Source organism: Sphingorhabdus sp. (genome assembly GCF_044239045.1).
GTDB lineage: Bacteria > Pseudomonadota > Alphaproteobacteria > Sphingomonadales > Sphingomonadaceae > Sphingorhabdus_B.
Genome location: NZ_JBIICD010000012.1, coordinates 1 through 57,671, shown reverse-complemented (window position 1 = coordinate 57,671; position 57,671 = coordinate 1). Strand labels below are relative to the sequence as shown.

51 protein-coding genes (1 of these 51 running past the window's edge) are annotated in these 57,671 nt (G+C 54.7%); 12 read left to right on the top strand and 39 right to left on the bottom strand.

Annotation, left to right across the window (positions count from 1 at the left end):
- The 6 genes in view from ACILP4_RS06515 to crcB are tightly spaced (each overlapping or abutting the next) and all read right to left on the bottom strand, a layout consistent with a single transcriptional unit that may run on beyond the window.
- On the bottom strand, positions 1 to 587 hold the 5' portion of the coding sequence (locus tag ACILP4_RS06515) for an ATP12 family chaperone protein (protein WP_395619932.1). It extends 115 nt beyond the left edge of the window; the window shows 587 of its 702 coding nt (coding positions 1-587); it begins with the start codon at positions 585 to 587; the stop codon falls past the left edge of the window.
- On the bottom strand, positions 584 to 823 hold the full coding sequence (locus ACILP4_RS06510; RefSeq protein WP_395619931.1) for a hypothetical protein: 240 nt from the start codon (positions 821 to 823) through the stop codon (positions 584 to 586). Before ACILP4_RS06510 ends, ACILP4_RS06515 begins: the two co-directional genes overlap by 4 nt.
- Positions 820 to 1,482 carry an HAD-IA family hydrolase gene (locus ACILP4_RS06505; RefSeq protein WP_395619930.1) on the bottom strand — a complete coding sequence of 221 codons (663 nt, stop codon included), beginning with the start codon at positions 1,480 to 1,482 and terminating at the stop codon, positions 820 to 822. The genes ACILP4_RS06510 and ACILP4_RS06505 overlap by 4 nt, the downstream gene beginning before the upstream one ends.
- Positions 1,479 to 2,078: an FMN-binding negative transcriptional regulator gene (locus tag ACILP4_RS06500; RefSeq protein ID WP_395619929.1), complete on the bottom strand. Its 600-nt coding sequence runs from the start codon at positions 2,076 to 2,078 to the stop codon at positions 1,479 to 1,481. The genes ACILP4_RS06505 and ACILP4_RS06500 overlap by 4 nt, the downstream gene beginning before the upstream one ends.
- The gene (locus ACILP4_RS06495; protein WP_395619928.1) at positions 2,078 to 3,343 is read right to left on the bottom strand and encodes an RluA family pseudouridine synthase; all 1,266 of its coding nucleotides are present in this window, start codon (positions 3,341 to 3,343) and stop codon (positions 2,078 to 2,080) included. The genes ACILP4_RS06500 and ACILP4_RS06495 overlap by 1 nt, the downstream gene beginning before the upstream one ends.
- Positions 3,340 to 3,717 carry a fluoride efflux transporter CrcB gene (crcB, locus tag ACILP4_RS06490; RefSeq protein ID WP_395619927.1) on the bottom strand — a complete coding sequence of 126 codons (378 nt, stop codon included), beginning with the start codon at positions 3,715 to 3,717 and terminating at the stop codon, positions 3,340 to 3,342. Before crcB ends, ACILP4_RS06495 begins: the two co-directional genes overlap by 4 nt.
- A gap of 200 nt (positions 3,718 to 3,917) precedes the next feature.
- Between crcB and ACILP4_RS06485 the strand changes: the two genes are divergently transcribed.
- Positions 3,918 to 4,103 (top strand): hypothetical protein, encoded by a 186-nt coding sequence (locus tag ACILP4_RS06485; protein WP_395619926.1) that lies wholly within the window; start codon positions 3,918 to 3,920, stop codon positions 4,101 to 4,103.
- A 198-nt stretch (positions 4,104 to 4,301) separates the two neighbouring features.
- Positions 4,302 to 6,977 (top strand): aconitate hydratase AcnA, encoded by a 2,676-nt coding sequence (acnA, locus tag ACILP4_RS06480; protein WP_395619925.1) that lies wholly within the window; start codon positions 4,302 to 4,304, stop codon positions 6,975 to 6,977.
- A gap of 124 nt (positions 6,978 to 7,101) precedes the next feature.
- Here acnA and ACILP4_RS06475 read toward each other — a convergent pair whose 3' ends face one another.
- The 6 genes from ACILP4_RS06475 to ribB all read right to left on the bottom strand — a co-directional run bounded on the left by ACILP4_RS06475 (position 7,102) and on the right by ribB (position 13,755).
- Positions 7,102 to 7,953, bottom strand: a complete 852-nt coding sequence (locus ACILP4_RS06475; protein WP_395619924.1) for an HpcH/HpaI aldolase/citrate lyase family protein — start codon at positions 7,951 to 7,953, stop codon at positions 7,102 to 7,104.
- Positions 7,954 to 7,989: 36 nt separating this feature from the next.
- Positions 7,990 to 8,436: a MaoC family dehydratase gene (locus ACILP4_RS06470; RefSeq protein WP_395619923.1), complete on the bottom strand. Its 447-nt coding sequence runs from the start codon at positions 8,434 to 8,436 to the stop codon at positions 7,990 to 7,992.
- Positions 8,437 to 8,566: 130 nt separating this feature from the next.
- Positions 8,567 to 10,423 carry an acetyl/propionyl/methylcrotonyl-CoA carboxylase subunit alpha gene (locus ACILP4_RS06465; RefSeq protein WP_395619922.1) on the bottom strand — a complete coding sequence of 619 codons (1,857 nt, stop codon included), beginning with the start codon at positions 10,421 to 10,423 and terminating at the stop codon, positions 8,567 to 8,569.
- Between the two features lie 5 nt (positions 10,424 to 10,428).
- Positions 10,429 to 12,030 carry a carboxyl transferase domain-containing protein gene (locus ACILP4_RS06460; RefSeq protein WP_395619921.1) on the bottom strand — a complete coding sequence of 534 codons (1,602 nt, stop codon included), beginning with the start codon at positions 12,028 to 12,030 and terminating at the stop codon, positions 10,429 to 10,431.
- A 4-nt stretch (positions 12,031 to 12,034) separates the two neighbouring features.
- A complete protein-coding gene (gene ribH, locus ACILP4_RS06455) occupies positions 12,035 to 12,454 on the bottom strand; it encodes a 6,7-dimethyl-8-ribityllumazine synthase (protein WP_395619920.1) in 420 nt (139 codons plus the stop codon).
- Positions 12,454 to 13,755, bottom strand: coding sequence for a 3,4-dihydroxy-2-butanone-4-phosphate synthase (gene ribB, locus ACILP4_RS06450; RefSeq protein WP_395619919.1), 1,302 nt, complete (start codon positions 13,753 to 13,755; stop codon positions 12,454 to 12,456). Before ribB ends, ribH begins: the two co-directional genes overlap by 1 nt.
- A 129-nt stretch (positions 13,756 to 13,884) precedes the next feature.
- Between ribB and ACILP4_RS06445 the strand changes: the two genes are divergently transcribed.
- Complete coding sequence (locus ACILP4_RS06445) at positions 13,885 to 14,973, top strand: DUF2855 family protein (protein ID WP_395619918.1); 1,089 nt, start codon at positions 13,885 to 13,887, stop codon at positions 14,971 to 14,973.
- Here the strand turns inward: ACILP4_RS06445 and ACILP4_RS06440 are convergent.
- From ACILP4_RS06440 to ACILP4_RS06400, 9 genes are all read right to left on the bottom strand, one after another.
- Positions 14,960 to 16,264 (bottom strand): amidohydrolase family protein, encoded by a 1,305-nt coding sequence (locus tag ACILP4_RS06440; protein ID WP_395619917.1) that lies wholly within the window; start codon positions 16,262 to 16,264, stop codon positions 14,960 to 14,962. The two genes, ACILP4_RS06445 and ACILP4_RS06440, sit on opposite strands and share 14 nt — an antisense overlap.
- Positions 16,265 to 16,269: 5 nt before the next feature.
- Complete coding sequence (locus ACILP4_RS06435; RefSeq protein ID WP_395619916.1) at positions 16,270 to 17,073, bottom strand: TIGR03084 family metal-binding protein; 804 nt, start codon at positions 17,071 to 17,073, stop codon at positions 16,270 to 16,272.
- Positions 17,074 to 17,109: 36 nt separating this feature from the next.
- Entirely contained in the window at positions 17,110 to 17,505 is a 396-nt protein-coding gene (locus ACILP4_RS06430) for a ribose-phosphate pyrophosphokinase (RefSeq protein WP_395619915.1), read from the bottom strand.
- A 9-nt stretch (positions 17,506 to 17,514) separates the two neighbouring features.
- A complete protein-coding gene (locus tag ACILP4_RS06425) occupies positions 17,515 to 18,456 on the bottom strand; it encodes an NAD(P)H-dependent flavin oxidoreductase (RefSeq protein ID WP_395619914.1) in 942 nt (313 codons plus the stop codon).
- Between the two features lies 1 nt (position 18,457).
- Positions 18,458 to 18,871: a DUF1330 domain-containing protein gene (locus ACILP4_RS06420; protein ID WP_395619913.1), complete on the bottom strand. Its 414-nt coding sequence runs from the start codon at positions 18,869 to 18,871 to the stop codon at positions 18,458 to 18,460.
- A gap of 178 nt (positions 18,872 to 19,049) precedes the next feature.
- Positions 19,050 to 19,694: a TetR/AcrR family transcriptional regulator gene (locus tag ACILP4_RS06415; protein WP_395619912.1), complete on the bottom strand. Its 645-nt coding sequence runs from the start codon at positions 19,692 to 19,694 to the stop codon at positions 19,050 to 19,052.
- A gap of 65 nt (positions 19,695 to 19,759) precedes the next feature.
- A complete protein-coding gene (dinB, locus tag ACILP4_RS06410; protein ID WP_395619911.1) occupies positions 19,760 to 20,857 on the bottom strand; it encodes a DNA polymerase IV in 1,098 nt (365 codons plus the stop codon).
- A 94-nt stretch (positions 20,858 to 20,951) separates the two neighbouring features.
- Positions 20,952 to 22,052: an MBL fold metallo-hydrolase gene (locus tag ACILP4_RS06405; RefSeq protein ID WP_395619910.1), complete on the bottom strand. Its 1,101-nt coding sequence runs from the start codon at positions 22,050 to 22,052 to the stop codon at positions 20,952 to 20,954.
- Positions 22,053 to 22,101: 49 nt separating this feature from the next.
- Positions 22,102 to 22,803, bottom strand: a complete 702-nt coding sequence (locus tag ACILP4_RS06400) for a DUF1013 domain-containing protein (protein WP_395619909.1) — start codon at positions 22,801 to 22,803, stop codon at positions 22,102 to 22,104.
- Positions 22,804 to 22,962: 159 nt separating this feature from the next.
- On the opposite strand from ACILP4_RS06400, the gene ACILP4_RS06395 reads away from it, so the two are divergent.
- Complete coding sequence (locus ACILP4_RS06395; RefSeq protein ID WP_395619908.1) at positions 22,963 to 23,934, top strand: alpha/beta fold hydrolase; 972 nt, start codon at positions 22,963 to 22,965, stop codon at positions 23,932 to 23,934.
- 6 nt (positions 23,935 to 23,940) lie between these two features.
- On the opposite strand, the gene ACILP4_RS06390 is transcribed toward ACILP4_RS06395, so the two are convergent.
- Positions 23,941 to 24,939: an NAD(P)H-quinone oxidoreductase gene (locus ACILP4_RS06390; protein ID WP_395619907.1), complete on the bottom strand. Its 999-nt coding sequence runs from the start codon at positions 24,937 to 24,939 to the stop codon at positions 23,941 to 23,943.
- Positions 24,940 to 25,021: 82 nt separating this feature from the next.
- On the opposite strand from ACILP4_RS06390, the gene ACILP4_RS06385 reads away from it, so the two are divergent.
- Together ACILP4_RS06385 and clpA are read left to right on the top strand one after the other, a co-directional pair.
- A complete protein-coding gene (locus ACILP4_RS06385) occupies positions 25,022 to 25,219 on the top strand; it encodes a DUF1192 domain-containing protein (protein WP_395619906.1) in 198 nt (65 codons plus the stop codon).
- A gap of 127 nt (positions 25,220 to 25,346) precedes the next feature.
- A complete protein-coding gene (clpA, locus tag ACILP4_RS06380; protein WP_395619905.1) occupies positions 25,347 to 27,689 on the top strand; it encodes an ATP-dependent Clp protease ATP-binding subunit ClpA in 2,343 nt (780 codons plus the stop codon).
- Positions 27,690 to 27,720: 31 nt separating this feature from the next.
- On the opposite strand, the gene recF is transcribed toward clpA, so the two are convergent.
- Complete coding sequence (recF, locus tag ACILP4_RS06375) at positions 27,721 to 28,776, bottom strand: DNA replication/repair protein RecF (RefSeq protein WP_395619904.1); 1,056 nt, start codon at positions 28,774 to 28,776, stop codon at positions 27,721 to 27,723.
- A 381-nt stretch (positions 28,777 to 29,157) separates the two neighbouring features.
- On the opposite strand from recF, the gene ACILP4_RS06370 reads away from it, so the two are divergent.
- On the top strand, positions 29,158 to 29,334 hold the full coding sequence (locus tag ACILP4_RS06370) for a PspC domain-containing protein (RefSeq protein ID WP_395619903.1): 177 nt from the start codon (positions 29,158 to 29,160) through the stop codon (positions 29,332 to 29,334).
- Between the two features lie 106 nt (positions 29,335 to 29,440).
- Here the strand turns inward: ACILP4_RS06370 and ACILP4_RS06365 are convergent, their stop codons facing one another.
- Positions 29,441 to 30,580 (bottom strand): beta-ketoacyl-ACP synthase III, encoded by a 1,140-nt coding sequence (locus ACILP4_RS06365; RefSeq protein WP_395619902.1) that lies wholly within the window; start codon positions 30,578 to 30,580, stop codon positions 29,441 to 29,443.
- 119 nt (positions 30,581 to 30,699) lie between these two features.
- Between ACILP4_RS06365 and ACILP4_RS06360 the strand changes: the two genes are divergently transcribed.
- A complete protein-coding gene (locus ACILP4_RS06360) occupies positions 30,700 to 31,305 on the top strand; it encodes a lysophospholipid acyltransferase family protein (RefSeq protein ID WP_395619901.1) in 606 nt (201 codons plus the stop codon).
- A complete protein-coding gene (locus ACILP4_RS06355) occupies positions 31,302 to 32,111 on the top strand; it encodes a DUF1295 domain-containing protein (RefSeq protein WP_395619900.1) in 810 nt (269 codons plus the stop codon). The genes ACILP4_RS06360 and ACILP4_RS06355 overlap by 4 nt, the downstream gene beginning before the upstream one ends.
- Here ACILP4_RS06355 and rimO read toward each other — a convergent pair whose 3' ends face one another.
- A complete protein-coding gene (gene rimO / locus ACILP4_RS06350) occupies positions 32,112 to 33,476 on the bottom strand; it encodes a 30S ribosomal protein S12 methylthiotransferase RimO (RefSeq protein WP_395619949.1) in 1,365 nt (454 codons plus the stop codon).
- A gap of 86 nt (positions 33,477 to 33,562) precedes the next feature.
- Here rimO and ACILP4_RS06345 point away from each other — a divergent pair, with 86 nt between their 5' ends.
- On the top strand, positions 33,563 to 33,967 hold the full coding sequence (locus ACILP4_RS06345) for a DUF1761 domain-containing protein (protein WP_395619899.1): 405 nt from the start codon (positions 33,563 to 33,565) through the stop codon (positions 33,965 to 33,967).
- A gap of 23 nt (positions 33,968 to 33,990) precedes the next feature.
- Here the strand turns inward: ACILP4_RS06345 and surE are convergent, their stop codons facing one another.
- Both surE and serS read right to left on the bottom strand, forming a co-directional pair.
- Entirely contained in the window at positions 33,991 to 34,758 is a 768-nt protein-coding gene (gene surE / locus ACILP4_RS06340; protein ID WP_395619898.1) for a 5'/3'-nucleotidase SurE, read from the bottom strand.
- Complete coding sequence (gene serS / locus ACILP4_RS06335) at positions 34,758 to 36,038, bottom strand: serine--tRNA ligase (RefSeq protein ID WP_395619897.1); 1,281 nt, start codon at positions 36,036 to 36,038, stop codon at positions 34,758 to 34,760. The genes surE and serS overlap by 1 nt, the downstream gene beginning before the upstream one ends.
- A gap of 380 nt (positions 36,039 to 36,418) precedes the next feature.
- Here serS and dksA point away from each other — a divergent pair, with 380 nt between their 5' ends.
- Entirely contained in the window at positions 36,419 to 36,784 is a 366-nt protein-coding gene (dksA, locus tag ACILP4_RS06330; RefSeq protein ID WP_395619948.1) for an RNA polymerase-binding protein DksA, read from the top strand.
- 52 nt (positions 36,785 to 36,836) lie between these two features.
- On the opposite strand, the gene pgl is transcribed toward dksA, so the two are convergent.
- From pgl to ACILP4_RS06295, 7 genes are all read right to left on the bottom strand, one after another.
- Positions 36,837 to 37,544, bottom strand: a complete 708-nt coding sequence (gene pgl / locus ACILP4_RS06325) for a 6-phosphogluconolactonase (RefSeq protein ID WP_395619896.1) — start codon at positions 37,542 to 37,544, stop codon at positions 36,837 to 36,839.
- Positions 37,545 to 37,560: 16 nt separating this feature from the next.
- The gene (gene eda / locus ACILP4_RS06320; RefSeq protein WP_395619895.1) at positions 37,561 to 38,175 is read right to left on the bottom strand and encodes a bifunctional 4-hydroxy-2-oxoglutarate aldolase/2-dehydro-3-deoxy-phosphogluconate aldolase; all 615 of its coding nucleotides are present in this window, start codon (positions 38,173 to 38,175) and stop codon (positions 37,561 to 37,563) included.
- Positions 38,176 to 38,188: 13 nt separating this feature from the next.
- Positions 38,189 to 39,160: a glucokinase gene (glk, locus tag ACILP4_RS06315; protein ID WP_395619894.1), complete on the bottom strand. Its 972-nt coding sequence runs from the start codon at positions 39,158 to 39,160 to the stop codon at positions 38,189 to 38,191.
- On the bottom strand, positions 39,157 to 40,980 hold the full coding sequence (gene edd, locus ACILP4_RS06310) for a phosphogluconate dehydratase (RefSeq protein WP_395619893.1): 1,824 nt from the start codon (positions 40,978 to 40,980) through the stop codon (positions 39,157 to 39,159). The genes glk and edd overlap by 4 nt, the downstream gene beginning before the upstream one ends.
- The gene (gene zwf, locus ACILP4_RS06305; RefSeq protein ID WP_395619892.1) at positions 40,973 to 42,418 is read right to left on the bottom strand and encodes a glucose-6-phosphate dehydrogenase; all 1,446 of its coding nucleotides are present in this window, start codon (positions 42,416 to 42,418) and stop codon (positions 40,973 to 40,975) included. Before zwf ends, edd begins: the two co-directional genes overlap by 8 nt.
- Before the next feature lie 102 nt (positions 42,419 to 42,520).
- Complete coding sequence (locus ACILP4_RS06300) at positions 42,521 to 43,555, bottom strand: ACP S-malonyltransferase (RefSeq protein WP_395619891.1); 1,035 nt, start codon at positions 43,553 to 43,555, stop codon at positions 42,521 to 42,523.
- Complete coding sequence (locus ACILP4_RS06295; protein WP_395619890.1) at positions 43,552 to 45,744, bottom strand: thiamine pyrophosphate-dependent enzyme; 2,193 nt, start codon at positions 45,742 to 45,744, stop codon at positions 43,552 to 43,554. The genes ACILP4_RS06300 and ACILP4_RS06295 overlap by 4 nt, the downstream gene beginning before the upstream one ends.
- A gap of 219 nt (positions 45,745 to 45,963) precedes the next feature.
- Between ACILP4_RS06295 and ACILP4_RS06290 the strand changes: the two genes are divergently transcribed.
- Positions 45,964 to 48,582 (top strand): TonB-dependent receptor, encoded by a 2,619-nt coding sequence (locus ACILP4_RS06290; RefSeq protein WP_395619889.1) that lies wholly within the window; start codon positions 45,964 to 45,966, stop codon positions 48,580 to 48,582.
- Positions 48,583 to 48,652: 70 nt separating this feature from the next.
- On the opposite strand, the gene ACILP4_RS06285 is transcribed toward ACILP4_RS06290, so the two are convergent.
- The 5 genes from ACILP4_RS06285 to ACILP4_RS06265 all read right to left on the bottom strand — a co-directional run bounded on the left by ACILP4_RS06285 (position 48,653) and on the right by ACILP4_RS06265 (position 57,214).
- On the bottom strand, positions 48,653 to 50,848 hold the full coding sequence (locus ACILP4_RS06285; protein ID WP_395619888.1) for a 3-hydroxyacyl-CoA dehydrogenase NAD-binding domain-containing protein: 2,196 nt from the start codon (positions 50,846 to 50,848) through the stop codon (positions 48,653 to 48,655).
- Between the two features lie 14 nt (positions 50,849 to 50,862).
- The gene (locus tag ACILP4_RS06280; RefSeq protein WP_395619887.1) at positions 50,863 to 52,077 is read right to left on the bottom strand and encodes an acetyl-CoA C-acetyltransferase; all 1,215 of its coding nucleotides are present in this window, start codon (positions 52,075 to 52,077) and stop codon (positions 50,863 to 50,865) included.
- 2 nt (positions 52,078 to 52,079) lie between these two features.
- Positions 52,080 to 53,237, bottom strand: a complete 1,158-nt coding sequence (locus tag ACILP4_RS06275) for a CaiB/BaiF CoA transferase family protein (protein WP_395619886.1) — start codon at positions 53,235 to 53,237, stop codon at positions 52,080 to 52,082.
- Positions 53,238 to 53,451: 214 nt separating this feature from the next.
- Positions 53,452 to 54,579, bottom strand: coding sequence for a peptide chain release factor 2 (gene prfB / locus ACILP4_RS06270; RefSeq protein WP_395619885.1), 1,128 nt, complete (start codon positions 54,577 to 54,579; stop codon positions 53,452 to 53,454).
- Positions 54,580 to 54,697: 118 nt separating this feature from the next.
- Positions 54,698 to 57,214 carry a penicillin-binding protein 1A gene (locus tag ACILP4_RS06265; protein WP_395619884.1) on the bottom strand — a complete coding sequence of 839 codons (2,517 nt, stop codon included), beginning with the start codon at positions 57,212 to 57,214 and terminating at the stop codon, positions 54,698 to 54,700.
- Positions 57,215 to 57,671: the final 457 nt, after the last annotated feature.

Below are 57,671 nucleotides of genomic sequence, written 5' to 3'. Positions count from 1 at the left end.
AGCTCATCCAAGCAGGCGGCGTTCCAAATGTCTTCGGGCGTCGCAGCGCGTTCAACGACAGCTAAGGTCGCAACGAGCGATCCCGACAAATGCGCAAGCTTCGCCATCGCCGCCAGCTCAAATGCCCCACGGGCCACAACCACCCCGCGCAATGTTTCCAGCGTTGCAGCGGGCTGCGGCTGGTGCATGATGCCTTCGACAATCACAAAGCTAATGTCATAGCGCCCCTGCGCCCAATCCAACCAAGGGCCCCAAATCTGGGCCTGCCGGTCGGCAAGCGCCTCACCAGTTGCGGCGCGATAACAAAAAAGGTCGGTCTCGCCATAAGCGGCGATGGCGGCGGCAAAGCCCGCATGGTCTGGCCCGATCCGGTCAATCGCGGCATTGGCAAAGCCGGTCATGGGCATCAACGCCGGATTAAGCGTTTTTTCCACCGCGTCCCACTCGGCCACCACCGCGTCCGCCATTTTCTGCGTCGGCAGCGCGAGCGCATTGCCCGTTGGCGTCTTTACCGGACGCCCGTCGAGCCGGACAGCTTGGCCCATTGGTGTGGGTTCAAGCGTAACCTCTTTCCAAAATCGCCTCATAGATCCGGCTTACTTTTCCATTTTTTGGACAAGAATACAGGGACGAGGAGAAAGTTAAGCATGCCGAAGGCAAATAACAGATATCCTGCGGCCTTAGGGATTCCAAATGCCTCCCGCGCGATGACGGCGAGGCCCACGACCAGCATGATAGCGCCCAAAATCCGGCACAGGTTGATGACCAGAAAGCGATATTGTGCCTGCATTTCTGCGCGGGCCTTGTCATCGATTGGCGTCATGCAAAATCCTTTAGATAGGCCTTTAGATCGTCCATGCTTTCGGCGATATAGTCTGCCCCTGCTGCGCGCAACTCCGCAACGCTGTGATAGCCCCAATTGACGCCCACGGTCCGCGTTCCGGCCGCACGGCCCATATGGATGTCATACACCGTATCGCCAATGACCACCGCATCGCTTGCATCCGCGCCGGCATCGGCCAATGCCTGATACACCATCGACGGGTGCGGTTTGGACGGGTGACGGTCGGCGGTTTGTAAGCTGACGAACAATCCCCTAATCGCATGATGATCAAGACAGCGGATCAGCCCGCGATCGGATTTTCCCGTCGCCACGCCCAGATTCCATCCATCTTCGTCCAATTCGGACAACAAAGCAGCGATGCCGTCATATAAGGGTTCGTCGACCAAGCCATTGTTGCGCAGGTTGAGGAACGCCGCCCGATAATGTTCTGCCAAATCATGATGGGTTGTGTCATCGGCATCGGGCAACAACACACGCATCGATTCCACCAAGGATAGGCCAACCACGCGCCGTATATCGTGCCGCAGCGGCGGCAGCAGCCCCGCGCCCTCAAACGCATGCTCCATCGCCATGCAGATATTGGCCTGACTGTCGACCAAAGTCCCGTCGCAATCAAATATGGCGAGCTTCACTGTCACGGCAGATTGCGCATCAAGGCGGCGATATCGGGCTTGCCCGCTTGCTCGGCAGCGTCAGCAGACGCATTGCGCGCGGCGTCGGGCTTATTTTGACCAAGCTTAGATGTGCTTCGCCAAGCGGTTATGTCCATCGTAAAACCCAATATGCCCCGCAGCATCTTTTCGAAATGACCCTCGGCCATTTTCGACCGATTCCAAAGCGGCTTTGGCGCTAATTTCGATTCCTGTAAGTGGCTCAACGCATCGGATTGGGCGATCAGTTCGGCCTCCGTCATTTGGCGCATATGGCCCTGCATCTCTATGGCGCAATAGTTCCAAGTGGGAACCTGATTATCCATGCCATACCAATCGGGGCTAATGTAACCATCCGGACCATTCACCACAAACAATGCCTCTGCGCCGTCCAGATATTTCGTCATCGCGTTGGTACGCGCGATATGGAACCCGATGCGATCCTCGGCCAGAAAAACGAATGGCAGATGGGCCACGCGCGGGCCTTCTGCGGTGGCCATAAACAGCATGCCAAACCCTATATCCTGCGCAAATAGGCGCAGCGCGTCAGGATCCTCCCAACGGAATGCAGCATTCGGGTGCATTAAGCCTTTCCTCGCGGCGCAACCTTCTTCCCAGCAGGCTTTTGAGCAGGCGCACGTTTCGCAGGTGCTTTCCCCGCGACAGCCTTCTTAATCACTGGCTTCTTCGCCGCGATTTTCTTTCCAGCGGCCATTTGGCTGCGTTTTTTATCCTTGGGTTTGTCGGCCACGGAGCCCCGCGAGCGGCGTTCGCCTTTGCGCTCTTTACGCGCGGATTTGGCGATATTGGCGGCAACGCGTTTCTTGCCTTCGGCGGTTTCGCTGAACTTGGGCGCGTCGAGCACTAAGGCATCGCCCATTTCAATATCAAAACCCAAATCGTCAAAGCTGGCCGCCATGTGCGGGGGCAAGTCGGCGCGCACGTCGATTTGATGGCCGGACGGGTGGTCAATGCGGATGCGGCGGGCATGCAGATGCATTTTGCGGCTGATCGTACCTGTCAGAAACGCGTCCTTGCCGCCATATTTACCGTCACCGACAATCGGGTGGCCAATCGCGGCCATATGTACGCGCAACTGGTGCGTGCGACCGGTATAAGGCTGCAATTCAACCCACGCAGTTGCGTTGCCCGCGCGCTCCACAATGCGATAGCGGGTGCGCGCCGACTGCCCGTCTTTTTCGTCGACATGCATTTTCTCGCCGCCACTGCCGGGTTGCTTACCAATGGGCAGGTCAATGAAACCATCGGCAATGTCGGGCACGCCGACGACCAAGGCCCAATAGACCTTGCGCGCGGTGCGCGATGAAAAAGCCTTGGCAAAATGTCCCGCCGAGCGCGATGTCCGCGCCAAAAGCAGCGCGCCCGAGGTATCCTTGTCCAAACGGTGGACAAGCTTTGGCCGGCTATCGAGTTCAAAACCCAAGGCATCGAGCAAGCCATCGACATGGTTTTCGGTCTTGGTTCCACCCTGCGTCGCCAACCCAGCTGGCTTGTTAATCACCAAAGCCGCGTCATCCTTATGGATGACCATGCTCAGCGCGAATTCCATTTCGTCTTCGGTCAGGTCGCGGCGCTTGCGCACGGGCCGCGCGCTGGAGGACGCAGAGGCGTCCGCAGGCGGCACGCGCAAAGTCTGCCCCGCCAGCAACCGGTCACCCGGCGCGGCGCGCTTACCATCGACGCGCAATTGCCCCGTCCGCGACCAGCGCGAGACAATGTTGAACGACGCATCGGGCAAATGCCGCTTGAACCAACGGTCCAACCGTATGCCATCATCATCGGGGGCCACGACAAATTGCCGTATGCCGTTTTCGTCATTCTTACTCATGCCCAAATTGCCTTTGCTATCGCCATCCCGGCGAACACGGCGCCCAGCGCCAATATTATCGACGCGAGCGCATAAAGGGCCGCCATGCCCATCTGCCCGCGTTGCACCATATGCGCCATTTCCAAGGAGAAAGCGCTAAAGGTCGTAAATCCACCCAAAACACCCACACCCAGAAACAGACGCAAGGGTTCCGCCGCATTGTCCCCACGCAGCAGCGACATCGCCAACATACCGATGCACAGCCCGCCAGCGACATTTGCAGCAAAGGTCGGCCACGGCCAGCCAGCGGCGCCAACAGGCAAAGCGCGCGACAGGCCGTAACGCAAGGCCGCGCCAATGGCTCCGCCGGACATGACAAGGATGATGGGGTTCATCTCTGCGCTTTAGCGGCGCTAAATGCTAAAAGCCAGCCAAAGCAAACTGGAATGCGTCCGCCTATCCATTACACCCCACCCCCGTCGCCCCCGCGCAGGCTGGGGCCTATCACGCCTCGCAGGCGAAAGAGAAACATGGTAAGCACGCGCCAACTCGCACGACCGCCCAGCCGCACCATAAAAATTCATAAGGAAAACGCATGATCCCCTTTGTCACCCTAACCGACGTTCGCGGCCAAAAAATCTCGGTCAATCCGGAAATCGTGCAGTTCGTCCGCCTCGCCGACAATGCGAATGATGAATGTTTGATCGTATTTGGAAAGGATCAATTGTTGCGCGTGCGCGGCAGCCTCGACGCGGTCACCGACGCGTTGCGGCACGGTTAATCGCTGGAAGAGCCCGCGCCGAAGCCTTTTTCCCCCGCCCCACCTTGCACCCCACCCCCAACCGCGCTAAGGCGCGGCCAGCAAACGAATCTCCCGCTTTTACGCTGGTTTGACGCGCGTTTATTGGCCGCTGATAGCGGCAACCGTGTTGTCTTCCCCATCCGGCCAAAAGCCCCAATTTTTAGGGATAGTGATACCATGACCGCAATCGGATTAGACAGCCTGCAAACCCGTTCCACCTTGACCGCTGGCGGCAAGACGGTGGATTATTTCTCGATCAAAAAGGTCTCGGAGAAATTGGGCGATGTGTCGCGTCTGCCTTTTTCGATGAAGGTGTTGCTCGAAAATTTGCTCCGTTTTGAAGATGGCGGCTTTACCGTGTCGGTGCAGGATGTGCAGGCGTTGATCGATTGGCAGAAGGACGCCAAGTCAGATCGCGAGATTCAATATCGCCCTGCCCGCGTGTTGTTGCAGGATTTTACCGGCGTGCCATGCGTGGTCGATTTGGCGGCGATGCGCGACGCGATGACCGCGTTGAAGGCGGACCCGTCGAAGATTAACCCGCTTGTCCCTGTGCATCTGGTCATTGACCACAGCGTAATGGTCGACGAATTCGGCCATCCCAAGGCGGCGGAACATAATGTTGAAATCGAATATCAACGCAATGCCGAGCGTTATGACTTCCTGAAATGGGGTTCCAAGTCGCTCAACAATTTCAAAGCAGTCCCCCCCGGCACCGGCATTTGCCATCAGGTCAATCTGGAGCATATTGCGCAGGCGGTATGGACAAGCACTGGCGTTGACGGCGCGACCATCGCCTATCCCGACACCTGCGTGGGTACAGACAGCCACACGACGATGGTCAATGGCCTTGGTGTTCTTGGTTGGGGCGTTGGCGGGATTGAGGCGGAGGCCGCAATGTTGGGCCAGCCGGTATCGATGTTGATCCCAGAAGTTGTTGGCTTCAAACTGACTGGCGCATTGGCCGAGGGCGTGACCGCCACCGACCTTGTGTTGACCGCAACGCAAATGCTGCGCGCCAAGGGCGTGGTTGGCCGCTTTGTCGAATATTATGGCCCTGGCCTTGCATCGCTTAGCCTTGCCGACCGTGCGACATTGGCCAATATGGCGCCCGAATATGGCGCAACCTGTGGTTTCTTTGGCATTGATGAAAAGACCATCGAATATCTGCGCCTGACTGGCCGTGATGAGGGTCAGATCGCGTTGGTTGAAGCTTATGCCAAGGAACAAGGCCTATGGGCTTATGCCGATATGGCAGACCCGATTTTCACCGATACGCTGGAATTGGATATGGCAACGGTGGTGCCCTCGCTTGCTGGACCAAAGCGCCCGCAGGACAAGGTCATCCTCACCCAAGTCGACAATGTGTTCAACGACGATTTGATCAACGTCTACAAGCATGACAGCGCAAAGCGCGTCGCGGTTGAGGGCAAGGCGCATGATATTGGCGATGGTGACGTCGTGATTGCCGCGATCACCAGCTGCACCAACACATCGAACCCAAGCGTTCTCGTGGCCGCCGGATTGGTGGCGCGTAAGGCCAATGCCTTTGGCTTGCGTCCCAAGCCATGGGTAAAAACCTCGCTCGCGCCGGGAAGCCAAGTTGTGACCGATTATCTCGATCGTGCCGGATTGACGGCCGATCTCGACGCGGTTGGCTTTAACCTTGTTGGCTATGGCTGCACCACCTGCATCGGTAACTCCGGTCCATTGGCGGAGCCGATTTCAGCGGCGATCAATGGCCATGACATTGTGGCTGCCTCGGTCATTTCGGGTAACCGCAACTTTGAAGGCCGCGTGTCGCCCGATGTGCGCGCGAACTTCTTGGCTTCACCGCCTTTGGTCGTCGCTTATGCGCTCAAGGGCACTGTGACCGAAGACTTCACCACCACGCCCATTGGCCAAGCGACCGATGGCAGCGACGTGTTCTTGCGCGATATCTGGCCCACCAACCAAGAAGTGCATGATGTCATGACCGCAAACATCGACCGTTCGATGTTCACCGCGCGTTATGCCAAGGTCTATGAAGGCGATGCGCATTGGCAGAAGATTCAGGTCGAAGGTTCGGACACCTATACATGGCGCGCCGGATCGACTTATGTCGCCAATCCGCCTTATTTTGAGGGCATGAGCATGACACCCGCGCCGGTGATGGACATCATCGAGGCAAAGCCGCTGGCGATCTTGGGCGATTCCATCACCACCGACCATATCTCGCCTGCCGGAAGCATAAAGGCGGACAGCCCTGCCGGAAAATTCCTTATGGAACATCAGGTTAGCAAGGCAGACTTTAACAGCTACGGCGCGCGCCGCGGCCACCATGAAGTCATGATGCGCGGCACCTTCGCCAATATCCGCATCAAAAACGAAATGGTCCCCGGCATCGAAGGCGGCATGAGCAGCTACCAAGGCGAAGTCATGCCCATCTATGACGCTGCCATGAAGCATAAAGCCGACGGCACGCCCTTGGTGGTCATCGCCGGTAAGGAATATGGCACCGGCTCTTCACGCGATTGGGCGGCAAAGGGCACCAACCTGCTCGGCGTCCGCGCCGTCATCGTCGAAAGCTTCGAACGCATTCACCGTTCCAACTTGGTTGGCATGGGCGTGTTGCCGCTGCAGTTCATGGACGGTGAAAGCCGGACGGCATTGGGCCTGACCGCGGATGATAGCTTCACAATCACCAGCGTCGGAAAGCTTCAGCCACGCCAGACGGTCACCGTTTTGGTCACCCGCAAGGACGGCTCAACGTTCCAATTCGACACGCTCTGCCGCATCGACACCGCCAACGAAGTCGAATATTTCATGAACGGCGGAATTCTGCACTATGTGTTGCGGAAACTCGCGGCCTAAGCATAACTCAGGTTCAGTGGACCCGTCGCCCCAGCGCAAGCTGGGGCCCATTACGTCTGTCAGTTTGGACTGCAAGGCGAGATAGGCTCCAGCCTACGCTGGAGCGACGCATTATTCTGACGGCTTAAGCGCGCGCTAAAATAGACAGCGCCGCTTTCAAATGCGGCGCGTCGATCATTTTTCCGTCCAGTTGCAATACCCCAGCGCCAGGGTTGGCCGCAAAGGCATCTACGATCGATTGAGCATGCGCAAGCTGTGCCGACGAAGGCGTAAAGCCTGCATTGATAGTGGCAACCTGCGACGGATGAATGGCGAGCATGCCAGTGAAACCATCGCGCGCCGCACGGCCAACATAAGCCGCAAGACTTGCCGGATCACTGATGTTCGGAAACACCGTATCAATCGCTGCAACCCCCGCAGCATGCGCCGCAAAGAGCGTAAGCGACCGGACCATTTCAAAAGGTGCAGTATAGCTGCCGTCCACCTCACGCGCGGTAACTGCCCCAACCGAGGCAGGCAAATCCTCTGCGCCCCAGCTGACACCAGCCAAATAATGTGCGACCTCACGCAAGGTGCCGAGATCAAACACCGCGCCTGGCGTTTCGGTCGCGATTGGCAAGATTGGCGGTGCCTCGCCGTCCTGACTGTCCGCGACCGCAGCTGCTTCAGCGCGTAGCCAATTGATTGAGCGCGCGCCCTCTGCCTTGGGCAAGACAATAGCATCTGGAACATAAGGCAGCACGGACGCGAGATCGTCATGGGTAAGGTTGCTGTCCTGCGGGTTGACGCGGACAAACACCGGCACCGGCCGATCACCGGAAAGATACTCCGCTGCCGCTTCGCGCGCGACAATTTTGCGGTCTAACCCGACTGAGTCTTCAAGGTCGATAATGATCGCATCAGCGCCGCTGGCGGCGGCCTTGGCAAAGCGGTCAGGCCGATCACCCGGGACGAAAAGGAGAGAGCGCAGTTTCATGCCGTCTTTATGCCCTGCACGGGAGGTTATGGCAATCTATGCCTTCTTCAGCAACGCGGCTCGTTCCGTTTGGCAAACAAGTTCGTTACGTTGATTGAGGCATCGGTGCAGAAAAGTCACAACACCGGCATCTGGGCGTGACTTGCTCTCCTTGAGCGCAATGACCTCGGTTTCCGCGCGCAGGGTATCACCGATGAATACGGGCTTGGGCATAACCAATTTATCATAGCCCAGATTGGCCACCAACGTGCCGAGCGTCGTATCCCCCACCGAAAGCCCCACCATCAGCGCGAAAGTGAAGGTGCCGTTTACGAGAATTTGCCCAAACTCGCTGGCCTTCGCCGCCTCCGCATCAATGTGCAGTGGTTGCGGGTTATGAGTCATGACCGAAAACAGCAGATTATCTGTCTCGGTCACCGTGCGGCGAATTTCGTGGGCGATGGTATCGCCGATGTGCCATTCGTTGAAATATTTGCCCGCCATTACGCTAACCCTCGCACACAACCGTCACCCTGAACTTGTTTCAGGGTCCATCGTGCCGCACAAACCACAGGTTGAGGCTGATAAATAGACCCTGAAACAAGTTCAGGGTGACACATAAACATGGTCATAACTACTTCACCACCGCAATCCGCACCAACAACGCCTCGACCTGCACCTGCGCGCCGACTTGCGCATTTAACTCCGCCACCACGCCATCAAACGGCGCTGTGAGGCTGTGTTCCATCTTCATAGCCTCAAGCGTCACCAGCTTCTGGCCTTTGGACACTGTGTCACCCACATCGACATCAACCGCGATAATACGGCCCGGCATGGGCGAAAATATGGCCCCGTCACTTGCGGCACCAAGCCCCGACCCCCGCGGTTCATCCAACACATAACGTCGCGCAAAACCGTCGGCGAAAGCGAGCACATCTGCGGTTGGTGCGTCGGCCTCAATTTCATCAAATGCGACCACATAAAGATTGCCAGCATCGTCCCTAAGACGCGCCTCAGCAAGCGGTGGTGCATTCAGGCGGAAACCCAAAATGGCGCTCACTGGTCCCTCGCCAGGGCTGGCACATAACAAGGCAGCAGCTTCCAACAACTCTTCGTGCTCTGGTTCCGAAGGATGGACGAGGCCATCAACCTCCCGCGCGATGAGGCCGGTATCTACGTCACCAAGTCTAAATTCGTCCAAATCAAGCAACCGGCCCAAGAAACCGGCGTTCGTTTTCACTGGCCACACTTCAGTGCCGTCAATGCCGTCGCGCAACCGGTCAATGGCGTCCTCGCGCGTATCACCCCATGCGATCAGCTTGGCGATCATAGGGTCGTAATAAGGCGAAACTTCTCCGCCTTGTTCAACGCCTGTGTCGACCCGAAGCTCTTCGGGAAATTCCAAATGATCAAGGGAACCAATAGACGGCAGAAAGCCAGTTGCAGGATTTTCTGCATATAACCGCGCTTCCATCGCCCAACCGTTGATGCGCAACTGCTCCTGCCGCAAGGGGAGAGCTTCACCGCTGGCGACGCGCAATTGCCATTCTACCAAATCGACGCCAGTTATTTCCTCGGTCACCGGATGTTCGACCTGCAGCCGTGTGTTCATTTCCATGAACCATATGCGGTCGGCGCGTAGGCCTTCGGATGCATCTGCAATGAATTCGATCGTGCCAGCACCGACATAGTCGACGGCTTTTGCTGCCTTGACGGCCGCCGCGCAAAGCTGTTCGCGCGTCGCTTCGTCCATGCCCGGCGCGGGGGCTTCTTCAATCACCTTCTGATGACGACGCTGCAATGAGCAGTCGCGTTCGAACAGATGGACGATGTTGCCGTGGGTGTCGCCAAACACCTGCACCTCGATATGGCGCGGGCGCTGGATATATTTTTCAATCAGGACATGCGGGTTGCCGAACGATGCGCTGGCCTCACGCTGGCAAGAGGCGAGTGCGTCCGCGAAGTCGCTTGCGCTTTCGACCATGCGCATCCCCTTGCCGCCGCCGCCTGCGACGGCCTTAATCAGGACGGGGTAGCCAATTTCGGCGGCGCGTTCGGCGAGGAAATCGGGGTCTTGATTATCACCCATATAGCCCGGGGTCACAGGGACGCCCGCCTCGGCCATCAGTTTTTTGGCGGCATCCTTCAGCCCCATTGCGGTGATGCTAGCAGGGTTCGGCCCGACCCAGATCATGCCAGCGTCAATCACCGCCTGCGCAAACTCCGCATTTTCTGAAAGGAAGCCATAGCCGGGATGGATTGCATCTGCGCCCGCGGCTTTGGCAGCAGCGATAATCTTCTCGCCCACCAGATAGCTTTCCCGCGCAGGGGACGCTCCGATATGTACCGCTTCGTCAGCTTCCTGCACATGCAGCGCCTTGGCATCAGCATCCGAATAAACCGCTATTGTGCGCATACCCATGGCGCGTGCCGTGCGGATAATCCGGCAGGCAATCTCGCCACGGTTGGCGATGAGGAGCGATTGGATCATTTTACTCACATCCGGAACAGCCCGAAGCGGGGTGCCTCTTCGACCGGTGCGTTAAGGGCCGCTGCAAATGCTAGGCCAAGCACATCCCTTGTCTGCGCAGGGTCGATGATGCCGTCATCCCACAATCGTGATGTCGCGTAATAAGGGTTGCCTTCATCCTCATATTTCTGGCGGATGGGCGCTTTGAAGGCTTCGGCTTCTTCGGGCGTCCATTTTTCGGCATCACGGTGGACAGTAGCGAGCACGGAGGCCGCTTGTTCTCCGCCCATCACCGAAATCCGGGCATTGGGCCACGTGAACAAGAAGCGTGGGGAATATGCGCGGCCGCACATGCCGTAATTGCCCGCGCCAAAGCTGCCGCCGATCAGCACGGTGATCTTGGGTACGCTTGCGGTGGCGACGGCGGTAACGAGTTTCGCGCCATGCTTGGCAATGCCCTCCGCCTCATATTTACCACCGACCATGAAGCCGCTAATGTTTTGCAGGAACAGCAACGGTATCCGCCGTTGGCAAGCAAGCTCAATGAAATGCGCGCCTTTGACGGCGCTTTCGGAAAATAACACGCCGTTATTGGCAAGGATCGCGACCGGCATCCCCCAGATATGTGCAAAGCCGCAGACCAGCGTGGTGCCATATAGCGCCTTGAACTCATGAAATTCGCTGCCATCGACAAGCCGCGCGATGACTTCATGGATGTCGTAAGGCGCACGCACATCGTCAGGGATGACGCCGTAGAGCTCTTCGGTGTCGAATTTTGGCGGACGTGGTTCTTTTATATCAATGTCGGGTTTGTGGATTGGGCCTAAGTGGCTGATGATATCGCGCACAATGGTCAGTGCATGTTCGTCATTCTCCGCCACATGATCCACCACACCCGACTTACGACCATGCAGGTCGCCACCGCCCAAATCCTCGGCGCTGATTTCCTCCCCCGTTGCCGCCTTAACCAATGGCGGACCAGCAAGGAAAATTGTACCCTGATTGCGGACAATCACGCTTTCGTCGCACATGGCGGGCACATAAGCGCCGCCCGCGGTGCAGCTGCCCATGACACAGGCGATTTGCGGGATACCCTTAGCGCTCAAATTTGCTTGATTGAAGAAGATGCGCCCGAAATGGTCACGGTCGGGGAAGACTTCGTCCTGATGCGGCAAGTTCGCGCCGCCGCTGTCGACAAGATAGATGCATGGCAAGTGGTTCGCCTCGGCGATTTCCTGCGCACGCAAATGCTTTTTGACCGTCATAGGGTAATAAGTGCCGCCTTTTACGGTCGCGTCGTTGCACACTATCATGCACTGACGCCCCGAAACACGGCCGATTCCCGTGATCAGGCCTGCGCCAGGAATTTCGCTATCATACAGGTCGCACGCTGCAAGCTGGCCGATTTCTAGGAAAGGCGAACCGTTATCCAGCAGGCGTTCAACGCGTTCACGTGGCAGCAACTTGCCGCGCGACGTATGGCGCTCACGCGACTTCTCGTTACCGCCTAATGCCGCCTCAGCAACCTTTGTCCAAAGTTCATCGCGTAGTGCGCTGTTGTGGGCACTGCGCGCCTTAAACTCTTCGGAGCCTGTGTTGATCTGTGTCGATAAAGTCGGAGCGCTCATCGTTTCAGTTGAAACGATTTTGCAGATTTAGCAAGGCCATCGCCGCGATGGCGGCCTCCCCGCCTTTGTCCTTTTGCTTGGGGTCAGCGCGCACAGTGGCTTGCGCTTCGTTTTCAACGGTCAAGATGCCATTGCCGATCGCGATACCGTCCATGGTTAAGGCCATGATACCGCGCGCGCTTTCGCCGGCGACAATCTCGAAATGATAGGTTTCTCCGCGAATAACAACACCAATGGCGACAAAACCGTCATAAATCTGCGCTTCGGCAGCCATTGCAATCGTGCCCGGAATCTCGAGCGCGCCAGGAACGGTTACGACCTCAACCTCATGCCCCTTGGCTTTCAACGCCGCCTTCGCGCCAGCGACAAGCATGTCGTTCAGATGGTCATAAAAACGTGCTTCAACAATTAGAAACTTTGCCATCACTCGCCTCCGGTACCTGGAATAGGCCGCTCGCCTACAATAGAAAGGCCATAGCCTTCAAGGCCAACCAGCGTGTGGTGGGTGTTGGTGAGCAATATCATGTCCTGCACGCCGAGTTCAGTCAGGATTTGTGCGCCGCCGCCATAATCCCGCAGTTCTTCGATCTCAGGCGCGCCAGCTTGCTTGCCCTCTGCGCGCAACTGCATGAAGCGGGACACAATGCCCTTCATCGGCTTATTAATGACCACAATAACGCCAGCGCCTTCGGCGGCTATGGCCTCCATTGAGCGCGAAAGCAGTCCTGAACGTTCGTTTTCTTCACCAAACACGTCAACGAACATCGACATGGTGTGCATGCGCACCAATGTCGGCTTTTCAGAATCAATGCGCCCCTTGACCAAAGCAATGGTCTCATCGCCCGTCGCTTTATTGTAAAAGGTCATAGCCGACCAGTCACCGCCCCAACGGCTGCTGAACTTCATCTCCGCGCGCTTTTCGACCAAATGGTCGTGCTTGCGGCGATAGGCAATCAAATCGCGGATCGTCCCCATTTTCAAATTATGCATACGGGCGAAAGCGACGAGGTCGTCCATCCGGGCCATTGTGCCATCGTCTTTCATGATTTCACAAATCACGCCCGACGGGTTTAGGCCCGCAAGCCTGCTGATATCGACAGCTGCTTCGGTATGTCCGGCGCGCACGAGCACGCCGCCATCACGGGCCGTCAGTGGGAAGACATGACCCGGCGAAACAATGTCGTCAGGCCCCATAGAAGCATCCACAGCGACGGAAATGGTCCGCGCCCTGTCAGCGGCGCTAATGCCCGTCGTGACGCCCTCACGGGCTTCTATGGACACTGTGAAGGCGGTTTGCATGCTCTCGCGGTTTTCGCGTGCCATTGGCGTCAAGCCAAGCTGCTCACAACGCGCCTTGGTCATCGAAAGGCAGATGAGGCCACGGCCATGCGTTGCCATAAAATTGATCGCGTCTGGCGTCGCCATCTGCGCCGGAATGATCAGGTCACCTTCGTTTTCCCGGTCCTCGTCATCGACGAGAATATACATCCGGCCGTTCCGGGCCTCTTCAATGATTTCCTCAATCGGCACGAGCGCTGGCGTATCGTCGTTGGAGAACAAATAGCTCTCCAACTTACGCAGGGTTTCAGCGGTCGGGTTCCAGCCCGGCTCATCCAAGTCGCGCAAGGTGTTGGCATGAAGGCCAGCAGCGCGGGCCAAGCCGGAACGTGACAAGCCACCGTCATTGACGAGGCTACGAAGTTTAGTGATCAATTGTGTGCTCATGATTCGTTATTTTCACATCACGATGTGATTGTCAAAGTACATATTCACATCAATGTGAGCAATTGAGGCTATAGTCTTTCATTGAATGGATAAGTTCAGGCGGTTATGCCATCACAAGGAGAACCAAATATGGCATCGACAATCTGGGTAAACAAACAGGCGCTGGCACAAACGGAGGTGCATGACGCGGCATTGCCGCCGCTCAGCGAAGGCGCGGTTCGTTTGCGTATCGAAAACTTCTCCGTCACCGCAAATAACATCACTTACGCGGTCATCGGGGACCAGTTCGGCTATTGGAACTTCTTTCCAGCGGAAGGCGATTTTGGCGTTGTACCAATGTGGGGCCATGCAATGGTCGAAGAATCGCATTGCCCCGATATTGGGGTTGGTGAGCGGGTCTATGGCTATTTACCGATGGGGACGCATCTCGATGTTCTGCCTGGCAAAGTGAGTGCTGGTGGTTTCACCGACATGGCCGCGCACCGGCAACCCATGAGCCCAATCTATAACCAGTATAGCCGCCTTGCCGTTGACCCTGAACATGACCCCGCCAAAGAAGCGGAACGTATGTTATTCGGACCTTTGTTCAAAACTGGCTTCCTTATTGAAGCCATGCTCCGCCGCGAAGGCTGGTTTGGCGCAGCAAATCTTATCATCACTAGCGCGTCATCCAAAACGGCGATGGGTCTTGCAAGCGTTGCGAAGGATTTATCGTCCACCATAAAGCGCATCGGCCTGACCTCGAAGGGCAATATGGACTTTGTCGTCGGGACTGGCCTTTACGACGAAGTCAGGGCCTATGATGACATTAGCGACCTACCCCCAACCGCATCGGTATGCGTCGATTTTGCCGGTAACTCGCAGCTGCTGCGCGCGATCCACGAAAGGCTGGTGAGCCATCTTAAATACAGCTGCTTGGTCGGAGCCACCCATATTGACGCACGAGGGCTAAACAGCTCTGGCGCAAGTGGCGGTGAAATGCAGGGACCGAAGCCCATCCTGTTCTTCGCCCCAGATCACGCGGTTGCAACTATTCAAGAACTTGGACCAAAAGGTTTTGGCGAAGCCGTAGGCCGCAGTTGGAAAAGCTTCCTAACCGCGGCCGATGGCGTGGTAGAAATCGAAATAAGCGCCGGACTCAAGGCTGCCCAAACAGCCTTTCTAGAGACCCTTCAAGGCCGGACAGACCCACAAAAGGGTATCATCATTCAGCCTTAAAAATCCGCCCATCCTTCATCACGAAACGTACCGATTTCAATGTAGTGATGTCCGCTATGGGGTCACCTGTTACGGCAATCAAATCTGCAGCTTTGCCTGGTTCTAGCGATCCCACCTCTTTATCAACGCCCAATAAGGTCGCGGCATTCATTGTCGCGGCCTGAATAGCGGCACTGGCGGGCATGCCATGCTTCACCATCAATTCAAATTCGTCTGCGTTCCGGCCATGCTTGGAAACGCCGGCATCTGTACCAAATGCAATTTTAACGCCTGCGGGATAGGCCTTGGCAAGGCTCTTGCCAGTCACACCAATGCGCCATTGCACTTTCGCCAGAACGTCGGGTGGATAGGCATTGGGATTGGCCGCCAGCCGTTCAAGATAGCCATTTACCGTGGACAGCGTCGGCACATAAAAAGCACCTGCGGCTTTGAACAATTTGATGCTCTCGTCTGTCAACATGGTGCCATGCTCAATCGAGTCCGCGCCAGCGGCTAAGGCGATGTTCACGCCATCGTCGCCATGGGCGTGCACCGCAACTTTCTTACCATAAAGATGCGCAGTATCGACCAAAGCCTTGACCTCGTCATCGAACAATTGCCGTCCAAGCCCCGCACCAATGCGGCTATTCACGCCGCCGGTGGTTGCGATTTTGATTACGTCCACGCCGCGCCGGACCTGTTTACGTATCGCCTGACGGCAGCTTTCAACGCCATCACACAGATTTTCCTGACCGATACTGGAATGCAGGTCTTCGGAGACTGAGAGCGTTGCATCCATATGCCCGCTGGTCGTTGAGATCGAACGGCCAGCGTCGATGATCCTGGGCCCGGGAAGTTCGCCCGCAGCGACCGCATCGCGCAGGGCGAGCGTTGCACCTGTACCGTCGCCCATATTCCGCACCGTAGTGAAGCCAGCCATCAACGTTTTCTTTGCGTTACCCGCAGCACGATACGCGGCACGTGCAGGACTGTCGGTAACGGCCTCAATCAGCGCTGCATTACCGCCAGCGTCACTATCCAAATGCACATGGCTGTCGATTAACCCCGGGAGGACAAATTTGTCTTTCAGATCGACCAGCGTCGCACCTGCTGGCCCCTGCTGATGTCCAGACAAAAGTTCAGCGATTTTGCCGTTGCGAATAATGACGGTAGATGGACCACGTGGCGGGCTTCCTGGCTTGTCCAATAGCTTACCAGCATGGATCACAGTAACCACATCACCAGGTTGCGCGGCCACAGATGTACTCGCCAGCAAGGCTGCGCCTAATGAGACAAAAACGACTTTCTTCATGCTTTTCAAACTCCCCTGTCGGTGCGATGCCGTGTGCCTTTTGCTGGCGGGTTCTGCGGTGGCCCGGCAAAACATTGCGCAATCCCCATCCACTGATGCGCGACTTCGCCTGTGACTTCAAGCGCTGTGTCTGCAATGTTGCGGCATTGGGTGACGACTTGACAAAATTCTGTCGCTTTACCCGAAATCATGCCACTTTCGGAGGGCTCGCCATATTCCCAAACCGCGCCAGATGGCGCGAATAGACGCAACTTCGGCATCGGGCCAGGTGGCTCGATGCGGCGATTTTTCCATGTGAAGCCCCATGTGTTCACACCAAGTCGTACGATATTTCCAATCCGGTCAGTGTCCTGCCGTTCAACGCCAAGCACATCGTAAACGGCCTGGCCATGTGCCCAAGTTTCCATGAGCCGCGCCGTGATTGAACTGAGTGCGCTCATATCCGGACCGACCCATTTGAGACGAAGCTTAGGATCCGCCTCAGAAAATGCAAAGGCAGTAGCTTTTGCACGCTCTATCCAAGTGTTTCGCAATGCATGGCCCGAAAGACCTTCCAGATAGCTCGCCTCAAACTCAGGCAACTTACCCCCGCGAACGCCAGCCATCATCGCGGTAACAAACGCGCCAAACGCTGCCTCGTCATGCAACGACAGGTCCACTGCGATATTCCAGACGTGCAAATGGCGGATGATGTTGTTGATGGTCCAACCCTTGAACTGGGTTGGGGTTTCAAAATCACCCTCGGACAAAAGTGTCATCATTGTGCTTAACACTTTACTTTCATCCAAAAAATCAATTGCCTGTTGCATTGTCATTCCTGTTTCAATTGGTTTACGCAGCGGCCTTCAAAGCGGCCGTTTTTGCCAATATGCGAACACATCGTCCTGAAGCTTTCGGATATGGGCGTGCGCTTGCGGCCCCGTCCATTCACCCTGATAATCCGTCCGCCCTGTCCACCAGCCCTGCCCGGGCAAGCCATCACCTTCACGCACCACGAGCACCGCGAGCGCAGGGGCGCCTTCGCCAGCCGTGATCTGGTCTATCTTATCCAGCGTCTTGCACACTGCCCGCATTTTGGGCCGTGTGAAGCGGAAACCAAGGTTCAGCAAAAGCTCGGAATAGCTAATCGCTCGGGCTTCACGCCCACATTGCTCCAATATGCCCTTGATACGTGCAACATCGTGCAGCGCAGAAACGTCGGCAGCTGGATCGCTTAGAAATTCTTCGAGGACCGGGTCCAAGTCAAAATCCTACAGATAGTCACGCCGCAAATCATGCATGACAGCATAGAACTCCTCCATCACCTCATCGATGATTTGCTTGGCAGGTTTCACCGTGTCAATGCGTCCGGCCACTTGTCCGGAAAGCGCAACTGCAGCCTCCATGTCGCCGCCGAAATACAAATCAAGCACACCGCGCATTTCGGCCATGATGTTGTCCGTTGGTTCAAGATCCAGCTTCGTTGTTCGTTCCGTGCGCAAGGCACGTAATGCCGGCCCCGGTCCATGGCGGTTGAGGAAAAGCGTGTCGGTTTCTTTCGCGTTTATGATGGCGTCTTTCCAGTTATGATGCACTGGTGATTCCGCTGCACTGACCATCCGCGTCCCCATTTGCACCGCCTCAGCGCCGAGTGCGAATGCCGCTGCCATTGTCCGACCGCAGACAATTCCGCCAGCGGCCACAATAGGCACGTCTACTTTGCTTCGGATGAGCGGCAGCAGGACCATCAACGCGACGTCCTTTGGATTTTTGAAACCACCGCCTTCGCCGCCTTCGACAACAAGACCGTCCACACCAGCATCAATGGCCTTCAACGCACCAGCCAAGGTTGGCACCACATGAAACACCGTAAGCCCCGCAGCCTTCAGCGGACCGCAATATTTATTGGGGTCGCCAGCTGATGTAGTAACGAACTTGATACCTTGGTCGACCACAAAGTCCACAATGCCCGGATCACGGACAAAGGCTTGCGCAATGTTCACCCCAAAGGGCTTATCGGTAAGTTCGCGCATTTTGATGATTTCGGCGCGCACTTCATCCAATTCACCCGAGGATGTTTCGATGATGCCAAGCCCGCCTGCATTCGATACCGCCGATGCCAGTTGCGCCCGCGCAATCCAACCCATTGGCGCCTGAATAATGGGATACTCGACGCCGAGCAGGTCGGTCATGCGGTTCTTCATCGGTTTCATATCAACGTCCAATCTGACTGGTGCGGATGTTTAACTGGCCAGCAAGCCCTGCTTTGCGATGGATCTCAATGGCTTGATATTCAGGCGACGACACCATTTTCTGCATAGCCGCTAGAGACGGGTATTCGACCAAAGCGATCATGTCCCATTGGTCCTCAACTTCACCGATCATCATCCCAGTAACGTTACCGGCGTAAATCTGGCGGCCACCGACGGCAGCCAGGCAAGACTGAATGGCCTTGCCGTAGCGGGCATAAGCCGCAGCGCCCGACAGATCGGCATCGCTGCCATCGGCATATTCCGCTTTGTCTTTGAACTTCAGCAAATTGGCCATGACAAACGGCCCGTTCTCTGGACCGCCGAAAAATGACGTAGCCTGCGCCATTGATGGAAATATCGCATTTTCGACACGCATGATGACAACCTCTCCCCGCTGATTTAATCACGTGCTTAAATCAGGACTGTGACATTGTAAAAGTGATTATGCGCTAAAGTGGTAGGCACGTATCCAAGGGTGTTTTGCAGCATGCCGCATCTAGAATCGGCTGTGAAAGAGGTCAGCGCCTGTCTGACAAACTAGCTATTTATGCAGTTTACGAAACGATCCTGATATGCGGTTGGGCAAGCGTTTGCGCCGACGATTTTTTGCCTAGCCCACGAAAAATTGTTTCAACAATCGTTGCAAGCTTCTCTACCTTCAACTTAGCGGTGCCAACGTAAAAAAGCGCGTCCGGGTTGGTGTAGCACTGCACCATCTGGTTGATTAATGACACTGTCTCATCAATCGAGAGGCCTTCAAAGTAACCCTGTTCCATCGCCTCTGCGACAATCAGGGAGAGATAATGATCTCCCAGATCCACATAGCCGCGGACAACCTCAAAATATTGCTGCCCAATTTCCAGGTAACTTTTCAGTAGATCGGGTTCTGCTTCATATTGGTCGACCATCGCGAGGTAACGACGCGCAAAATATTGATACATCTTGTCTTGAACGGGCAGATCGGATTCAGTTACCTCAACCATTATTCGAACTTTTTCGGCAAAAAAGCGCTCGGCCACAGCCTCAAGCAACGCTTCTTTATTATCGAAAAAGCGATACAGGTTGGATGGCGACATACCCGCGGCGGCCGCCAGATCTGTCATCGAAATGTCTACAGCACCACGCTTGCGAACCAAGTCTTCGACAACTTCCAGCAATGCTGTTCTTCCGGCATCAATGTCGGTCTGTGGGCGCGCCATCTCATATCCTGTATTACATACACATTACAGTTTAATGATGTATGACAAAAAACTTCAATTTTCAATCAATCAAATGTAAATTGTCCCTGCGGCTCAGCACCATGTGCGATTTCATTAAGGTCGACCAAACCGGAAAGTGTCAGCCCAAGAAGTCTTACCCCCATCTCAACTGGAAGTATTTGCTCAAGCAACGCATGGCCAAGTTGCGCAATAGCCGCACGATCCGTCAACGCTTGCCCAACAGTACGGGATCGCGTGATTGTCCGGAAATCCGAAAAGCGCGCCTTTAGCACCAACGTCCTGCCCTGCGCTTGGCTCCGCTCTATGCGGTCCCATACGACATTTATTATCTCTTCTAGAGCATCGTGCAGTTCGGCAGCGCTCCGTTTATCATCAAAATAGGTACTTTCTGCCCCGATAGATTTGCGCACAGCATTTGCGATGACAGGACGGTGGTCAATGCCACGTGCAGCCCAGAACAGATAACCGCCCCAACTGCCGAAATGCTGCGCCAACCACGCTTCATCCTTGAACGCAAGGTCCGCACCCGTATTCACGCCGAGCTTTGCCATCTTCTCAGCGGTGCGCGGCCCGACACCGTGAAACCGGCGGACCGGCAGGCTGGCAACAAACTCAGGGCCTTGATCCGGCAAAATGACGCACATTCCATCGGGCTTATTCTGATCGCTGGCCAGCTTTGCAATGAACTTGTTGTAGCTTACACCGGCGCTCGCGGTAAGGCCTGTCTCTTGGCGGATTGCTGCGCGGATTGCCTTTGCAATCTTGACTGCGGATCCGATGCCTTGCTTGTCATGAGTGACATCAAGATAGGCCTCATCCAGCGAGAGCGGCTGGATAAGATCGGTATACCGCGTAAAAATATCACGAATTTGGCGGGAGACAGCTTTATAGGCTTCAAACCTTGGCTTGACGAAAATCAGATCGGGGCATTGCCGTTGCGCCGTGACCGATGGCATCGCCGAGCGCACACCGAACGCACGCGCTTCATAGCTTGCCGCAGCTACGACCCCCCGCTTGGATGAACCGCCGACGGCAACAGGTTTACCACGCAAATCGGGATTATCACGTTGCTCAACACTGGCATAAAATGCATCCATGTCGATATGGATTATCTTGCGGATGAGAGTTGGATCCCCTTCCATCGCAGACTAGCCCTTAACAACCTTGCGCGATCCGCAATGCTTTGCGGTCACACTTACCGGTCATTGTTTTGGTAAGAAAGCCATGATCGTGACATTATGACGCGTGATACCAACCAACGCTATCACGGATTTCACATTTTATCCGTCCGGCAAAATGTAAATGCCGCAAATGCGCCTGCGCCTCGCCCGCAGCTAAGCCATAAACGCTATCGTCAATCTCACGGTCAAACAGCAATGAAAACGTGTCAACAGCGCGCATTTCGGCGTTACGCAAGGCCGATTCAAGCTTATCAAGCCGCTCATGATGTCCCGAGGCAAGCTTGTCCAAACGGACATGCACGCCGGTAAAGGGCTCGCCATGCGCAGGCAGCACCAACATATCCGCGGGCAAAGCCGCACGGAATTTCGCAATTGATGCCAGCCATTCGCCCAGCGGATCCGCTTCTGGTTCGCTATCCATGACCGATACGTTTGATGTGATACGTGGCAAAATCTGGTCGCCAGCGATGATCATATTATTATCAAAATCGACAAGGCTGGCATGTTCTGGAGTGTGGCCACCGCCCGTCATAACTGTCCAGTCCCGCCGCCCAACGCGAATAATTTGCCCATCTTCCATGCGCACATGCCCTGTCGGCAGTCGCGACACCGCGCGGGCAAATCCTCCCCACCCTGCCTTGCGCAGCTTATCAATGCGCGCCTCATCAAAACCAGCAAATCGGCGGTTGTTGAGAACTTCCTCTGGCGGCTGCTCCAACTGTTCGCTGGTCAGCATCCGCGCCATCAACCATTCAGTGCGGTTCATCCAGATCGGAACCTTGAACTTATTGGCCAGCCAACCCGCGCAGCCGACGTGGTCGGGATGGAAATGGGTTACAAAAATTCTCTTGAGCGCGCGATCAGCCAAGGCACCAGCAAACATCGCCTTCCATTGTTCAATCGTCGCCGGCATAAAAAGGCCAGTATCCGCGATGGCATAGCCGCCATTAGCTTCATCCAACAGCCATAGATTAATGTGCGCCAAGTTTCCAGGCACAGGCATCCGCGTCCAACCCATATCCGATGCAATGGGGTAAATTTCGCCATATTGCGGCGCATGATCGCCTAAGGGGTAAGTTAGCCCCTTAAGCTCTTTTGCCTCAAACCCATGGTCGGCAAGCGACGCGTCATATGCAGGGGGTGTAGGAATTACCATCCCCCCGCCGTGCCTTAATCAAGCGATTAAGGCAATCATGACGTTGCGATTATTCGCCAGCTTTTTTGAACAGCGTGTCGGCGGTCAATTCTGCCTTGCCAGCATTTTCGTCTTCGCCATTCAGCGCAGCTTCCGCGCGACGGGCAGCTTCTGTACGTTCTGCGCGCAATTCTTCGATTAAAGCGTCACGATCGGTTCCAAGGCGCGCGTCATTAGCAGCGGTGTTATCGATACCGGCTTTCTTAGCGGCGCGGTTCACTATCGCATCCAGCTCGCGCTGCGATGTAAGGCCAAGAGTTACTGGATCCTTCGCCTGAATTTCAGCGATGTTCCAGTGGCTACGCTCACGAATGGCCGCAATTGTATTGCGCGTCGTGCCGATCAACTTGCAAATCGCACCATCCGAAATTTCGGGGTGATTGCGCAAAAGCCAAGCGATGCCATCGGGCTTGTCCTGACGCTTCGATACTGGCGTGTAACGCGGGCCCTTTGTGCGACGAACCTGATCTGGTCCCTTTGACATTTTGAGGACATAATCCTCATCCGCCTGACCCTTTTCAATTTCTTCCATCGCCAGCTCGCCGGCGTGCACAGGGTCACGGCCGGTGTATTTCGAACCGGTCATGTCATCAGCCATAGCCTGAACTTCAAGAATATGAATACCGCAGAATTCAGCGATTTGCGAGAAGCTCAAACCCGTGTTGTCGACCAACCAAGCGGCTGTCGCATGTGGCATCAAAGGGGTGGCCATTTCATTTGCTCCAATAATAAGGGCCGCCCCTTACGGAGCGGCCTGAAAATGTTAACCAAGCATTAGGCGAAGTTTGCCATATCGGCAAGCGACAATGCGCGTTTGGACTTGCACCCGCTGCACCACCCGTGCATTCCAGAGCAATAATTGGGGGAAGATATGCTGCGTTTGATCAAATGGCTCGTCATTTTATTGCTTGTCGCCTTGGCTGCGCTGTTTTTCTGGGGCTATGCCCCAGATACGGACGCCGCCCAGATGGAGCGCAAATATAGTAACGCCGCTTCGCGCTTTGTCGAATTGAAGCCTGGTCTGCGCATACATTATCGTGATGAAGGTAAATCCGATGACCCCGCTCTCGTTCTCATCCACGGTTCAAACGCCTCACTGCATACGTGGGAGCCATGGGTCAAAATTCTCGGTAAGAACTATCGCATTATCTCGCTTGATCTTCCTGGGCATGGGCTGACTGGAAACAACCCCGCAGGTGTCTACGACAACGCATCTTATGTTAACGTTGTGGACCGTTTATTAGCCAAGTTGAATGTTGAAAAAGCCGTAATTGGCGGCAATTCGATGGGCGGCGGCGTGTCGTGGCTATATGCATTGGAACATCCGGAGAAGGTCGAAGCTTTGTTATTGGTGGATGCCAGTGGCCAACCTTATGCAAAATCAGGAGAATTACCGCTTGGTTTCCGATTGATGCGCATGCCTGTCATAAAAGAAGCCGCACGTTTCATTGCACCCCGCAGCATTTTTGAATCGAGTGTAAAAACGTCGATGAGCGTTCAATCGAAAATCGACGACAAGCTCATTGATCGCTACTGGGAATTAAACCGCTATCCCGGCAACCGCGAAGCAACGATGCAGCGCTTTGCAAGCCCCCGAAATATGGCACCTGGAACAAAAGAACGGCTCTCGGCCATAAAAGTGCCAACTTTGATCTTGTGGGGCGCCGAAGATAACTTAATCCCTGTTACATCGGCCAAATGGTTCGCCGAAGCCTTGCCGCAGGCGAAGCTGGTCATCTACCCTAATGTAGGCCATATCCCTATGGAGGAAATTCCCGAGAAAAGCGCCAATGATGTCAAAATTTGGCTGGATGGCGTGACGGTGAAAGCACCTAAGCTATAAACGCGCTTATACTTCCAGCATGATTTTCCCGACATGTGCACCGGATTCCATATAGGCATGTGCGGCGGCGGCTTCGGCAAGCGGGAAAATCTTGTCCATTTCGGGACGCAGCGCTCCTTCGCAAACTATTGGCCAGACCTTCCCTAATAATTGCTGCGCAAGCGATGCCTTAAAGGCAGGGGTTCGAGGACGTAGCGTTGACCCAGTCAGCGTCAGGCGGCGTGACATGACATAGGCCATGTTGATTTCCGCTGTCATCCCGCCCTGCACCGCGATAGTGACGTGCCGCCCGTCTTCACGCAAGCATTGCAGATTTCGAGAGACATAGTTCCCTGCGACCATATCGAGCACAAGATGTGCGCCCTCTCCACTTGTGAGTGCCTTCACACGTTCGACAAAGTCGGAACTATTATAGTTGATGGCATGATCAGCACCGATTTTTTCCGCTGCTGCGCATTTGTCGTCGGAACCACAGGTGACAATCACAGTTAGGCCGAAAAGCTTGCCCAGTTTGATCGCCATAGTGCCAATTCCGCTGGTCCCTCCGTGAACGAGCACGGTCTCGCCAGGAGAGGCATGGCCCCGCTCAAACAGGTTATGCCAGACAGTGAACATTGTTTCAGGCAGGGCGGCCGCTTCAACCATCTCCATACCTGATGGAACCGGTAAGCACACATCCATCCGTGCAAGGCAATATTCGGCATAACCACCGCCCGATACCAAAGCGCAGTAACGGTTGCCGACAACAGTCGTGTCGACATCATCACCCACGGCAACGACGGTTCCCGACACTTCAAGCCCCGGCAGATCGCTTGCCCCTGGAGGCGCAGGGTAAAGCCCTTTGCGCTGGATAACGTCAGGCCTGTTAACGCCCGCATAAGCTACTTTTAATAGCACTTCACCTGCACCCGGAACTGGCAGAGGCCGCTGGGACGCCACAAGCACTTCGGGCCCGCCCGGCGTCGATATTTCGATTGCGGTCATGTGATCCGGTAACTTTACCATTACTTTGTTATCCCTTTTGAATGACCGGCCTTTTAGGCAAGCTTCATATTGACAGCAACCGCCCATCGGTAAAATATGCGGTATGGATATTGATGAAAACCTGCCGCGCCGGCGCGACGATCCTTTAGGCAATCTTGTTACGCAGGATATTGATTCCCTGTCCGTGGCGGAACTTGACGCACGTATCGCTTCACTAAAGGCAGAAATTATTCGCTGCGAAGGAAAAATCGCGTTCGCCAGCAAGCATAGAAGCGTTGCTGACGCATTATTTAAAAAGTGATGAATGCTCGTCTATCGTTAAGAAAAACCCGACAGATACCGTTATCTGCTCCATCACGCTTGAAAGCGCCGAAGGCCAAGCCGATATAAGTTTAAGAAGTTGCAGCGACTCATAGGGAGACGAAGTTATGCCATCATTTGCAGAGTCGCTGGAAGCCACGCTTCATAACGCATTGAAGCATGCTGGCGATCGCGCGCATGAATATGCAACGCTGGAGCATCTCCTGCTGGCGCTGATTGACGATGCGGATGCTGCGAAAGTCATGCAGGCTTGCGGCGTCGATCTTGGCGAACTTTCGGACATCATCATCACATATTTGGATACCGAGCTGGAAAGTTTGCGCGTGGAGGGCAAGGTTGACCCATCCCCGACGAGCGGGTTTCAACGTGTCGTTCAACGCGCGATATTGCATGTCCAAAGCTCCGGCAAAGATGTCGTAACCGGCGCAAATGTCCTTGTCGCTTTATTCTCGGAGCGTGAGAGCTATGCCGTTTATTTCTTGCAGCAGCAGGATATGAGCCGGCTTGATGCCGTATCTTATATTAGCCACGGCATCGGCAAGGACGGCAAGTTCTCTGAACCTCAATCCGTATCCGGCACTGAGCAGAAAAACGACGAGCCAGACGACACCAAGGTGAAAAAGGACAAGAAAGAAAGTGCGCTGGATCAGTTCACAGTCAATCTGAATGAAAAAGCCAAGCTGGGCCGTATTGATCCCCTGATCGGGCGTGCTGCCGAAGTAGACCGTACGGTTCAAATTTTATGCCGCCGGTCTAAGAATAACCCCCTTTATGTGGGCGAACCGGGCGTTGGAAAGACAGCGATTGCAGAAGGCCTTGCCCGTCGCATCGTTGAAAATCAGGTGCCAGAGGTTCTGTTACCCGCAGTGATTTATTCGCTCGACATGGGCGCTTTGCTGGCTGGAACGCGGTATCGCGGTGACTTTGAGGAGCGGTTAAAGGCGGTCGTGTCAGAGTTGGAGAAACTGCCGGATGCAATTCTGTTCATCGACGAAATTCACACGGTCATCGGCGCGGGTGCAACAAGCGGCGGGGCGATGGACGCATCTAACTTACTAAAGCCGGCGTTGTCAGGCGGGACAATCCGTTGCATCGGTTCGACAACTTACAAGGAATTCCGCAACCATTTCGAAAAGGACCGCGCATTGCTGCGCCGGTTCCAGAAGATTGACGTCAACGAGCCAAGCATTGAGGACACGATCAAAATCCTTGCGGGCTTGCGCAGCGCATTTGAAGAGCATCACAAAGTTAAATACACCCCCGATGCCATCAAGGCCGCAGTGGAGCTGTCCTCACGCTATATCAACGACCGTAAACAGCCTGACAAGGCGATCGACGTCATTGACGAGGTTGGCGCCATGCAGATGCTTGTCGCACCCTCAAAGCGCCGAAAATTGATCACCGCCCGCGAGATTGAGGCGGTTATAGCTACCATCGCCCGTATCCCGCCAAAGCAAGTGTCGTCAGATGACAAGACTGCGCTCGGCACGCTTGAGGCGGATCTCAAACGCGTCGTGTTTGGTCAGGATAAGGCCATTGAAGTGCTTGCGAGCGCCATCAAGCTCAGTCGCGCCGGACTGCGCGATACCGAAAAACCAATTGGCAGCTATTTGTTCAGTGGACCGACCGGTGTCGGTAAAACCGAAGTCGCGCGGCAATTGGCTTCTATCCTTGGTATTCCGCTCAAGCGGTTTGACATGTCGGAATATATGGAACGGCACAGCGTGAGCCGTTTGATTGGTGCGCCCCCAGGCTATGTTGGCTTTGATCAAGGTGGACTGTTGACCGATGCTGTCGACCAAAGCCCGCATAGTGTGCTGTTGCTCGATGAAATCGAAAAGGCGCATCCCGACCTGTTCAACATCCTGTTGCAAGTGATGGATAATGGCCGTTTGACCGATCACCATGGCAAGACCGTTGACTTCCGCAATGTCATATTGATCATGACAACCAATGCGGGTGCGAGTGATATGGCAAAAGAAGGCATTGGTTTCGGCAACAACATCAGCAAGGAAGACGCTGGTGATGAAGCCGTTAAAAAAATGTTTGCGCCGGAATTCCGCAACCGCCTCGATGCCACAGTGCCCTTTGGATATTTGCCAACCGACGTCGTCGCGCGCGTTGTCGACAAGTTCATTTTGCAACTGGAGTTGCAGCTTGCCGACCAGAATGTGCATATCAAGCTTGATGACGAGGCACGTGCATGGCTGACCGAACGAGGTTATGACAAGCTTTACGGCGCGCGTCCGATGGGCCGCCTGATCCAAGAAAAAATCAAGCAGCCGCTGGCGGAGGAGCTATTGTTTGGCAAACTCGTGCATGGCGGCGAAGTTGCTGTACGTATCAAGGATGGCCAGCCCGTCTTTGAGGTAACGCCAGCGCCGCCCAAGTCGGTCAAACCTAAGCCGCTGAAGAAAAGTGCTGCTAAAAAGCCGAGCAAAGCGGGTTAATTGGGCGGCCCTTCGTCGCAGGGCCGCCTTATCATTGCCCAATTGGTAACAGTTGGGCTGAAGCGCCAATTCCATTAAACAATTCGGGCTCCGTTCCAGTCATCCAGACTTGCGCGCCCGTATCGGCCAACAACCCAAACAACGCAGCGCGTCTTGCCGGGTCGAGATGCGCAGCAACCTCATCAAGCAACAAAATTGGCGGCGCATCACGTTGGACCGATACGAGCGCCGCGTGCGCAAGAATGAGAGAGAGCAACAACGCCTTCTGTTCTCCTGTGGAGCATTGCTCAGCGACCTGTCCTGAGGCGCTGTGCAATACTTCGAGATCAACGCGGTGCGGACCAAGCAAAGTGCGCCCGGCAGCAGCGTCACGGCTACGTCCCTTGCGCCATGCAGATGCAAGATCGTCATCGGCAGGCACAACCTTATCGACCAATTTTATCTGCGGCGTGGCAAATGGCCCGGACGGAGTCTTTAGCAATTGGCCACTCAATGCATTAACGACCAAAGCGCGCGCGCCCTGAATGGCATTTCCACTCTCGGCCATCTGCGCCTCAAGCGCATCTAACCACAGTGGATCGGCGGGAACTCCGCTCGCCAAAAGTCGATTACGTTGTTGCATGGCCTTTTCGTATCGACTGCTGTGCCGCGCGTGGCCGGGGTTTATCGCTAATACCAAGCGATCCAAAAACCGACGTCGCGCGGCTGCCCCATCCGCAAACAACCGATCCATCGCCGGGGTCAGCCAGATGACCGACAGCCATTCGGCGAGGCTGTTTATCGCGGCGTTGCTTTCATTCACACGGACCTTGCGCCGTTCAGGCTGTTCTGCGCTCACACCCGTGCCGATGACATTGCCCCCGACCTCCGCGACAATCGCAAAACCGCCGCTGCCGCCGTTGCGTAGCATGTCTGACATGGCTGCCCGACGCAAACCTCGTCCAGGTACCAACAGCGACACTGCCTCAAGAATATTCGTTTTGCCCGCACCATTTGTCCCGTGAAGCGCAATGAATTGCGCGTGCGGCCGAATTTCCAGCGCAGCATGATTTCGAAAATCATTCAGGGTCAGACGCGACAAAGCCATAATCTGCGTCTGCTATAGTATGGCCACTTCTGGTCAAGCGGCTATTGGTATTTCATCGTCCCCAAATATTGGCATTATTTCCCAATATATGCAGTTATACCGATATAGTGAATCCCTTAAAAATTAACTAACTTATTGATATTTAGTTTTATATTCATTTTGGCACATGCTGTGCAAAGTAGTTTGCATAGCCGGAATGATCCGGGGCATCTCAAAGGTAATCAACATGACACAATATGCACGCACACAAATTCTATCGTTTTGCGCAGCCGTTATCTGCGCTTTCATCACCATCGGAACTAGCGTGGCACCTGCTGTAGCTCCAGCCGCAGCCATCATCGCGTAACACAGCACCGCATTTCACATTTAAGGAGAAATTTAATGGCACGTTTGACACTTGATAAAACCAACAAGAAAATTCTCGGCGTTTGTGCGGGCCTTGCCAACTGGACGGGCATGGATGCCATGATCATTCGCTTGATCTTCGCCGTTGCAACGGTTGTTGGCTTTGGTTCACCTGTTTTGATTTACATTTTGCTGGCAATGATACTGGACTAATTTAAATTATGTCGCCGTCATTACCTTTGCAGGGCACGCCAAATCGACGCGATCGACCTATCAAGGTAGCCGGGTTTACGCCGCCGTAAACCCGGAACCTATTGGATCAAGCAACCTTCCGCACGAACACGGAACCCGCCGAATATCCCGCGCCGAACGAGCAGATCAAGCCAATGTCCCCTGCAGTTAGGTCTTCATTATGCTTGTGAAAGGCGATGATGGATCCTGCGCTCGAAGTGTTGGCATAGGTATCAAGTACGGTGGGACTTTCGTCCTCATTAGCTTCATGCCCCAAAACTTTTTGTGCAATCAATCTGTTCATGCCTGTATTGGCCTGATGCAGCCACATGCGGCGTAGATTTGATCCAGATAGGCCTAAGCTTTCGGCATGTTCAATGATCATTTGTCCGACCATCGGCACAACCTCCTTAAACACCTTCCTGCCCTCTTGAACGAACAGCTTGTCATTGCGCGGCCCGCTTTGGTCGACCGGACCCTGCCCGTGTGCACGGTTAAGGAAACCAAAATTGTTACGGATATTGTTCGAAAATTGCGTTTTCAGCCGTGTGCCTAAAATTTCCCAATGTTGCGCAGGCGCGATGTCCTTTGCCTCAACCAATATAGCTGTAGCTACATCACCAAAGATGAAATGACTGTCGCGGTCGCGCCAATTAAGATGTCCTGAAGTTATTTCCGGATTTACGACCAATACCGAACGCGCATTACTGCTACGGATATAGTCAGCAGCGGTTTGAATACCGAACGTCGCCGAAGAACAAGCAACGTTCATGTCGAAGCCAAAGCCGCGCTGCATACCAAGCTCATGTTGGATCTCGACCGCCATGGCAGGATAAGCGCGCTGCATATTTGACGCTGCACATAAGACGGCATCGACATCTTCAATGCTCCGTCCGGCACGCTCCAAGGCATCCCGGCACGCCGCAACACCAATTTCGGCCATTAACGAAATCTGGTCATTTGGACGTTCGAGGTAACGTGGCTCCATGATATCAGGGTCCACGATTGCGCTTTTATCCATCACATGCCGAGATTTTATCCCGCTAGCCTTCTCGACAAATTCAACCGAGCTATGCGTGAGTGGTTCTGAATCGGGGTTGGCTGCATTGTAGCGGTCGGCGTAGGCATTGAAGCTCGCGACCAATTCCTCATTGCTGATAGTATCCGATGGGGTAAATAATCCGGTCGAAGAAATGACTGGAGTGACACCCTGTGCATGTTGCGACATGTAAATTCCCGCGTTGATTTTTATTGCGAGCAGATGCCTAGCCTTTGCGTATTTGCGAAACAAGCCGTTTGAAATGCATAGTAACGGCGTTATGTGAGCGATGGGGGAGGAATATCTTAATGTCGTTGAATGAACGCCAGCCTAGCTGGTTGTCTCGGCTATTCAGGCGGGCACTGGTAGGAATTTACAAAAGCGCAGGTTGGCATGCCCATGGCGTGGTACCTGAACCGCGTAAATTCGTACTGATCGCTGCGCCGCACACGAGCAACTGGGATTTTGTCTATTTTCTAGGGCTCACCGACGATTTAGGAATTAAACCACATTTCATGGCCAAAATGTCGCTTTTCCGATGGCCATTTACAAACTTCATGCTCGATATGGGCGGGGTTCCTGTCGATCGCAGCTCAAACCGAAATTATGTGCAGCAAATGATCGATGAATTCGGTCGCCGCGACGAATTCATGCTAACCATCGCGCCCGAGGGAACGCGCGGCACGGTCAAGGCTTGGAAAACCGGCTTTTATCATATCGCAATGGGAGCGGGCGTACCCCTCGTGGTCGGCATGATGGATTATGGTTCAAAAACTGGTGGGCTTGGTCCAGCAATCTGGCCAACCGGCGACTATAAAGCGGATATGGCGAAGGTTGCGGAAATCTATGCGAAGGTTAAACCAAAGCACCCTGCCAAAGGAATGACAGAGATATTTGCGAAGGACGATGCATGACTGATTTTGGTTCGACGATGCTTATCAATGCTGTGGCATTGCTAACCGTGATTCTTGCCTTATGGGCTTACTCCGTCAAAATTCGGGATGTGTCATTCATTGATGCCTTTTGGGCATTCGGGATGGTGTTACTGGCCTGGGCGACTTGGACGCAATCAAACGCGCCGGACGCGCGGTCCCACCTCTTGCTTGGTCTGACAAGCCTTTGGGGCCTACGCCTCACCTTTCATCTGTGGACACGCTGGCGCGCGCATGGCGAAGATCCGCGCTACGCTAAAATCATGGGCAGCGTGATGGAAAAGAAAGGCTGGAGCTGGAGCAAGACGTCATTGCTCTCCGTGTTTCTAACACAAGCACCTCTGCTTTTCATAACCTCCCTACCCGCGCAGCTTGGTATCTGGGCAAGCGAAGGCGGGTACACATTGCTGGGCCCTTTGGCATTAATCGGCACAATCATTGCGATCATCGGCATATTGTTTGAAACCATCGGCGATTCGCAACTTAACGCATTCCGCGACAATCCGGCTAATAAAGGCAAGGTTCTGGATACGGGCCTCTGGCGCTATACGCGCCACCCCAATTATTTTGGCGATGCTTGCACATGGTGGGGCATTTGGCTCATCGCTTGCGAAACAGGGCTCGCGGGATGGATCAGCATTATTGGCCCGATATTCTTGACATTCACCCTGACGCGATGGTCGGGGAAGCCATTATTGGAGCGCGGCATGAAGAAGACGCGGCCCGAATATGCCGATTATGTCGCCCGCACATCAGGCTTCTTTCCGCTACCGCCAAAGCGGAAATAATCAGGTGATCACTCCAAACAGGTCGTGCTCGTCAGCATCTTCGATATTGACCATCACGACATCGCCAGCCTTCAAAGTTGCCGCGACATCGCGCAGATAGACATTTCCGTCGATTTCAGGCGCATCGGCTTGCGATCGACCAGTCGCACCGATGCTGTTGTCTTCATCCATGTCGCCGATTTCGTCGATGATAACGGGAATGTTGCGACCAACCTTTGCCGCAAGCTTAGCTGCGCTGATAGCAGCGGTTTTCGCCATGATACGCTGGAACCGCTCTTCCTTAACTTCTTCAGGCACTGGATTAGGTAAATCATTGGCCTTTGCACCGTCGACAGGTTCAAAACGGAACGCACCAACGCGATCTAACTGCGCTTCTTCGAGCCAATCGAGTAGATATTCAAAATCGGAATCGGTTTCTCCGGGAAAGCCGACAACAAAACTTGAACGTATCGCGATGTCAGGCGCAATACCCCGCCAATTGCGGATGCGTTCAAGTACCTTGGCCTCATTTGCTGGTCGCTTCATAGCCTTAAGGACATTCGGCGCCGCATGTTGGAACGGGATATCGAGATACGGCGTTAAATACCCTTCCGCCATTAACGGAATGACATCATCCACATGTGGATAGGGGTAAACATAATGCAGCCGAACCCAAGGCGCGATGCCATCGCTGGTGCGTAAACTGCCCAATTCACGCGCTAGGTCGGTCATATGCGCCCGAACCTGACGCCCCTTCCATTCGCGCGGCTCATGCCGCGTATCGACCCCATAAGCTGATGTGTCTTGCGAGATCACCAGCAGTTCCTTGGTACCCGCAGAAACAAGCTTCTCCGCCTCACGCAGCACCGCGTCAATCCTACGACTGGCAAGCTTTCCGCGCAAAGACGGAATGATGCAAAAGGCGCAGCTGTGGTTGCAACCTTCGGAAATTTTCAGATAGCTGTAATGGCGCGGCGTCAGCTTTAATCCGCCTTCAGGTACCAGATCCACAAAAGCACCGCGCGTAGGCGGCGCTGCCTCATGGACCGCTGATACGACATCCTCATATTGATGCGCACCCGTAATTGCTAAAACATCGGGAAAGCGCGCGCGAATAACATCGGCTTCCTTTCCCATGCAGCCTGTCACGATAACACGGCCGTTTTCAGCAATTGCCTCGCCAATGGCTTCGAGGCTTTCTTCCTTTGCAGAATCGAGAAAACCACACGTATTGACGAGCACAACATCGGCACCCGCATAATCGGGCGATAGGCCATAGCCGTCTGCACGCAGCTTCGTGAGAATCCGTTCGCTATCGACGAGCGCCTTGGGACAGCCAAGCGATACCATGCCGACTTTCGGCGCTGCTTTAATGATTGTTGCCATGATGGCCGGCGCATAGCGCGTTTCCGCACGCTTGTCACGGCTAGCGAACAAGCGCATGAATCATGCGTCTTGTGATAGGAGAGAACATGATGGCGAACGCGAATTTGTTAGCGATATTGGTAGCCGCAGTAACGGGATTCCTGATTGGTGGCCTGTGGTACGGCCCACTGTTCGGGAAAACATGGATGGCAGAGCATGGGTTTACCGAGGAGCAATTGCGTAGCAGTAATATGCTAAAAATCTACGGCCTGACCTTCGCCTTTTCAGTGCTTTCAGCCATGTTTCTTGGACATTTATTGGCGTTTTTTGATACCAATACGCGTTCGACGCTGATGATATCTGTTGGAGTTCCGCTTGGCTATATCATCCCCGCCATCGGCACCAATTACTTATTTTCGCGTAAGTCAGGCCGGTTGTTCGCCATTGATGCCGGATATTGGATCGTGTTCTACGCGGCTATGGGCTTGGTCTTCCTAATTCTTGGGCATTAGGGTGATGAGCACAGAGCGCGGCTTCAAAAACTATATCTTTGCTTCAAAGCAGCTAACGATTCATGGTGTGTTAGATCAAGTTGGAGAGGCGTGACAGCAATATAACCGTCTTCAATTACTTCAAGGTCGGTATCATGGCCCGGCGTATGCAGCATGCCGTGCAGGCCAAACCAATAATAATCATATCCGCGTGGGTCCGTACCTTTGACAATTGAGCCGCGACTATAGTCGTGAAAACCCTGACGGGCTACTTTGATCCCCTTGACGTCTTGCGGCAGCAGAGGCGGAAAGTTGATATTGGTCAATGTCCGCGGGGTGTCTGGCATATCAAGCAGCGGACGCAAGACGCGTTCACCCCATGCTTCCGCCGCCGAGAAAGGCACAGCGTCGGCCATGCCTTCCTTGCTGTAGACCTGACTCAGTGCGATGGAACGAATTCCCGCCAACGCCCCTTCCATCGCAGCAGAAACAGTGCCGGAATAGGTAATGTCATCACCCAAATTAGCGCCACGGTTGACGCCGGATAAGATCAGGTCAGGCTTTGCATCCTTCATGATGACGCCAATGCCGAGCATCACAGAGTCGGTCGGCGTGCCAGCGACGGAGTAATGCTTGTCCCCATGCTGGCGAATGCGCACGGGTTTGGTGAGCGTCAGCGAATGGCCGGCGCCGGAATTTTCCTCCGCAGGCGCCACGATCCAGATATCATCGCTGATCGTGCGGGCAATTGCCTCCAACACCTTAAGACCTGGCGCACTCACGCCATCGTCATTGGTCAACAATATGCGCATCAGGCGGTCGGCTCCAACTTTGTGAGGCCGCCCATATAGGGCAGCAAAGCGGTCGGAATGATGACACTGCCGTCGGCCTGCTGATGATTTTCAAGCACGGCAACGAGTGTGCGGCCAACCGCAAGGCCAGACCCATTCAGCGTATGGACGAAGACATTGCCCTTGCCTTCGGCTGGACGGTAACGGGTATTCATCCGCCGTGCCTGCCAGTCACCGCAGTTCGAGCAACTGGAGATTTCACGGTATAGCCCTTGTCCCGGCAACCAGACCTCTAGATCATAGGTCCGCCGCGCGCTTGCACCCATATCACCCGTGCACAGAAGCATCTTTCGATACGGCAATTCAAGCGCTTGCAATATACCTTCGGCGCTTTCCACCATGCGTTCATGCTCGGCCGCGCTATCTTCGGGCCGGACGATAGAGACTAGCTCCACCTTCTCAAACTGGTGCTGGCGAATAAGGCCCTTGGTATCGCGGCCCGCCGCACCCGCTTCTGAACGGAAACATGGAGTCAATGCAGTAAGCCGGATTGGCAAAACACTTTCGTCCAAAATTTGTTCTCGCACGCTGTTGGTCAGAGAAACTTCAGCCGTTGGAATGAGCCAGCGGCCATCGGTGGTCTGGAAATTATCTTCGGCAAATTTAGGAAGCTGCCCGGTTCCAAACAAAGATTCCTGTCGCACCAGATAAGGCGTAGCGCATTCTGTATAGCCGCGCTGCGCTGTCTGATGGTCGAGCATGAACTGACCAAGCGCGCGGTTCAAGCGCGCCATCTGCCCGCGCATAAAGGTGAAGCGCGCGCCCGAAATGGCTACACCAGTTTCAAAATCAAGGCCAAGGCCGGGGCCGATATCAGCGTGGTCGCGGGGTTCGAAATCAAAATCGCGCGGTTCACCCCAGCGAGCAATTTCAACATTCTCAGCCTCATCTGCGCCATCGGGGGTGTCCGCAGATGGCAAATTCGGTAAGCCTGCAAGCAAGGCGTCGAGTTCCATGCCCGCCGCACGTTCGCGTTCTTCCAACTGCGGCAAAATATCTTTCAACTGGGCAACTTCGGCCTTTAACGCCTCGGCGGTTACGGTATCGCCCTTGCCCATCGCTGCTCCAATAGATTTTGACGCATCGTTGCGGCGGGCCTGCGCATTTTGCATCTCAGTCAAGATTGCGCGCCGATTTTCGTCCATAGAAAGTATGGATGCAGCAACGGGTTCAGTACCTCGGCGCATAAGCGCGGCATCAAAGTCAGTTGGATTTTCGCGAATATATTTTAGGTCATGCATGGCGGCAGGCTATGCCCCGCGAATGGTGGTTTCGCAATGAAAAAGGGGCATTTGCAGATGCATACATTTGTGCAGTGCTTCCATATTTGCCACCTGCCGCGCACTTCGCGGTCCGATCCGTTTCTATACATCGTCCATTTCCACAATTTTTGTCCAGTTGAGGACAATTCGCGCCATTTGGCGCTTGTGCCGTATTTGGCCCGAGTCTATAGCGCCGCCAAGAGTGGATAGGACGCAGACTTCTTCGTTCTGGAGGGCCTGCCCTAGGGTGGAGAAAAAGGATGGGCGTCAGCGCCAAGCCTCAAGACACGATCAGCGAAACAAGCGCCTCTGACTTTGGCCTCGACGATTCATATATACCTGGCGACGACGAGCCATTTATGAACGAGCGGCAACTGAGATATTTTGAAAAACAACTTGTTGACTGGAAGAATAGCATCCTAGCCGAGGCGCAAGGGACGCTGAACCAGCTTCAGGATGGCCCTATGCGCGAGCCAGATCTGAACGACCGTGCTTCGAGCGAGACCGATTGGGGCATCGAACTTCGTACCCGCGACCGTCAACGTAAACTTGTTGCGAAGATTGACGCCGCCTTGCGCCGTATCACTGAGGGTGAATATGGTTACTGCCAAGTAACGGGTGAACCCATTTCGCTCGCCCGCCTGCGCGCTCGGCCCATCGCGACCATGACGTTGGAGGCGCAAGAACGCCACGAACGTCAGGAACGCGTATCACGCGACGACTGATCCTTCGACTAAGTAGACAAATGCTGTTTCCGGCTAAATGCGCCGGATTACATCAATCATCGAAGCAGTAAATGTCTACTGGCACGACAATCTTGTCGAGCACGCGGCCAACAGGATAGGATGATTTTCCGCCCTGCTCGATTGCTTTTTCAAGCACCTCACGCTTTTTGGCACCGCTTATCACCAAAATCGCGGTCCGCGCCGCGCCGATGGCGGCACCTGTTAACGTCACCCGATTGACGGGCGCTTCGGGCGGCAACGGATCAGGCGCAACGCCCACAGCGCGCACATCTTTGCCGCTATCCATCGCCGATTCCAAATCAGGGCCGGGGAAAATCGACGCCGTATGGCCATCTGCCCCCATGCCGAGCCAAACCAGATCTGGCGGCCAATGCAAATCAGCCAACCGTGCATTCGCCGCGCTGCCTGCCAGCTTATGGTCGGCGGCATCACTCGCGATTGGTAATACCCGCGCACCCTTTGGAATGAAAATTTTGGCAATCATCGCCACATTAGACAAGGCATTGTCCACGGGTACCAAGCGATCATCGGTCGGAATGATTGTAACATTTTTCCAACGAATATTGGCTTGGGCAAGCTTTTCCAAAATCGGTTTTGGCGTTGAACCGCCGGGGAATGCTACCAATGCCTGCCCCCGAGCATCGAGTGCACTTTCAATGATGAAGCTAACATCGCCCACCACTGCGTCGATCAGATCGTCTGCAGCATCAAAATCCCACCATTCGATTTCTTCGGCCATATGCCTTGCGTCTCCGTTAGTTCCGTAATGCCGATGCGGCACGCGCTGCCGATTCAATCGCGGCAACATCGGGAACGCCTTTACCAACAAGCCAGCTACCGCCAACACATAAAATTTCCGGTACGGCCAACCAATCTGACGCTGTTTCCTGCTTTATGCCTCCCGTTGGGCAAAATTTACACTGACCGAATGGTCCAATGAGTGACTTGAGCGCTGGAAGCCCGCCATTTGCCTCCGCTGGAAAGAATTTGAAATGCGTTAGGCCCAAATCAAGCCCGCGCATGATGTCGCCTGCACTGGCGATGCCTGGCAAAAACGGTATGCCTCTGGCTATGGCTGCCTTACCCAAATTGTCAGTAAGGCCCGGCGAGACAATGAACTCAGCGCCAGCGGCCATTGCACATTCAAGGCCCGGCACATCGACAACAGTTCCAGCACCTACAATCGCGCCTGGAACCTTCTTCATCTCGGCAATCGCGTCCAAGGCCTCGACAGTGCGCAAGGTGACTTCGAGTACGGGAAGCCCTCCGGCAACTAGCGCCTCCGCTATACCACGTGCATGCGACGCATCTTCGATAACCAGTACCGGAATGACGGGCGCGGTGCGCATGATTTTCTCGATTGCGGACATATCTTGTAAATCCTCAAATATATTGCTGGGCGTAAGCGGCCGCTGCGCCAAAAAGACCGGGCTGCGGATGTGTAATCAGCTTTACAGGGATAGTAGACATGAGCGCTTCAAAGCGGCCCTTCGCGCGGAAACGTTCGGCAAAGCCCGAACGAATCAGGCTGTCTTTAATACGCAGACCAAGCCCGCCCGCAATCACGACGCCCGCAAACCCACCCTGTGCCAGCGTGATATCACCCGCCACACTGCCAAGCGATAGACAGAAACGGTCAACCGCTGCTGCAGCAAGGCTGTCCTCACCTGATAGTCCCATTTGCCACAAAGTCTTGTCGTCATATTGCTGGACCGCCCGCCCTTCAATCGCTGCAAGCGTTTCGTAGAGATCGATAAGACCCGGTCCGGACACCACGCGTTCTACCGACACGCGTCGGTAGCGGTTGCGTAACCGCGCTAAAACGGCGTCCTCAATCGCGTCGAGCGGCGCAAAATCGATATGTCCACCCTCGGTCGCTTGCACATGATAGGCAGCGCCCTTGCGCCAAAGATGCGCCACACCAAGACCCGTTCCCGGCCCGATAATGCTCAACGTGCCATCCGTAGCAAAGTCCTGCTCCGGCCCTGTTAGATGATGAAAATGCGCTGCCCCGGCTTGTGCGACGGCATGACCAACTGCGCCAAAGTCATTAACGATGACAAAGCTGTCCACATTCAACTTCTCACAAACCATTGAGCGGCGGATAATCCAAGGATTGTTGGTCAGCTTGATAACATCAGCGTCTACAGGTCCGGCAATTGCGATTGCCGCAGCCCGCGGAAGGGCTTTGCCATTGAGGCGTTCAAATTCCTGCCATGCCGTTTGAAAACTGGCATGTTCAGCAGTCTTCAGCGTTGTCGCCTCGCCAAGTGCAAGCACGCGGCCATCCTGAACCTCGGCTATAGCGAACCGGGCGTGGGTTCCGCCGATATCGACAGCTACGACAGCTGTCATAGTCCAGCAACCGCCAACATGGCCGACCCGCCTTTCTCCGCCTCATCCGCACCTGCCTGCATCAATGCAAATAGCTCACGCCCTGTCCCTATATGCCGTGCTGGCGAAGGCGCTGGCGTGCGGACAGCCCAGATATCAGCATCGACCAGCACCGACAATGATCCCGTGTTGGCGCAGAGCCGAACAACATCGCCATCCTGAAGCTTGGCGATTGCTCCGCCGCGCGCAGCTTCAGGGCTTAAATGGATAGCGGCAGGCACTTTACCCGACGCACCGGACATGCGGCCATCGGTAACGAGCGCCACATTAAAACCCTTATCCTGCAAAACGCCCAAAGGAGGGGTCAGTTTGTGCAATTCGGGCATGCCATTGGCGACAGGTCCTTGAAAACGGATAACGACCACGACATCGCGATCCAATTCGCCTGCCTTAAATGCAGCCAATGCATCATTCTGGTCATGAAACACTCGTACGGGCGCTTCTATGGTCCAGCGTGCAGGATCAACTGCGCTGGTCTTAAAGGTTGCACGGCCCAAATTGCCCGTCACCAAACGCATCCCGCCATCGGGGCTAAACGGCGCAGACGGAGGCCGCAGCATAGTCTCGTCGGCAGTAACTGCTGGCGCATCTCGCCAGACAAGCTGGTCATTCTCCAACATTGGTTCACGCCCGTAATCAGACAAATCATTGCCTGCGACCGTCATAATGTCGCGGTGTAAAAGGCCCGCATCAATCAGTTCGCGAATAACATAACCCATGCCGCCCGCCGCGTGGAAATGGTTCACATCGCCCGAGCCATTTGGATAGACCCGCGCAATGAGCGGGACAGCTGAGGACAATTGGTCCAAATCTTCCCAATCGATAATGATCCCTGCCGCCCGCGCGATTGCCGGAATATGCAGCGCATGGTTGGTTGAACCACCCGTCGCGAGCAAGCCAACACAGGCATTAACAATCGCTTTTTCATCAACACAAATCCCCAAGGGCCGATAATCGTCACCATCCCATCCAATCTTGCTCAAACGATGAACGGCAGCCCGCGTCAATTCCGTCCGCAATTTCGTGCCGGGGTTGATAAAGGCCGCGCCTGGAATATGCAGCCCCATCACCTCCATCATCATCTGGTTTGAATTTGCGGTGCCGTAAAAGGTGCAAGTGCCTGCGCTATGATAAGACGCAGCCTCCGCCTCAAGCAATTCCGCGCGGCCTACTTTACCCTCGGCGTAAAGCTGCCGAACGCGTTGTTTTTCCTTGTTGGCTAACCCTGACGGCATGGGTCCTGCCGGCACAAGGATATTGGGCAAATGGCCAAAGCGCAAAGCGCCGATCAACAAGCCAGGAACAATCTTGTCGCAGATGCCAAGCATGGCGACACTTTCAAACATGCCGTGGCTAAGGCCTACCGCCGTTGCCATCGCGATCACATCGCGGCTGAACAACGACAGCTCCATCGAATCCTGCCCCTGCGTGACACCATCGCACATGGCAGGTGTCGAACCTGCAACTTGCGCTGTGGCGCCAACTTCACGCGCAAAAATTTTCATCTGCTCGGGGTAGCGACCATATGGCTGATGAGCAGACAGCATATCGTTATACGCGCTGACGATGCCAATATTCATCGCCTTGCCATCGCGAATGGCTGCCTTGTCCTTGCCACTGGCTGCGAAGCCATGCGCGAGGTTACCGCAACTTAAAACCGGGCGGTTAACACCAGCGTCGCGTTGCTTGGCGATCAGGTCGAGATACGCCGCACGCCCGACCCTGGAGCGTTCGATAACCCGTGCGGTGACGGCTTCAATGGTGACGTGCAATTTACTCATGCCAGCTCACTCCATCGCGTTCGGTCAGTGCAATCGCCGTATTAGGCCCCCAGCTTCCCGCACCATAGGCTTTTGGGCGAAGCGCTGTGGCGCCCCATAAGCGCCGTATGGCATCGATCCATGTCCACTGGGCCTCAACCTCATCCCGACGGACAAATAGCGTCTGGTCGCCTTCTATGAGGTCGAGAAGCAGTCTTTCATACGCAATCCTCCGACGCGATCCGGCGAATGCCGCCGTCAGCGACAAGTCCAGCGGCACTTCGCGCAAGGTGACACCGCCACGGTCCAATCCGGGTTCTTTTGCCATGACCAACAACCGCACATATTCCTCAGGCTGTAAGCGGATGATAAGCGTATTCGCCTCAAGTTTACCGCCACGATCGCGGAACACATTGTGCGGCACGGGTTTGAATTGAATCACAATCTCACTACGCCGTTCAGGCAGGCGTTTGCCCGTTCGCAGGAAAAACGGAACGCCTTGCCAGCGCCAATTATCGACATACGCCTTTATCGCAACAAAGGTTTCGGTATCGGACACTTTGCCAAGATCACTTTCATAACTTTTTACTGCATCGCCTTGGACTGCACCCTCTGTATATTTACCGGTTACAACGTCACCTTCGACCACAGGACGAAGCGCGCGAAGAACCTTAACCTTTTCGTCACGAATGGCGGTGGCATCAAGGCTAGCAGGCGGCTCCATTGCGGTTAGCGCGAGCAGTTGCAGCATATGGTTCTGCACCATGTCGCGCAGCGCGCCCGTATCGTCATAAAAACCTGCGCGACCTTCAAGTCCGACAGTCTCGCTGACTGTGATCTGCACATGCTCGATGGCATTGGCATTCCACAAGGGTTCAAACAGCATATTGGCAAAGCGTAACGCCATCAGGTTCTGAACAGTTTCCTTGCCCAGATAATGATCGATGCGGAAAGTCCGTTTTTCAGGGAATACGGCATTGACGGCGTCATTTATATGGCGCGACGAAGCAAGATCATTGCCCAAGGGTTTTTCCAAACCAATACGCACATTTTCGCCCGAAAGCCCCGCATTGTGAAGCCCTTTGATTGTCGCTTCGAACAAAGACGGCGCTGTGGACAGGAAGATGGACAAGCCACCTGTTATATCACCAATGGTCGCCGCTAGTTCTGCAAAACCATGGGGGTTGGAGGCGTCTAACGGAACATAATGCAAGCGTTGAAGGAAGGCGTCGATCAGCCCTTCGGCCTTGCGGTCATCGGGTAGAAATTCGCACAAGGCCGCACGGGCCATGTCGCGAAAGGCGTCGTCAGTCAGAGCGCTTCGCGCAGTGCCAAAAATCCGCAAAGCCGGGTGAATCAAACCATCGGCATGCAATGCGTATAACGACGGCAGAAGCATCCGGCGCGAAAGGTCACCCGTCGCCCCGAACAGCAGCAAGGTTGAACTATGGTCCCGCATTCCGTCAATCTCCTGGCAAGGCAGCATGTAATGGCATTGCAAAATTGTCCTTCCCTTTATCCGGAAGCGCCGGGGCGTCTAGGGCTTATTCGTATGCAGTGCTTAGCTTAACGCCCAAGCGCGCTGCTCAGATATGCCCATGGAAATGAGCATAAGTTCCTCCTGCTGCCGCGCCTGAAAGTCTGCTTTGCCCGACAGACCGCGCCAGCCCGAGGCGATCAGCGCCTGCACCGTTGGTGCGCCTAAGGTTGTTCCGGGGCCAAGAACAATGACTGTGTCCGGCGCGAACTCTGCCGCGGCAACTTGAACCGCGCGGGTAAAATCATAGCTTTCGGTCAGTTGCGCACCGAGCGTGTAGTCATAAATGGCCTCCCGGCTGAACGCACGAGGGGACCAAATTCGACCCTGCCCATCAATCGCTGGAATTTCGCCGGCGCCGAAATCACTAAGAGGATTTCCTGCACGCGCAATCGGCACGACATGGTTCAGCAATGGGCTATGGAATGCAGCATGGTGCATCAACCTTAAAGGGAAACGGTCGTCTTTAGGTAGTCGCTCCATCAACCACTTGAGCCCAGCCTCGTCTGCGGCAAACACAATCATCCCGCCGAGCCGGATAGAAACATGTATACTAACTTCAGAAATAATAGAAGATTCAATTATCAAATTATTAATAAATAATAATTTATCTTTCTGAACATTCCAATTTTCATCACAGATGGACCAGACAATCTGTCCGCCTGCGCCATGCTGATGCATGACCCCACCCATATTGTTAACAAGCCGCGCTCCGCCAGCAAGGTCAACTATACCCGCACAAGCCAAGGCCAGATACCAACCCATAGAATTGCCGGTTACGGCGACAATGTCATATTGTTCGCGGTCAATCGCGGCGAAGTCCGACATAGCGCATGCATAGATCAACGCCGAGGCATTATCGCCAGTCATATGCACCGATGGCGCGTATTTGTCTGCAGCATCAAGCTGCGAGACAGTCGTTTGCCCCTTTGCGGTCCGAACTGCGTCTACCGCCGCAATAATATCTTGACGCGCGGCATGATGGGTTTTGAGATAGCCAAGCTCTGTTGCGTTATATGTACCGCGCCCGGGGCAAATCACTAAAGCCCGTTTTTTCATGCTAATGCTGCCCGCGCCGCTTCTATTATCGATGCTTTGCTCGGCAAAACCAGTTCAGCAGCTGGCCCCAGCGGGATGAAGCAATCCTCGGCAGTTATCCGGCTGACGGCATCGCCACGTCCGCCTTCAGTTAAGATGGTCATCAACTTCTCGCTAAGGCTTCCAGATTTACGGCATTCGTCGACAATCAAAATTTTCTTACAATCCGCCACGGCCGCGACAATTGCCTCGGCATTTAACGGATGCAGCCATCGTAGATCGATAATTCGCAGATCAATCCCGCTCGCTTCCAATTCACCTGCCGCTTGGTGTGAAAGAAAATAACCATTTCCATAGGTTATGATCGCAAGTTCAGTACCCTTGCCAAATTGACCGAGCGTACCCAGCGCAATAACCTGGTCCTGATCTGGCGCAACATAAGGTGCAGTCCATCCGCCATCGTCCTGCTGCTGCAGGTCGGTCGTATGATAAAGGGCGATAGGCTCAATAAAGACCACGACCCGTCCATCCTCATGCGCCAGTCGAACGCATTCACGTAGCATCGCTGGCGCATCTGCGGCGCTGGAAGGACAAGCAACGATGATGCCGGGAATATCGGTAAGGACAGCAAGGCTATTGTCATTATGGAAATGCCCGCCAAACCCCTTTTGATATGGCAGGCCAGCAATACGGATAACCATTGGGTTGCGATATTGCTGGTTTGAAAAGAAAGATAAGGTCGCTGCTTCGCCACGGATCTGATCTTCGGCATTGTGCAGATAAGCCAAAAACTGGATTTCGGGCATTGGCACAAAGCCATTATGAGCCATGCCAATGGCAAGGCCCAGGATCGTTTGCTCGTCAAGCAATGTGTCAAACACGCGTGCGGCGCCAAATTTCTCCTGCAAGCCCTGTGTCACCCCATAGACGCCACCCTTACGCGCGACATCTTCGCCAAACACAGCAACGTTAGGATATTGCAGCATGATATCTGCCAATGCAAAATTGATACTCTTGGCCAAGGTTGCTGGCTTGGCAAGATTGCGTACGTCTTTGGTGAAAAGGGCATCACGCGCCGCCGCATCAGGCAAGGACTTTGGGGGATTTGCGGATTTGGCCGGTTCAATCGACGTCATAACCTCTGCCGCCGTCAATAATCGCGGCTTGGCTAACGCATCCTGCGCCACGCTTTCCACCCGCGCGCGCATGTCTTCATAGCGGGCCACTATCTCTGCGCCCGACATGCCGACTTGTTCATGCAAGATACGCGCGCTGTGTAGCAACGGATCCTGCGCCTCGGCAGCCTCAATCTGAGCAATAGGCGCGTAGCTTAATTCGACGTCGGCGCCTGCATGACCCATCAATCGGATCGTTTGCATGTGCAGAAAAACCGGCTTACGCCGCGTGCGGGCATAGGTCACCGCTGCTGCGCATCCGCGCAAGGCATCATTCAGGTCCGCGCCATCGCAGCTTATATAATGCAGCGCCGGCCTATGCGCGAAATTGGCGGCGATCCACCCGCCCGGCGTGCGCACCGAAATCCCGATGCCGTTATCCTCACACAGAAAGACAATAGGCATCGGCAAATGCTGATAGGCGGCCCAGCATGCGGCGTTGAATGCACCTTGCGACGTTGAATGGTTCGCAGATGCATCGCCAAAGGAACATAAGATTATCGAGTCATGCGGCAGTACAGCATCGGCAAGCTGCAGGCGTTGCGCCATGCCGAGCGAATGCGCCGCACCAACGGCCTTGGGCAAATGTGAAGCGATAGTACTGGTTTGCGGCGGCACAAAAGTGTGCGCGCATCCCAATACTTTGTGCCGTCCGCCCGAGATTGGGTCATCAGCTGACGCAGCGAAGGACAAGGCCATGTCGTGCAAAGGCGTCAGGCCGCCAGCTTGCTTCTTACGCTGGATTAGGAACGCAGCATCTCGGTAATGCAGGAATGCCATATCGGTCGAACGCGTTGCCGCGGCCATTGCTGCTGTGCCCTCATGCCCCGAACTGCCAATGGAATAGAAAGTCTTGCCCTTGGAGCGCCGCGCCCAAAGGTCGAGATGGCGGCTCATAATCTGACTATCAAACAGATCGACAAGTATATCCGGCGCAACCGTTTCGGTAATGTGGCTGCAACGTGGAGCGGGAAAGTCATGGACAGCGACGCGGCGGGAAAATGCCTCGTCCAAGATTGTGGGGCGGTCAAACATAGTTTGAGATGATTAGCGTCACGAGGCGCAAAAGCCACAGTAAAATGCTATTTTCAATCGTGCGATTAATTCGCTGGATTTGTCAGATTTCGGCGATAGGGTGTGGGATTGTTACAGTTTCTTCTCGGAATTTTCCCACCGAGAAGTGTTTAGAACGCCGTCAAACATAATATGAGCAGTAAATGCCAATGGGTTGACGGTTAAATGGAGGAGAGAGAAATGCGTCGTTTTAATCGTGTTATGACCGCTGCTTTGTGCAGCACCATCTGCAGCGCCATGTTGGTGCCAGCAGCTTATGCCCAAACAGCTCCAGCCGAAGATGATAATGGTGAGGAACCCATTATCGTGACCGCGACTTTGCGTGCTATGGATGTGCAAGACATTCCGCTGGCCGTGACCGCCGTCGCGCCAGAGGCTTTGGAGCGTCAGGGCGTTAACGACATTAAGAATCTGGCGGCGATTTCCCCCAGCTTCAACATCCAGTCATCGCAAACTGAAACGCAAGGCACCTCGATCAAAATTCGTGGCGTCGGCACGACGGGTAACAATACCGGCCTTGAAAGTTCGGTTGGCGTATTCATCGACGGTGTATACCAGTCGCGCCCTGGCGTTGCACTTGGCGACCTCGTTGATCTTGAACGGCTTGAAATCTTGCGTGGCCCTCAAGGCACGCTGTTCGGCCGCAACACTTCGGCTGGTGCGTTAAACGTCACCACAAAACGCCCTAGCCTTTCGACAACCGAAGGTTTCGTAAATACAAGCTACGGCAATTACAATTTCATGAACTTGCAGGCGGGCGTCAGCGTTCCTGTTGTACAAGATGTCGCAGGCCTTCGTGTGTCCGGCACATGGCGCAAGCGCGACGGATATCTGAAATCCCCCACGGGCGCTGAAAGTAATGATCGTGACCGCTATATGCTGCGCGGCCAATTGTATATCGAACCCAATGCTGATGTGAGCATCCGCCTGTTGGCCGATTATGCCAAGACGGACGAACAATGCTGCAACTCCGTTATTGTTCGCGAAACCGAACTGGCGCCTTTCTTTGCCGCCAACGGCTTGGCGAGCGATGGCGTCGACCAGTCCGGAATGAGCGCGCTCAAGAATTTGTCGGTCAACGGTGGCCCATATCTGAACGGCTCCAAGCAATGGGGCACGTCCGCAGAAGTGAAATGGGACTTGGGTGGCGCAAAGCTGACCTCGGTTACCGCATATCGTAAGTTCAATTCGAGTTCGACAACGGTCGGTGGTTTCACCGCCAACAACACCTATACGGTGGGTAATGGCGCACCGACATCACGCGTCGGCATTTTGCCATCGGGTGACCAAATTAAAACCTTTACGCAGGAATTGCGCTTACAGGGTGCGGCGTTTAACGATCGCCTCGACTGGCTGGTTGGTGGATTTTACTCCAGTGAGAAAATCCGTGCCGACCAGTCGATGACCTTGAATGCCGATTTCCAGAGGGCTAGCAGCGCGGGTAGCTTTGGTTTCTCCTCGGCGTTGGGTGCAAATCCGGCGTTTATGCTGACCGCCTTCGGCAATGCCGGTGTTCCAGTTAATGCCAATGGCAACTATGCCGAAAACCGGTTCCTGCAGGATGCTGAAAGCTGGTCTGTGTTCACGCACAATGTTATCAGCGTTACGGACAAGCTCAGTCTAACACTCGGTGCGCGTTATGTGAGTGAAACCAAGGACGGCGCCTTCAACCAGCTCGCCGGAACGACCGGTGCAGGCGCCAGTGCGTGTCAAGCTACTGTGAATGCATTATTGCTAGGGGCAATGCCCTCGGCTGTGCCTGCAGCTGTTCAACAAGGTACCTTACTCATAAACTGCTTCCCATTTGCAGCGTCGACAAATCTGACAGCGCCTGCACAATTGGGCGGCGGCTTGGCCAGCCGATTGCTGCCTTTGCCACGGGCATGGTCGGATACGTTCAAGGATGACGAGATTACCTATACCGCACAGGTCGGGTACAAAGCGAATGAAGATCTATTGCTCTACGCTGGTTACAGCCATGGGTTCAAATCGGGTGGCTTCAACCTCGATCCGACGGCGGCAATCTTGCAGAATTCTTCCGCCATTATTGCTGGCGCAAGAGCGGGTACCGTCGTTGCACCTGTATATGCTGAGCCCGACTTTAAGTCAGAAAAGGTCAATCAGATCGAAATCGGCGCAAAGGCAACCTTGTTCGGATCGATCAAAGCCAACCTAGCATTGTTCGATATGAAAATGAGCGACTTCCAGGTGCTGGAATTTACTGGTGTCCAGTTCCTGACCTTCAACGTCAATTCGGCCCGCTCAACGGGTGCTGAGCTTGAACTATTTGGCCGACTAAGCGATAACATCTCGGCCAATGTTTCTGCAACTTATGCCAATTCACGCTATCCCAAAGACTGTAACGTGGGTGTAGCTGCGGCAGCTCTGGCATCGGTAAACCGTCTGTGTGGATCTTCTTTGACCAATGCGCCTAAGTTTGCCGGTGTTTTTGGCCTTACCTATGAAGGACAGGTCAGTGACTCTGGCTGGGGTCTGCTGGTAAATGGTAATATCAACTATTCGGATCGCCGTCGTACCAGCACCATTCCTTTGGATAGCAACAACCTGCCAGTCCCTCTGGATTATCAGGATGCCTATTTCAAAATGAATGCACGCATCGGCCTCACCACGCCGAACGAGCAGTTTACCTTTGAATTATGGGGCACCAATTTGAGCAATGAAATTACGCGCGGCATTACCGCTAGCACCACGCTTCGCGGCCTAGCAGGCACCCGCTCGCGTATGGGCTTCGTGGAAGAACCCCGCATGTACGGCATGACCGTCCGCGCTAAGTTCTAAACGAACGTTGCAAACAAAAAGGGCGGCCTCCGCGTGGAGGTCGCCCTTTTTTGTGTCTGCCGTTCTGGTTTTAAGTGGCGGTTTTATACAAAGTCTCGCCCTTGTCTGCCATCTCACGGAAGCTTTTGGGCGGTGCAAACCGATGGCCAAATTGCTGCGCCAAATTGTCAGCGATGCGGACGAAGTTTTTCAGCCCAACCGTGTCGATATAGCTCATCGGGCCGCCAGTATAAGGCGCAAAGCCCCAACCGAAAATCGCGCCCAAATCTGCGCTCTGTGGGTCTTTGACAACCTCTTCTTCAAAGCATTGTGCTGTCGCGATCAGCTGGATGTACAACAAACGTTGCTTCACCTCTTCGACCGAAGGCTGTTCGGGGGCGAGCGGATAATGCTCCGCCATGCCCTGCCAGAGGCTCAGGCGTTCACCCTTGGCATCATAATCGTAGAAGCCAGAGCCAAAACGGCGCCCCTTGCGGCCAAGCGTGACCACCATCAACTCCATAAAGTCTTCGGTGCCGCTTGGCTGGTAGGCGTCGCCCAATTCCTTCTTGGTCGACTGCATCACGTCATAGCCCAGTTGTAGCGTCGTTTCATCAAGCAACGCCAGAGGACCGATGGGCATACCCAGTGCCTTGGCCGCGTTTTCAATCAAAGCTGGCTTCACGCCCTCGGTCACAAGCTTCATCGCCTCACCCATATATGGCGGGAACACGCGGTTGGTGAAAAATCCACGTACATCCTTAACGACAATCGGCGTTTTCTTGATCTTGGCGTTATAATCAAACGCCGCGGCCAAAGCGCGATCGCCCGTCAACGCGCCGGGGATAATCTCCAGCAACGGCATCTTTTCAACCGGTGAAAAGAAGTGCAGCCCAACGAACAATTCCGGACGCGACGAATTTTTGGCGAGGCCCGTGATGGGCAGAGTTGATGTGTTGGACGCAAAGACGACATCTGGGCGAATAACCGCTTCGGCTTTCTTGATTACGTCAGCCTTCACATCAGGGCGTTCAAAAACCGCTTCGATGATAAGGTCGACGTCTTTCAGATCGTCATAATTGTCCGTCGGCGTGATACGCGCCATGAAGGCGTCACCAGCTTCTTTGCTCATCTTGCCACGGCTTACGGCCTTGTCGATGATCTTGCGGCTGTAATCGACGGCCTTATTGGCGTCTTCTAAACTACGGTCGAGAACGACGACATCCATGCCGCCCTTGACGGTGACGTGGGTAATCCCTGACCCCATAAGGCCGCCGCCCAATACGCCAACTTTCTTGATCTCCACCGGTGGTACGCCAATAGGACGTCCTGCGCCCTTTTCGGCGGCCTGCTTGTTGATGAACAAGGTACGGATCATGTTTTTGGCTTGGCTGCCCGAAAGCAGTTTGGTGAAATACTTCGATTCCACACGCAGCGCGGTGTCGAATGGCAGGATCGAACCTTCATATAGGCACGACAATATCGCCTTTATGGCATCAAAATTGCCCTTGCTTTCCTTGTGCGCCATTGCGTTGAGGCCGACGAATAACTGCACGGCGCGCGGGTCCATTGCCCCTGCCCCGCCTGGGAATTTGAAATCTTTCCTATCCCAAGGTGCGGTAACCTTAGAATTGGCTTTCACCCATGCCTTCGCATTCGCAATCAAGTCAGCCGCTGGCACGACTTCGTGGACCAGGCCTTGCGCCTTTGCCGAGGCTGGATCGAGCGCCTTACCTTGAATGATCATCATCGCTGCATTCTGCAGGCCGATGAGGCGTGGCGTCCGTTGCGTGCCGCCGCCACCGGGCAGCAAGCCCACCATGACTTCAGGCATGCCAAGCTGGATTTTCGGATGATCAACAACGACGCGGTAATGGCACGCCAAAGCAAGCTCGAGTCCGCCGCCCAAAGCAAGTCCATTGAGCGCGCAAGCCACTGGCTTTGCCGAGGCTTTACCCGAACTCAGGTCCTTTGCGGACTGCCCGCCAGTTTCCATTTTGCGCAACAATGCGTTCAACGCAAACGCCTGGTCAAAAGCTTCTTTGGTGCTGCTCGCCTTCGCCCCGCCTAACATGGTAAGGTCCGCGCCTGCCAAGAAGCCGGATTTTTTGCCCGAGGTGATGACCGCGCCCTTTACGGCGTCGTTGGTCGTGAAATCATCAACCCATTTGGTGAAATCTTCAATCAAACCGCCGTTCCATACATTCATGGAAGCGTCAGGGAGATTGATAGTCAAAAGTGCAATGCCATCGGCGTCGATATCGACGGAGAAAGTTTTGTATGTCATGTTTTCTGTCCCGATCAATTCACGCGTTCGATGATGGTTGCGGTGCCCATGCCCGCGCCGATGCACAAGGTGGTCAGCGCAGTCGATTTGCCCGACCGCTCCAGCTCATCCAATACAGTCCCAAGGATCATCGCACCTGTTGCACCTAGAGGATGCCCCATGGCGATAGCGCCGCCGTTCACATTGATGTCGGAATGGTCGACATTCATCGCTTCCATGAAACGCAGGACGACCGAAGCGAAAGCTTCATTCAATTCCCACACATCAATATCGCTTTTGTCCATGCCTGCCCGTGCCAGCGCCTTCTGCGCCGCAAATTCAGGGCCAGTGAGCATGATGGCAGGTTCCGAACCGATGGACGCCATCGAAACAATCCGCGCCCGCGCCTTCAGGCCATATTTCTCACCAGCTTCCTTAGTGCCGATCAACACGGCAGCCGAACCATCGACGATACCCGAGCTGTTGCCCGCATGGTGGACATGGTTGATCTTTTCTACGTCGGGATAGCGCATGATGGCAATGTCATCAAAGCCGGGCATCATCGTGCCCATCATTTGGAATGCAGGGGCCAATGCGCCCAAGGACTGCATATCGGTTTGTGGACGCATCAATTCGTCATGGTCGAGAACGACTTCGCCAATAACATCCTTGATGGGCAGTATCGAGCGCGCAAAGCGCTTCTCGGCCCATGCGCGGCCAGCGCGCTTTTGGCTTTCAACCGCATAGGCATCAACATCGTCGCGGCTATAGCCATATCGGGTGGCGATGAGGTCAGCCGAAATACCTTGCGGAATGAAGTAATTGGCGATTGCCGAGCGGGGGTCGATTGGCCATGCGCCGCCATCTGAACCCATGGGCACGCGGCTCATCGATTCAATACCGCCGCCAACCGCAAGGTCGCATTCACCGGATTTCACCTTGGCCGCGGCAATGTTGGATGCCTCAAGGCCAGAACCACAAAAACGGTTCACCTGAATGCCCGACGTTGTGTGCGGATAGCCAGCAGCGAGGACCGCAGTGCGCGTAATGACTGCGCCTTGTTCTCCCACGGGCGAAACGCATCCAAAGGCCACATCCTCAATTTCTTCGCCTGACAGGCCATTGCGGTCGCGGATTGCGGTCAACACTTGTGATGCCAGATCTACAGGCGTAATTTCATGCAACGCACCATCAGAGCGGCCCTTGCCGCGCGGGCTGCGCACCGCATCATAAATATAGGCTTCGGTCATATTCAGTCCTTGTTTGCGACCACGGCGCCCGCCGCGATCAGTTGGGATATCTCTTCGTGACCAAGGCCAGCCTCGGTCAATATGGCGGCATAATCGCCGCCTTTTGTTGCAATATCGAAATGGGAAGCCAATGGCTGTGTTGCAAGTCGTGGCGCAAGCTGCGGATGCAACCAACGTCCATCCTGTACAAAGGCTTGCCGCGCTGCATTTGCAGGATGGGTAGCAGCTTCGACATAATCCAGCACGGGCGTAACACACGCATCGGTTCCGGCAAAAATTGCTTCCCATTCATCGCGCGTTTTGGTCGCGAACACATCTTCAAGCATTTCATGCTGATTAGCCCAAGCGGCGCGGTCATGCTGACCACCATAGATATCATTGTCGATGGGCAAACGCTCCATCATCGCGGCGAAAAACTGTGGTTCAATACAGCCAACGGCCATAAACTTACCGTCAGATGTCATATAACAACGGTAGAATGGCGTCGCCCCGTCAAGCAAATTTGCCTCACGCTGCGTGCGCCACTGGCCAAGTCCAGCCATGCCATGGACAAAACTCATCAGACTGTTGGTGCCATCGACAATCGCCGCATCCACTATATTGCCTTTACCCGTCCGTGCGCGTTCGACCAAAGCGGCTAGGATACCGTTAACGAGGAACATCGACCCGCCGCCAAAATCGCCTATCATGTTAAGCGGCGGAACCGGCGGCTGCCCGTCTTTGCCAATCGCGTTCAAAACGCCCGTCATGCCGATATAATTTATGTCATGCCCGGCCATTTGGCTCCACGGACCCGTTTGCCCCCAGCCAGTCATCCGGCCATAAATCAGACCAGGGTTGACCTCGTGACAGGCATCGGGACCAACACCCATCCGTTCCGTCACACCAGGCCGCAGTCCTTCAATTAAGACATCAGCCGACGCAACCAGCTTCAACAATGCCGCCACCGCTTCAGGCTTCTTCAAATCAAGGATGATTGATTTTTTTCCACGCCCATCAATGGCCTTGGGCACGATTGAACCACCCGGTCTGTCAATGACAATGACGTCGGCTCCCATGTCCGCGAGCAACTGTCCGGCATAAGGTCCAGGCCCGATACCGGCGAGCTCAACAATCTTTATGCCGCTTAACGGACCGGATTTGGGGGAAGAATCGGTCATGAAGTGCTTTCCATTTCGATAGGATTTTAATCGTCTGATTAAGACACGTCTTTTAAGGTGCCCACGCACTTGACGCAAGCGTCAACTAGCTATTTTAGCAACGCGCAATTATCGATTTGTGAGCAAGAATTATCCTGTTTTCAGGATCTCAAATCTTAAAATCAAAAGTAAGGTGCTGAAACAATTTCCATCTGCCCGACAAACAGACCGAAAATTAATCGACATCCTCAACCGCAACGGCTTCACCCGTTACCCGCTGGGCCAATGCGGCGGCGATGAAATTGTCTAGGTCACCATCGAGTACGTCGCTGGGCGTTGGAGAGGTGACGCCGGTGCGCAAGTCTTTAACCATTTGGTATGGCTGCAACACATAAGAGCGGATCTGGTGCCCCCAACCGATTTCGGTCTTGGCCGCATATTCTCCGCTCGCGACCTCTTCGCGTTTGCGCAGTTCGGCTTCGTATAGTCGTGCCTTCAACATGCCCATAGCGGTGGCGCGGTTTTTGTGCTGGCTGCGGTCGTTTTGGCTGGCAACGACAATACCCGACGGCTTGTGCGTAATGCGTACGGCCGAGTCCGTCGTGTTAACATGCTGCCCGCCGGCGCCGGACGCGCGGTATGTATCGATCTTCAAATCGCCTTCGTTGATTTCAATGTCGATATTGTCGTCGATGACTGGATAGACCCAGACGCTTGAAAAGCTCGTATGCCGCTTTGCCGCACTGTCATAAGGTGAAATACGGACCAAGCGGTGGACGCCGCTTTCGGTCTTGGCATAGCCATAGGCATTTTCGCCTTTTACCAGCAATGTGGCAGATTTAATCCCTGCCTGATCACCTGCCTGATAATCGACCATCTCAACTTTGTAGCCGCGTTGTTCAGCCCAGCGATAATACATGCGCTGAAGCATTTCTGCCCAATCCTGGCTCTCGGTGCCACCCGCGCCCGCATGAATTTCAATGAAGGTGTCGTTGCCATCTGCCTCGCCTGACAGCAATGCAGATACCTTGTCGCGATCAGCCCTGTCCGCCAATGCTTTCAACGCAGCGGCCCCTTCATCGCCCAACTCGGCATCGCCTTCCATTTCGGCAAGCTCGATTAACTCAACCGTCCCGGCCTTATCGGCGTCTATTTCACGCACAGTACCGATTGCGGCGTCCAACCGGCGGCGTTCGCGCATGACTTCTTCGGCCGCCTTTGGATTATCCCACAAAGTCGGGTCCTCAACCTTGGCGTTCAGTTCGTCCAAGCGACGCAGTGCGCGCTCCCAATCCAGCGACATCTTCACGAGGTTGAGGGCGGCATCAATGCGGGCAACATAGCCTTCTGCGTCGGCGCGCATAAGAAACTCCAAGGGAATGAAAAGGTCAGCCGCGGCCTTTAGCTGATTGGACGCTCAAGTCAAAGGCAGCGATAAACAGAATTATCAGCCGCATCACAAAATTTATCAGGTACTGCGCCTAATAAATTCCGCCCTCTTGCTGAATAAACTCCTGGTCGCGCTTTGTCCCGACACTTGCGCTCGGGGCATTGGCCGCGCGAGCAGCATCGTCTGATTGCGTATCGGCCGCTTTTTGAGGCTTATCGTCCCGCGCAGCTAGTTCTTCCTGACGGATGGAGCGCTTTGGTTCCGTCTCAGCCTTAAACGCCTCCCAGATCACGGCACTTAGCGGGTCATCACTCGGCCAAGCACCATAGACGCGCTTGCCACTTCTGCGATCCACACGGACAAGCCGTGTTCCAGCAGGCGCAATGAACGGTGTTTTCGGCATATCGGCCATCGCTGTGCGTGCAAATTGTTTAAAAATTGGCGCAGCAAGCGAGCTTCCCTGCACATAGCCACCCATGTTGCGCGGTTGATCAAAACCAAGATAGAGGCCCGCGACCAAATGCGGCGATCCGCCAATGAACCAGACATTTGTAGGGCCAGTAGTGGTTCCGGTTTTGCCGAACAATGGCCGGTCAAGTTCGCGTAATGTAACAGCGGTGCCACGCTGAATGACGCCTTCCAACATATGTACGACTTGATACGCTGTTATCGGATCCATGACTTGCTTGCCCGAAGGTGTGAAGCGCGGCATTGGCTTGCCATTCCAATCAGGCGCGCGGCAACCTGTGCAGGGCTTCCACTTGGCCGGCCAAATAACCTTGCCTTTGCGATTTTGCGCAAAATCAATGAATGTCGGCTTCAATTCACGGCCATGGTTGACCAGCATCGAATAAGCGTTGACCATCTTCAACACTGTCGTATCCCCCGCACCCAGCGCGTAGGAAAGATAATCAGGATAATCCCCAATTGACATGTCACGCAAGGTGTCGGTCACATTGTCCATGCCGGATTCCGCCGCCGCCCGCACCGTCATCAGGTTGCGTGATTGCTCGAGCCCCCAACGCATGGTCTGCGGCCCTGCCCCGCCACCTGTGAAGTTTCGAAAGCATTTTTGACCCAAGTTCGCGCCTTGCCAGACGCAATAGGGACCATCGACGATAATCGACGTGGGTGTCATTCCATTGTCGAGCGCAGTTGCATAGACAAACGGTTTAATGGTTGACCCGGGCTGCCTTTGTGCCTGTGTCGCCCGGTTGAAGCTGGATATACGATTGTCAAAGCCACCTTGCACCGCAAGCACGCGGCCGTTGAAAGGATCTTGGACGACCATGCCGCCGCCAACCTCTGGTACGCTGCGGACGACGAAGCTGTTGGTGCCATTGGGGGCAACGGCGATAACATCGCCTGCCTTCATCGCCGCAGGGCTACCGTCAAGGCGCCCGGTCGAACCATCTGCAAATCCGACGCGCCCCTTACCCAGCGCAACACCAGCACGCCAATTGGCATAATCAATGCCGATATTGGTCGATGCAAAACGGGACGGCCATTTATCATCGGTTACGTCAATTGTACCCAAATTGGCTTTCCAAGCCTTACCTGCATTGTAGCGCAGCAAGCCTTCACGCAACGCTTTGGTCGCCGCAATTTGATGTTCGGGATGCATTGACGATCGGACCCAAAGCCCGCCCGAATAAACGCTGTAGGGGCCCGCTTCGTCGGTTTCGCCAAATTTTTCTATAAGCTGGCGTCGCACTTCTTCTGCAAAATAACCACCGACATTTTTATAAGCAGTGCCGCGTTGCGTCACAAGGCCAAGCGGTTGGGCACGCGCGGTTGCAAGCTGCGCATCGGTAATCCATCCATTCGTCCGCATTTCGCCCAGTACCCAATTACGGCGGGACATGGCGAGCTGAGCATTTTTCGCGCGCCCATAACGTTCTGGGGCCTTTGGCAGGATAGCTAAAAAGGCCATTTCATGCAGCAAGAGCTTATCAACGCTTTTCCCAAAATAGGCCTGAGCCGCGGCCTCAACCCCGAAAGACTGCCGCCCAAGTGCGATTTCATTGAGGTAGAGCGACAATATCTGAGGCTTGGTCAGCGCGCTTTCGATACGCTTGGCTAAGATCGCCTCCTTGACCTTGCGGGTGTAACTATATTCGTTTGTCAAAAGCAGGTTTTTCGCAACCTGCTGCGTGATGGTTGATGCGCCACGCGACCGTTTGTCGCTAAAAATATTGTCGAAAATAGCTGATACGATACCGGGATAGTCAATCCCGCCATGGCTGAAAAACGTTTTGTCTTCGGCTGCGAGATACGCGTGCACCAGCGTTTTGGGGAAATCGGCATACTCCAATTGAACTCGACGTTCCCGGGCGTAACTATGAAAGGGCTGTCCGTTGATATCGCGTACCACCGTTGGCAGCGGCGATTCATATTCGATCAACGCCTCTGCATCGGGAAGATTACGAGCAAACAATGCCCAAAAAATCAGAAGCAGAACGAACAGCGCGCCCGCAGCGTAAGTGGCCAAACGAAAATGCTTGCTTTGCCACCACCCCCGCCAGCGAGTCACAAAATCTTCGGCGTCGCGTTTCAGCCGATAACGGATCGTTATCGGATCTTTGGCAGGTGGGGTCTGGATATCCATTGCGGGCCCTATCTAGCCGATTTGCTGGGCAGGTCCAGAATGTAAATCAGCAAATAAGCGCGAATTGGCCACATGCCCTCTCAAAGTGACGCAATCCGCGGTGCGAAAGAGACATGAGGGGCACTGGACAGCGCCCATGCGACCTTGCACTCCACTGTGTGCAATGACAGGAAGCGGCATCTCATTGCTTACAAAACCTAGCTCAGCCAATCCGCAATAAAAAAATGACGGTCCACATGTCGTAATTGCATGCTAAATCGCGGGATGCACTTGCCGACAACATGCGGGAGTGCTAGCGAATAACTACAGGGATTTCTGACGAATGCCCTGATAGTCCGCCGTTCGGTGTTTACGCTCGGCAATTTAACAGGTTGACGCTACATGAGGCATGATATTTCCACCAACGCCGCCCGGTCAGGGCATGGCGCATGGGTTGGAAATCAAGCGCGCGCGATAC

What these genes read in the sequence shown, in the direction of transcription:
- ACILP4_RS06440 (WP_395619917.1), bottom strand. Translation starts at nt 16,264, where the DNA reads ATGAAGAAAGTCGTTTTTGTCTCATTAGGCGCAGCCTTGCTGGCGAGT.
- ACILP4_RS06485 (WP_395619926.1), top strand. Translation starts at nt 3,918, where the DNA reads ATGATCCCCTTTGTCACCCTAACCGACGTTCGCGGCCAAAAAATCTCG.
- crcB (WP_395619927.1), bottom strand. Translation starts at nt 3,717, where the DNA reads ATGAACCCCATCATCCTTGTCATGTCCGGCGGAGCCATTGGCGCGGCC.
- ACILP4_RS06395 (WP_395619908.1), top strand. Translation starts at nt 22,963, where the DNA reads ATGCTGCGTTTGATCAAATGGCTCGTCATTTTATTGCTTGTCGCCTTG.
- ribB (WP_395619919.1), bottom strand. Translation starts at nt 13,755, where the DNA reads ATGAGCACACAATTGATCACTAAACTTCGTAGCCTCGTCAATGACGGT.
- rimO (WP_395619949.1), bottom strand. Translation starts at nt 33,476, where the DNA reads ATGGCAACAATCATTAAAGCAGCGCCGAAAGTCGGCATGGTATCGCTT.
- ACILP4_RS06435 (WP_395619916.1), bottom strand. Translation starts at nt 17,073, where the DNA reads ATGCAACAGGCAATTGATTTTTTGGATGAAAGTAAAGTGTTAAGCACA.
- prfB (WP_395619885.1), bottom strand. Translation starts at nt 54,579, where the DNA reads ATGCGCGCCGACGCAGAAGGCTATGTTGCCCGCATTGATGCCGCCCTC.
- glk (WP_395619894.1), bottom strand. Translation starts at nt 39,160, where the DNA reads ATGACAGCTGTCGTAGCTGTCGATATCGGCGGAACCCACGCCCGGTTC.
- ACILP4_RS06265 (WP_395619884.1), bottom strand. Translation starts at nt 57,214, where the DNA reads ATGGATATCCAGACCCCACCTGCCAAAGATCCGATAACGATCCGTTAT.
- ACILP4_RS06445 (WP_395619918.1), top strand. Translation starts at nt 13,885, where the DNA reads ATGGCATCGACAATCTGGGTAAACAAACAGGCGCTGGCACAAACGGAG.
- surE (WP_395619898.1), bottom strand. Translation starts at nt 34,758, where the DNA reads ATGCGCATATTGTTGACCAATGACGATGGCGTGAGTGCGCCAGGTCTT.
- clpA (WP_395619905.1), top strand. Translation starts at nt 25,347, where the DNA reads ATGCCATCATTTGCAGAGTCGCTGGAAGCCACGCTTCATAACGCATTG.
- ACILP4_RS06425 (WP_395619914.1), bottom strand. Translation starts at nt 18,456, where the DNA reads ATGAAACCGATGAAGAACCGCATGACCGACCTGCTCGGCGTCGAGTAT.
- ACILP4_RS06300 (WP_395619891.1), bottom strand. Translation starts at nt 43,555, where the DNA reads ATGAAAAAACGGGCTTTAGTGATTTGCCCCGGGCGCGGTACATATAAC.
- ACILP4_RS06465 (WP_395619922.1), bottom strand. Translation starts at nt 10,423, where the DNA reads ATGATCCAATCGCTCCTCATCGCCAACCGTGGCGAGATTGCCTGCCGG.
- ACILP4_RS06415 (WP_395619912.1), bottom strand. Translation starts at nt 19,694, where the DNA reads ATGGCGCGCCCACAGACCGACATTGATGCCGGAAGAACAGCATTGCTG.
- ACILP4_RS06510 (WP_395619931.1), bottom strand. Translation starts at nt 823, where the DNA reads ATGACGCCAATCGATGACAAGGCCCGCGCAGAAATGCAGGCACAATAT.
- ACILP4_RS06400 (WP_395619909.1), bottom strand. Translation starts at nt 22,803, where the DNA reads ATGGCCACCCCTTTGATGCCACATGCGACAGCCGCTTGGTTGGTCGAC.
- ACILP4_RS06355 (WP_395619900.1), top strand. Translation starts at nt 31,302, where the DNA reads ATGACTGATTTTGGTTCGACGATGCTTATCAATGCTGTGGCATTGCTA.
- eda (WP_395619895.1), bottom strand. Translation starts at nt 38,175, where the DNA reads ATGTCCGCAATCGAGAAAATCATGCGCACCGCGCCCGTCATTCCGGTA.
- ACILP4_RS06370 (WP_395619903.1), top strand. Translation starts at nt 29,158, where the DNA reads ATGGCACGTTTGACACTTGATAAAACCAACAAGAAAATTCTCGGCGTT.
- serS (WP_395619897.1), bottom strand. Translation starts at nt 36,038, where the DNA reads ATGCATGACCTAAAATATATTCGCGAAAATCCAACTGACTTTGATGCC.
- zwf (WP_395619892.1), bottom strand. Translation starts at nt 42,418, where the DNA reads ATGCGGGACCATAGTTCAACCTTGCTGCTGTTCGGGGCGACGGGTGAC.
- ribH (WP_395619920.1), bottom strand. Translation starts at nt 12,454, where the DNA reads ATGGCAAAGTTTCTAATTGTTGAAGCACGTTTTTATGACCATCTGAAC.
- ACILP4_RS06290 (WP_395619889.1), top strand. Translation starts at nt 45,964, where the DNA reads ATGCGTCGTTTTAATCGTGTTATGACCGCTGCTTTGTGCAGCACCATC.
- recF (WP_395619904.1), bottom strand. Translation starts at nt 28,776, where the DNA reads ATGGCTTTGTCGCGTCTGACCCTGAATGATTTTCGAAATCATGCTGCG.
- dinB (WP_395619911.1), bottom strand. Translation starts at nt 20,857, where the DNA reads ATGGAAGGGGATCCAACTCTCATCCGCAAGATAATCCATATCGACATG.
- ACILP4_RS06405 (WP_395619910.1), bottom strand. Translation starts at nt 22,052, where the DNA reads ATGGTAATTCCTACACCCCCTGCATATGACGCGTCGCTTGCCGACCAT.
- ACILP4_RS06345 (WP_395619899.1), top strand. Translation starts at nt 33,563, where the DNA reads ATGATGGCGAACGCGAATTTGTTAGCGATATTGGTAGCCGCAGTAACG.
- ACILP4_RS06365 (WP_395619902.1), bottom strand. Translation starts at nt 30,580, where the DNA reads ATGTCGCAACATGCACAGGGTGTCACTCCAGTCATTTCTTCGACCGGA.
- edd (WP_395619893.1), bottom strand. Translation starts at nt 40,980, where the DNA reads ATGAGTAAATTGCACGTCACCATTGAAGCCGTCACCGCACGGGTTATC.
- acnA (WP_395619925.1), top strand. Translation starts at nt 4,302, where the DNA reads ATGACCGCAATCGGATTAGACAGCCTGCAAACCCGTTCCACCTTGACC.
- ACILP4_RS06285 (WP_395619888.1), bottom strand. Translation starts at nt 50,848, where the DNA reads ATGACATACAAAACTTTCTCCGTCGATATCGACGCCGATGGCATTGCA.
- ACILP4_RS06470 (WP_395619923.1), bottom strand. Translation starts at nt 8,436, where the DNA reads ATGGCGGGCAAATATTTCAACGAATGGCACATCGGCGATACCATCGCC.
- ACILP4_RS06385 (WP_395619906.1), top strand. Translation starts at nt 25,022, where the DNA reads ATGGATATTGATGAAAACCTGCCGCGCCGGCGCGACGATCCTTTAGGC.
- dksA (WP_395619948.1), top strand. Translation starts at nt 36,419, where the DNA reads ATGAACGAGCGGCAACTGAGATATTTTGAAAAACAACTTGTTGACTGG.
- ACILP4_RS06390 (WP_395619907.1), bottom strand. Translation starts at nt 24,939, where the DNA reads ATGGTAAAGTTACCGGATCACATGACCGCAATCGAAATATCGACGCCG.
- ACILP4_RS06475 (WP_395619924.1), bottom strand. Translation starts at nt 7,953, where the DNA reads ATGAAACTGCGCTCTCTCCTTTTCGTCCCGGGTGATCGGCCTGACCGC.
- ACILP4_RS06275 (WP_395619886.1), bottom strand. Translation starts at nt 53,237, where the DNA reads ATGACCGATTCTTCCCCCAAATCCGGTCCGTTAAGCGGCATAAAGATT.
- ACILP4_RS06280 (WP_395619887.1), bottom strand. Translation starts at nt 52,077, where the DNA reads ATGACCGAAGCCTATATTTATGATGCGGTGCGCAGCCCGCGCGGCAAG.
- ACILP4_RS06460 (WP_395619921.1), bottom strand. Translation starts at nt 12,030, where the DNA reads ATGAGCGCTCCGACTTTATCGACACAGATCAACACAGGCTCCGAAGAG.
- pgl (WP_395619896.1), bottom strand. Translation starts at nt 37,544, where the DNA reads ATGGCCGAAGAAATCGAATGGTGGGATTTTGATGCTGCAGACGATCTG.
- ACILP4_RS06420 (WP_395619913.1), bottom strand. Translation starts at nt 18,871, where the DNA reads ATGCGTGTCGAAAATGCGATATTTCCATCAATGGCGCAGGCTACGTCA.
- ACILP4_RS06495 (WP_395619928.1), bottom strand. Translation starts at nt 3,343, where the DNA reads ATGAGTAAGAATGACGAAAACGGCATACGGCAATTTGTCGTGGCCCCC.
- ACILP4_RS06295 (WP_395619890.1), bottom strand. Translation starts at nt 45,744, where the DNA reads ATGTTTGACCGCCCCACAATCTTGGACGAGGCATTTTCCCGCCGCGTC.
- ACILP4_RS06360 (WP_395619901.1), top strand. Translation starts at nt 30,700, where the DNA reads ATGTCGTTGAATGAACGCCAGCCTAGCTGGTTGTCTCGGCTATTCAGG.
- ACILP4_RS06500 (WP_395619929.1), bottom strand. Translation starts at nt 2,078, where the DNA reads ATGCACCCGAATGCTGCATTCCGTTGGGAGGATCCTGACGCGCTGCGC.